Origin of the sequence: Luteibacter sp. (assembly GCF_036500425.1) — a bacterium.
GTDB lineage: Bacteria > Pseudomonadota > Gammaproteobacteria > Xanthomonadales > Rhodanobacteraceae > Luteibacter.
In genome coordinates this window covers 1-57,671 of record NZ_DASYCB010000075.1, presented here as the reverse complement: position 1 = coordinate 57,671, position 57,671 = coordinate 1, and the positions used below count along the sequence as shown (strand labels likewise).

39 protein-coding genes and 2 pseudogenes (1 of these 41 running past the window's edge) are annotated in these 57,671 nt (G+C 64.2%); 19 read left to right on the top strand and 22 right to left on the bottom strand.

Going from position 1 to position 57,671, the window contains the following annotated elements; genetic code table 11:
- Positions 1 to 2,948: the 5' portion of a TonB-dependent receptor gene (locus VGN46_RS18460; protein ID WP_331645934.1), read on the bottom strand. Its footprint begins 46 nt before the window's first position; the window shows 2,948 of its 2,994 coding nt (coding positions 1-2,948); its start codon is at positions 2,946 to 2,948; its stop codon lies beyond the left edge, outside the window.
- A 42-nt stretch (positions 2,949 to 2,990) separates the two neighbouring features.
- Positions 2,991 to 4,403, bottom strand: a complete 1,413-nt coding sequence (locus tag VGN46_RS18455; protein ID WP_331645932.1) for a transglutaminase-like domain-containing protein — start codon at positions 4,401 to 4,403, stop codon at positions 2,991 to 2,993.
- 304 nt (positions 4,404 to 4,707) lie between these two features.
- Between VGN46_RS18455 and VGN46_RS18450 the strand changes: the two genes are divergently transcribed.
- Genes VGN46_RS18450 through VGN46_RS18425 form a run of 6 tightly spaced genes read left to right on the top strand, consistent with a single transcriptional unit; the run spans position 4,708 to position 11,105 of the window.
- On the top strand, positions 4,708 to 5,856 hold the full coding sequence (locus tag VGN46_RS18450; RefSeq protein WP_331645930.1) for a DUF819 domain-containing protein: 1,149 nt from the start codon (positions 4,708 to 4,710) through the stop codon (positions 5,854 to 5,856).
- A 13-nt stretch (positions 5,857 to 5,869) separates the two neighbouring features.
- Complete coding sequence (locus VGN46_RS18445) at positions 5,870 to 7,273, top strand: SH3 domain-containing protein (RefSeq protein WP_331645928.1); 1,404 nt, start codon at positions 5,870 to 5,872, stop codon at positions 7,271 to 7,273.
- Between the two features lie 20 nt (positions 7,274 to 7,293).
- Entirely contained in the window at positions 7,294 to 8,385 is a 1,092-nt protein-coding gene (locus VGN46_RS18440; protein WP_331645926.1) for a dipeptide epimerase, read from the top strand.
- 12 nt (positions 8,386 to 8,397) lie between these two features.
- Entirely contained in the window at positions 8,398 to 9,231 is an 834-nt protein-coding gene (locus VGN46_RS18435) for a MurR/RpiR family transcriptional regulator (protein WP_331645924.1), read from the top strand.
- 18 nt (positions 9,232 to 9,249) lie between these two features.
- Positions 9,250 to 10,002, top strand: coding sequence for a L,D-transpeptidase family protein (locus VGN46_RS18430; protein ID WP_414675271.1), 753 nt, complete (start codon positions 9,250 to 9,252; stop codon positions 10,000 to 10,002).
- On the top strand, positions 9,999 to 11,105 hold the full coding sequence (locus tag VGN46_RS18425; RefSeq protein WP_331645922.1) for an FAD-dependent oxidoreductase: 1,107 nt from the start codon (positions 9,999 to 10,001) through the stop codon (positions 11,103 to 11,105). The genes VGN46_RS18430 and VGN46_RS18425 overlap by 4 nt, the downstream gene beginning before the upstream one ends.
- Positions 11,106 to 11,671: 566 nt before the next feature.
- Here the strand turns inward: VGN46_RS18425 and sucD are convergent.
- Together sucD and sucC are read right to left on the bottom strand one after the other, a co-directional pair.
- A complete protein-coding gene (gene sucD / locus VGN46_RS18420; RefSeq protein ID WP_139984742.1) occupies positions 11,672 to 12,544 on the bottom strand; it encodes a succinate--CoA ligase subunit alpha in 873 nt (290 codons plus the stop codon).
- Between the two features lie 13 nt (positions 12,545 to 12,557).
- Positions 12,558 to 13,721: pseudogene (gene sucC, locus VGN46_RS18415) on the bottom strand (ADP-forming succinate--CoA ligase subunit beta); the annotation flags it as partial.
- A gap of 237 nt (positions 13,722 to 13,958) precedes the next feature.
- Between sucC and VGN46_RS18410 the strand changes: the two are divergent.
- Positions 13,959 to 15,581 carry a sensor histidine kinase gene (locus tag VGN46_RS18410; RefSeq protein ID WP_331645938.1) on the top strand — a complete coding sequence of 541 codons (1,623 nt, stop codon included), beginning with the start codon at positions 13,959 to 13,961 and terminating at the stop codon, positions 15,579 to 15,581.
- Between the two features lie 67 nt (positions 15,582 to 15,648).
- On the top strand, positions 15,649 to 17,058 hold the full coding sequence (locus VGN46_RS18405) for a sigma-54 dependent transcriptional regulator (protein WP_331645918.1): 1,410 nt from the start codon (positions 15,649 to 15,651) through the stop codon (positions 17,056 to 17,058).
- Between the two features lie 94 nt (positions 17,059 to 17,152).
- On the opposite strand, the gene VGN46_RS18400 is transcribed toward VGN46_RS18405, so the two are convergent.
- Complete coding sequence (locus VGN46_RS18400; RefSeq protein WP_331645916.1) at positions 17,153 to 17,530, bottom strand: hypothetical protein; 378 nt, start codon at positions 17,528 to 17,530, stop codon at positions 17,153 to 17,155.
- A gap of 467 nt (positions 17,531 to 17,997) precedes the next feature.
- On the opposite strand from VGN46_RS18400, the gene VGN46_RS18395 reads away from it, so the two are divergent.
- On the top strand, positions 17,998 to 18,327 hold the full coding sequence (locus VGN46_RS18395; protein WP_331645914.1) for a hypothetical protein: 330 nt from the start codon (positions 17,998 to 18,000) through the stop codon (positions 18,325 to 18,327).
- Between the two features lie 129 nt (positions 18,328 to 18,456).
- On the opposite strand, the gene VGN46_RS18390 is transcribed toward VGN46_RS18395, so the two are convergent.
- From VGN46_RS18390 to VGN46_RS18375, 4 genes are all read right to left on the bottom strand, one after another.
- Positions 18,457 to 20,019: a response regulator gene (locus VGN46_RS18390; protein ID WP_331645912.1), complete on the bottom strand. Its 1,563-nt coding sequence runs from the start codon at positions 20,017 to 20,019 to the stop codon at positions 18,457 to 18,459.
- 18 nt (positions 20,020 to 20,037) lie between these two features.
- A complete protein-coding gene (locus VGN46_RS18385; RefSeq protein WP_331645910.1) occupies positions 20,038 to 20,484 on the bottom strand; it encodes a response regulator in 447 nt (148 codons plus the stop codon).
- Positions 20,481 to 22,280 (bottom strand): sensor histidine kinase, encoded by a 1,800-nt coding sequence (locus tag VGN46_RS18380; protein WP_331645907.1) that lies wholly within the window; start codon positions 22,278 to 22,280, stop codon positions 20,481 to 20,483. Before VGN46_RS18380 ends, VGN46_RS18385 begins: the two co-directional genes overlap by 4 nt.
- A gap of 248 nt (positions 22,281 to 22,528) precedes the next feature.
- Complete coding sequence (locus VGN46_RS18375) at positions 22,529 to 24,874, bottom strand: GH92 family glycosyl hydrolase (RefSeq protein WP_331645905.1); 2,346 nt, start codon at positions 24,872 to 24,874, stop codon at positions 22,529 to 22,531.
- Positions 24,875 to 25,049: 175 nt separating this feature from the next.
- Here VGN46_RS18375 and VGN46_RS18370 point away from each other — a divergent pair, with 175 nt between their 5' ends.
- From VGN46_RS18370 to VGN46_RS18355, 4 genes are all read left to right on the top strand, one after another.
- Complete coding sequence (locus VGN46_RS18370) at positions 25,050 to 26,099, top strand: LacI family DNA-binding transcriptional regulator (protein WP_331645903.1); 1,050 nt, start codon at positions 25,050 to 25,052, stop codon at positions 26,097 to 26,099.
- A 116-nt stretch (positions 26,100 to 26,215) separates the two neighbouring features.
- Positions 26,216 to 27,445 carry an L-fucose:H+ symporter permease gene (gene fucP, locus VGN46_RS18365; RefSeq protein ID WP_331645936.1) on the top strand — a complete coding sequence of 410 codons (1,230 nt, stop codon included), beginning with the start codon at positions 26,216 to 26,218 and terminating at the stop codon, positions 27,443 to 27,445.
- 71 nt (positions 27,446 to 27,516) lie between these two features.
- Complete coding sequence (locus tag VGN46_RS18360) at positions 27,517 to 28,506, top strand: carbohydrate kinase (protein ID WP_331645901.1); 990 nt, start codon at positions 27,517 to 27,519, stop codon at positions 28,504 to 28,506.
- Entirely contained in the window at positions 28,503 to 29,720 is a 1,218-nt protein-coding gene (locus VGN46_RS18355; RefSeq protein WP_331645899.1) for an AGE family epimerase/isomerase, read from the top strand. The genes VGN46_RS18360 and VGN46_RS18355 overlap by 4 nt, the downstream gene beginning before the upstream one ends.
- A gap of 81 nt (positions 29,721 to 29,801) precedes the next feature.
- Here the strand turns inward: VGN46_RS18355 and VGN46_RS18350 are convergent, their stop codons facing one another.
- The 5 genes from VGN46_RS18350 to VGN46_RS18330 form a co-directional block, all read right to left on the bottom strand.
- Entirely contained in the window at positions 29,802 to 30,737 is a 936-nt protein-coding gene (locus VGN46_RS18350) for a Ku protein (protein WP_331645897.1), read from the bottom strand.
- Positions 30,738 to 30,894: 157 nt separating this feature from the next.
- Entirely contained in the window at positions 30,895 to 32,802 is a 1,908-nt protein-coding gene (locus VGN46_RS18345; protein WP_331645895.1) for a CocE/NonD family hydrolase, read from the bottom strand.
- A gap of 1,003 nt (positions 32,803 to 33,805) precedes the next feature.
- Positions 33,806 to 34,063, bottom strand: a complete 258-nt coding sequence (locus tag VGN46_RS18340) for a hypothetical protein (RefSeq protein ID WP_331645893.1) — start codon at positions 34,061 to 34,063, stop codon at positions 33,806 to 33,808.
- A 513-nt stretch (positions 34,064 to 34,576) separates the two neighbouring features.
- Complete coding sequence (locus VGN46_RS18335) at positions 34,577 to 35,452, bottom strand: EamA family transporter (RefSeq protein WP_331645891.1); 876 nt, start codon at positions 35,450 to 35,452, stop codon at positions 34,577 to 34,579.
- Between the two features lie 96 nt (positions 35,453 to 35,548).
- Positions 35,549 to 36,427 carry an aldo/keto reductase family oxidoreductase gene (locus VGN46_RS18330; RefSeq protein WP_331645889.1) on the bottom strand — a complete coding sequence of 293 codons (879 nt, stop codon included), beginning with the start codon at positions 36,425 to 36,427 and terminating at the stop codon, positions 35,549 to 35,551.
- Between the two features lie 95 nt (positions 36,428 to 36,522).
- Here VGN46_RS18330 and VGN46_RS18325 point away from each other — a divergent pair, with 95 nt between their 5' ends.
- Positions 36,523 to 37,425, top strand: a complete 903-nt coding sequence (locus VGN46_RS18325) for a LysR family transcriptional regulator (protein WP_331645887.1) — start codon at positions 36,523 to 36,525, stop codon at positions 37,423 to 37,425.
- Here the strand turns inward: VGN46_RS18325 and VGN46_RS18320 are convergent.
- Positions 37,417 to 37,908 (bottom strand): MarR family winged helix-turn-helix transcriptional regulator, encoded by a 492-nt coding sequence (locus tag VGN46_RS18320; RefSeq protein WP_331645885.1) that lies wholly within the window; start codon positions 37,906 to 37,908, stop codon positions 37,417 to 37,419. The two genes, VGN46_RS18325 and VGN46_RS18320, sit on opposite strands and share 9 nt — an antisense overlap.
- A 47-nt stretch (positions 37,909 to 37,955) precedes the next feature.
- Between VGN46_RS18320 and VGN46_RS18315 the strand changes: the two genes are divergently transcribed.
- Entirely contained in the window at positions 37,956 to 39,491 is a 1,536-nt protein-coding gene (locus VGN46_RS18315; RefSeq protein WP_331645883.1) for an FAD-dependent oxidoreductase, read from the top strand.
- Here the strand turns inward: VGN46_RS18315 and VGN46_RS18310 are convergent.
- The gene (locus tag VGN46_RS18310) at positions 39,469 to 40,878 is read right to left on the bottom strand and encodes an epoxide hydrolase family protein (protein WP_331645881.1); all 1,410 of its coding nucleotides are present in this window, start codon (positions 40,876 to 40,878) and stop codon (positions 39,469 to 39,471) included. The two genes, VGN46_RS18315 and VGN46_RS18310, sit on opposite strands and share 23 nt — an antisense overlap.
- A gap of 388 nt (positions 40,879 to 41,266) precedes the next feature.
- On the opposite strand from VGN46_RS18310, the gene VGN46_RS18305 reads away from it, so the two are divergent.
- Entirely contained in the window at positions 41,267 to 41,518 is a 252-nt protein-coding gene (locus VGN46_RS18305; protein ID WP_331645879.1) for a hypothetical protein, read from the top strand.
- Positions 41,519 to 41,521: 3 nt separating this feature from the next.
- Here VGN46_RS18305 and VGN46_RS18300 read toward each other — a convergent pair whose 3' ends face one another.
- The gene (locus VGN46_RS18300) at positions 41,522 to 42,211 is read right to left on the bottom strand and encodes a type 1 glutamine amidotransferase domain-containing protein (RefSeq protein WP_331645877.1); all 690 of its coding nucleotides are present in this window, start codon (positions 42,209 to 42,211) and stop codon (positions 41,522 to 41,524) included.
- Between the two features lie 272 nt (positions 42,212 to 42,483).
- Here VGN46_RS18300 and VGN46_RS18295 point away from each other — a divergent pair, with 272 nt between their 5' ends.
- Entirely contained in the window at positions 42,484 to 45,369 is a 2,886-nt protein-coding gene (locus VGN46_RS18295) for a hypothetical protein (RefSeq protein WP_331645874.1), read from the top strand.
- A 4-nt stretch (positions 45,370 to 45,373) separates the two neighbouring features.
- Complete coding sequence (locus VGN46_RS18290; RefSeq protein WP_331645872.1) at positions 45,374 to 50,425, top strand: hypothetical protein; 5,052 nt, start codon at positions 45,374 to 45,376, stop codon at positions 50,423 to 50,425.
- A 247-nt stretch (positions 50,426 to 50,672) separates the two neighbouring features.
- On the opposite strand, the pseudogene VGN46_RS20390 reads toward VGN46_RS18290, so the two are convergent.
- From VGN46_RS20390 to VGN46_RS18275, 4 genes and pseudogenes are all read right to left on the bottom strand, one after another.
- Positions 50,673 to 51,068: pseudogene (locus VGN46_RS20390) on the bottom strand (glycosyl hydrolase family 28-related protein); the annotation flags it as partial.
- A 510-nt stretch (positions 51,069 to 51,578) separates the two neighbouring features.
- Positions 51,579 to 53,120 carry a hypothetical protein gene (locus VGN46_RS18285; protein WP_331645870.1) on the bottom strand — a complete coding sequence of 514 codons (1,542 nt, stop codon included), beginning with the start codon at positions 53,118 to 53,120 and terminating at the stop codon, positions 51,579 to 51,581.
- A 435-nt stretch (positions 53,121 to 53,555) separates the two neighbouring features.
- Positions 53,556 to 54,167 carry a single-stranded DNA-binding protein gene (ssb, locus tag VGN46_RS18280; protein ID WP_331645868.1) on the bottom strand — a complete coding sequence of 204 codons (612 nt, stop codon included), beginning with the start codon at positions 54,165 to 54,167 and terminating at the stop codon, positions 53,556 to 53,558.
- Between the two features lie 199 nt (positions 54,168 to 54,366).
- The gene (locus tag VGN46_RS18275; RefSeq protein ID WP_331645866.1) at positions 54,367 to 55,566 is read right to left on the bottom strand and encodes an MFS transporter; all 1,200 of its coding nucleotides are present in this window, start codon (positions 55,564 to 55,566) and stop codon (positions 54,367 to 54,369) included.
- Positions 55,567 to 55,700: 134 nt separating this feature from the next.
- Here VGN46_RS18275 and VGN46_RS18270 point away from each other — a divergent pair, with 134 nt between their 5' ends.
- Entirely contained in the window at positions 55,701 to 56,699 is a 999-nt protein-coding gene (locus VGN46_RS18270) for a polyprenyl synthetase family protein (protein ID WP_331645864.1), read from the top strand.
- Between the two features lie 95 nt (positions 56,700 to 56,794).
- Here the strand turns inward: VGN46_RS18270 and VGN46_RS18265 are convergent, their stop codons facing one another.
- On the bottom strand, positions 56,795 to 57,586 hold the full coding sequence (locus tag VGN46_RS18265; protein WP_331645862.1) for a dienelactone hydrolase family protein: 792 nt from the start codon (positions 57,584 to 57,586) through the stop codon (positions 56,795 to 56,797).
- Between the last annotated feature and the right edge of the window lie 85 nt (positions 57,587 to 57,671).

Below are 57,671 nucleotides of genomic sequence, written 5' to 3'. Positions count from 1 at the left end.
AACCGCTGAGGTTGCAGGTAAGTGGGGTTAAGCCCACCGACACTGGTCTGCAGGTCCTGATCCACACCCAGCGTGCGCTGCTGGTTGAGCACGTTGTACACCGCGAACTTCACCCGGAGGTTATTCTTCTCATCCAGCGGCAGCAGGTAAGTGATACTGGCGTTGAGGTTGAAGGTCCACGGCGTGCGATGCTCACCGCGCGGCGAGCGCTCGTATACGCGATTCTCCGAGACCGGGTCCGCACAGTTCGACACGCAAATGAAGTAGCTGTGGTACACGGTCGCGTCGTACGGGTTACCCACGCCGTAGCCGGTGATCGGGCTACCGGAGAGCGCCGTGACGTCCGCGCCGATCTGCCACTGCTTGGTGATCGCATAGGTACCGCGCAGCTTGATCTGGTGGCGATGATCGTTGGGCAGGTAACCACCGTTGAGGTTCACCCACGGGTCATCGAAGTTCTCGGTGCGGCCGGTGTCATCGAAGTTGGTATCCGAGTTCACCGGACCCTCGGCGTTGCCGCGGCTCCACGAGAGTACGTACGAGGCGTTGAACATCCACTTCTCGTCCCACGCGCGATCGAGCTGGAACTCCAGCGAGCCGAAGGTGCGGCGCGGCTTCTTCCAGCCACGCTGGCCGAGGTAGTTGTCATCGGCGTCGTACATCGCCCAACCCTGCTTCGAGGTATCGATGGTGATGTAGCCGTCCGGGGTACCGTCACAGTTGGTGTCGCCGTAGACGGTCGTCTTTCGGCCCGGGTTGCCCATGACATAACCGATGTAGCCATCCCCACCGCACTGCGGCGTGGCGCTGATCTCCATATCATCGATCGCGTTGTGCAGCTTGCGGTAGGTGCCGCTCACGCCCCACGACCACTTCTCATCCAGGGCCTGCTGGAAGCCGAGGATCGCCTCGTCCTGGTAGACCGAATCCATGTGCTTGTCGACTTCGGCACGCAGGTCGCCGACCGTGCCGTTACCCTGAGAATCATCGACGGGTCCGATCTGCGGGCCGAGGATAGGCACTGCGTACTGGCCACCGTTGCGATCGAGGATCTGGTAGCCGTCGAATCCGTAATAAGTGCGCTGGTCGAGCAGGCCACCCGCCTGCTTGATGTTGATCACGTTGGCCACGGGCAGGTAGTAACGGCCCAGGTTGCCGAAGATCTTGGTCGTGCTGTCGCCCTTCAGATCCCATGAAAAGCCGAGGCGCGGCGCGATCATGTTATCCATCTTGATGTAGCTCTTGCCCTCGCCCGTCTTGTTGTCGAAGGCATCGCGGCGCAGGCCGGCGTTGAGCAGGAAGTCCGGGGTGATGTTCCAGTTGTCTTCGATGTAGTAGGCGTTGTTATCGGTCTCGAAGGTGCCATCGATCTCATAACGCCGCGCACGCACGTAGGCGGTGTAGCCATCCGGCACGACGCCACCGTTCTCGATCGTGGCGCCAGGCGTCGTGTCGTAGATGTTGTAGTAGTACGCCCCCGGGCCAGGGTAATGGCGCGAGTATTGCGAGGTATCCACCTCATGGTCGTAGCCGAAGCGGACCACGTGGTCGCCCAGGGTCCATTCGAAATCGGCGCGGCCCTGCTTACGGGTATCGTCACGCTTCTCCACCGCGGTGCTCGTGCTACAGCCCAGCGGCACGCCCGGCGAAGGCACGGCATTCACACGCGCCACCGGATTGCACTCGGCATCCGACAAGCCGCGGGTGAAGTCTTCACGGTTGTTCTTGCCGTACATCAGCTTCATCGACAGGTTGTCGACCAGGTAGCTGGTGAAGGTGCCGTTCCAGTTCTTGCCACCGGTATCGCTGTAAATCTCGTCCTGCTTGATGCCCTTGGTCTGGGTCGGGTAGTCATACTGGTAGACCGAGCCGACGTTCTTGTCCTTGTCCGAGAAGGCCATGAACTCGAGCAGGTTCTTGTCGTTGATGTGCCAGTCGACCTTCGCGCCCCAGAAGCCTGAATCCGTATCGTTCTGGGTGAGGACCGTGCCATCGTTGTTCGTGTTCTGGGGGGTGTAGCCGCGCGCCTCGTACATGGCGAAGAAGAACAGCTTGTCCTTCACGATGGGACCGGACGCGTACACGTTCATCTTGGTGCGCGTGTAGTGATCCTCGGACGACGTGATGTAACGCTCGCCATCCCAGTAGCGGTTCTTCGTCTGCGCCTGCCAGTCGCTCGGCTCGAAGGTCATCTCCGCGCCGGCCTTGAATTCATTCGTACCGGACCGGGTCACGGCATTCACCACGCCGCCCGTGGTGCGGCCGAACTCCACCGAGTAACCACCGGTCTTGACCTGGAACTCCTGGTAGAACGCGAACGGCGCTTCGGAGAAGCCATTACGGTTGTAGAAGTCGGTGACGTTGAGCCCGTTCACGTAGAACGAGTTCTCGGCGACGGACGATCCGCCGAACGAGATGCCGCCGAAGCCCGCGTTGCCCTTGTTCACGCCCGGCGCAAGCAAGGCGACCGACTGCACGTTCTGATCAACCGGCAAGCGGCGTATTTCTTCGCGGCTCACGTTCGTCGCCGTTTCGGTGGAGCTCACGTCGACCGCCGAGATCACGACGGGTGCGCTCACCTGCACACCTTCCAGATCGGTCGTCGACTTTTGCCGCTCGACGAGGTTCACCGTGGTGGCGTTACCAAGGCTGACATTCACTTCCGCGGTCTGCCCCACGGGCGCGCCATCGAGGGCGCTATCCAGGCGGTAGTGGCCGACCGGCAGGAACGGAAAGCGGTAGCTGCCTTCGCGATCCGCAGTGACCGTGCGGGTAAGGCCGGTGGAAGGATCACGCACCGTCACGGTCGCGCCGGGTTTCGTGCGGCCGACGATCGAGCCATCCGTGTTGGCAGCCTGTGCGCCGGATGCAGCAAGCAGGCCAAGGCCTATCGCAAGGCACAAGGCCCCATGGCGCAGCGCGCGCCGGTTCGTCTTGGTATCCCCCATCTCCCCACTCCCATAAGATGATGTATCGGGTTGTCGCTCAGGTTATCGGTGTGCCGCGGCGCCCCCTCGCGTCGCGTCGACCCGATGCCACATGAAGTCGTAATCCCACTGGTCGAAGTACAGGTTGCCGCCTTTCCACTCCACTTCGCCGCGCTGCGAATCCACCGTCTCGGAACGGGGGAACGTCTTCGCCGGCGCGAAGGGTTGCGAGAAATCATCATTGAAGGCGACGCGGTATGCATCGAGCCCACCAAGATAGAAGTACGCGAGTTTGTCGTCGCCGTTCAATCGGCCAAAGGTCACGTCGATCGGTACCCAGCCATAGGGCGCGAGATAGACCTGGCCCCAATCGTGGATGTTGTTGTACTTGCCATCGGAGAACATCCAGCCTGATTGCCAGCGCGCGGGGATGCCGTTGAGGCGGAGCAAGGTGATCAACAGCAAGGTCTGTTCGCCGCAGTCGCCGTGGCCGGCGTGCAGCGTGTAGTCGCTGATGTTCGAGATCGTGGAATACTCGCGCGCGCCAGCCCATGGGATCGTATCGACGGCGTCGAAGATCTTCTGCACGATGCGATAGGGATCGGTCTCGTCACCGACGACCTTCCTTGAGTACGCACGCATGGCCTCGGTAAACACGACGTGCGGTGCGCGCTCTTCAACGAAAGGCTTGAGCTCGGCCGTGATCGGCGCTTTGACGACCTTGGCCGGGTCGATATGGAAATCGCGGCCATACAGCGTGACCTGCCAGGTCACCGAGAACACCGTCGGCTTGCCGGCGGCGGCTTTCTGCTCGAGGTAGACGGTACGCTGGATCGCGTTACTCGGTTTCGCCGTAAACGCGGCCGGCGCATGAGCGACGAGCGTGACGTGTTCCTGCTGCCCTTTGATCTCGCGCGGGAAAGGTAGCCATGCGCGCAGTGTTTCGCCGGCCGGCACGGCATCCGCATTCACGGTCAGCGTCTGCGTCACTTCTTCGCGCATCGGCAAGACGCTGCTGCTGCCGGTACGGATCGCCGCGGCGCGTATCGCGCGGTGATGGTCGTTGAGGACCTCGTTCGGGCCATCATTGAACGGCGCGGGATCGGTGCGCCGCGCGCGGGCCTCTGCGCTCAGGCGGAACAGGTTGCCGGGGGCACGGTTGAAATACAGCGTGCGGCCATCGATCACCTGCTTTTCCAGCAACCCCGCGGCGTCCCACTTCGCGAATTCCGCGTCGGTCAGGTCAGGGATCTGTTGACGCAGGCGGGTTTTCACCGCGTCGGCGTCGAGTTTGAAATCGAGCAGGATGCGGCGCATGCGTTCGCGCTGGAAGAGCAGCGTTTGCTGTTGCGCGGGGGCGAGGTTGGGTTGCGCGAGGGCGGCGGTGATCGATGCTTCGGCTTCCTTGAAGTGGCCGGCGTCGATTTGTTGGGTGGCGGTGGCGGCTGGGGTGCCTGGGGTGGGGGGGTGGGGCAAGCCCCCATCGCGCGCAAGCGCGCTCCTACAGGGGGTGCTCGTATTCGTGCAGGGCTCTTGTAGGAGCGCGCTTGCGCGCGATGCTCCCGATAGCAGCAAACACGCGGCCAGCGCGTGGCGGACGAGCACATGTCGAGTAGCCGCTTGCACCGTTCGGTATCCCCGTTGCACCGTGGTGGATGGGTCCTGCGTCTTGGCTGTGTAACATGCTTGCAAACGCCGGTCAATAATTTATGCTTCAAACCAGATCGTCAGGAATAGATATTCCGCGACGCCGTGTGACACCACCCGTGGGAGGGGACGCGTGATCCAGTCGGTTTGGCCTTACCTGGCCGTGATGCTGCTAGCCGCCGGCTTCTGGCCGGCCATCGAACGGCGCTTCGGCTGGAAGGTGTTCGAGATCCTCCCGCCCATCGTGCTCACGTACCTGACGGTCACCGCGCTTTCCGTCGGTGGCTTGTGGACACACTCCGCGGAGATCCAGGGCGCCCAGGAGCTACTGGTGAAACGACTGGTGCCCGCCCTGCTCTTCCTGCTGATGATCAGCTGCGACCTGCGCGCCATCTTCAGGCTGGGGCCGCGCGTCCTCGGCGTATTCGCCTGCACCTCGATCAGCCTGTTCACTGCGTTCGTCCTTGCCTTCCTCATCTTCCGCCACTGGATGCCCGGTGATGGCTGGAAGCCGCTTGCCTCGCTATCGGGCAGTTGGGTGGGTGGCACGGCCAACATGATCGCGGTGAAGCAGGCCATCGGCATGTCCGATACCTCGCTGGCCACCACCTTGCTGACCGACGCACTGTGCTACTCCATGTGGGTGGTGGTGCTGTTCTCGGTCGCCCGCCTCGCGCCCGCCTTCAACCGCTGGACCCGTGCGCGCTCCAGCGCCGACATGGCAGTGGCGGACACGGCAGCGCGTGCTCCGGCCACGGTCGATAGCGTGCTGCTCTGGCTGGGCCTGGCGATTGGCGTGGCCGCGATCGCCACGGTACTCGGCGATCGCCTGCCGGTCGGCAGCATGGTGTCGTCGACCACCTGGACCATCCTCATCGCCACCTTCGCCGGCCTGGTCGCAGCCCACACGCCACTGGCCCGCCTGCCCGGCGCGCAGGCCGTGTCCAGCGCCATGCTTATCTCGGTGGTTGCGGTGCTGGCCTCGCAGAGCAGCTTCGCCGGCATCGCCGCCGCGCCGCTGTACCTGCTGTGCGGCGTGACCGTCATTGCGCTGCACGCCGTGTTCCTTTGCGGCTTCGCCCGGCTGTTCCATTTCGACCTGTACCTGTGCGGCATTTCCTCGCTCGCCCATATCGGCGGCGTCGCGGCCACACCGGTGCTTGCGGCTACCTATTCGCGCTCGCTGGTGCCGGTGGGCATCCTGCTGGCGCTGCTCGGTTATATCCTCGGGACGGGCTACGGCCTGGTCGTCGCCTCCGTCCTTTCCGCGCTGGCTTCCTGACATGGACCTCGGCATGAACACCCTCCGCCATACCCTCCTAGCCGCGATGCTCGCCGTGGCCGTCGGCGCCACCGCGGCCCGCGCCGCGGAACCGCAGGCACTGGTCGCGCCGCCCTCGGGCGTCCTCGGCATCACGGATGCGCAGCTCGATCCTGCGTTCTGGGTAGCCCGCGCCGGGGCAGCGGATAGCGTGGTGCTCGATACCCGGGCCATTGCCGCGATCAACGACAAGGTGATGCGGCTCGATCCGTCCATGCACGATATCCGCCACCTGGGCGCGACGCTGCCGCGCGACCAGGTGAAAGGCTGGGTCACCCAATTGACCAGCAAGCCCTCGAAGACGCTGTACGACGTGGATGGCAAGGTGGTGCCTGCCGCGATGATCGATGCGGTGATGGCCAACGCGCGGGTCGACGGCATTCCGCCGAACGTCACCCCGCGCTACGGCATGGCCGTGCGGCGCAGCGCCCTGCGTGGCTTCCCCACCGACCTGCGCGCCTTCAGCCACGCCGGGGATACCGATATCGATCGCTTCCAGGAGAGCACGCTCTTCCCTGGCGATCCGCTGGTCATCGTGCACACCAGCCAGGACGGGAAGTGGGCTTTCGTCGTGAGCCCGCGCTATGCCGCATGGATGCATGCGGACGACATCGCGCTGGGGGATGCGCCGGCGATCTTCGCTCACGTTGATGCCACGCCCTATCGCGTGATCACGGGCGCGAAGCCGGATACGGTGTTCACCCCGGAAGTACCCGCGCTCTCCGAGCTGCAGCTGGACATGGGCACGCGCTTGCCGCTGGACACCAGCGTGGCCGCCGACCAGCCGGTGAACGGGCAGACCGCATATACGTCGTGGACGTTGAGTCTTCCGCTGCGTGGCGCCGACGGCACGCTGTCGTTCCACCCCGCGCTGCTCCAGCGCAACCAGGATTCCGCGGCCGATTACCTTCCGCTGACCCGCGCCAACATCATCCACCAGGCATTCAAGTTCCTGGGGGAGCGCTATGGTTGGGGCCACGCCTATAACGGCCGCGACTGCAGTGGGTTCGTCTCCGACGTGTACCGCAGCATGGGCGTCCAGATGCCGCGCAACACCGGCGACCAGGCGAAGAGCCCCGGCTTCGACCACACCCTGTACACCGACAAGGACAGCCACGATGCCCGCGTGAAAGCCGCGATGGCACTGGAGGTTGGCGACCTCGTTTACATACCCGGCCACGTGATGATGGTGATCGGCAACATCGACGGCCAGCCGTACGTTATCCACGACGTGGGCGGCATGAGCTACAGGCAAGCCGATGGCAGCATGCGCCGTATCAAGCTCAATGCTGTCTCCGTCACGCCGCTGCTGCCGATGATGTTCAACGACACGCAGACCTTCGTCGACCGCATGACCAGCATCGTCCGCATCCGCTAACCGCCGAACGAAAGGACCTTATGAAGATTACGGAAATCCGCTTCGGCATGCTCCGCGTGCCGCTGAAAACGGCGTTCAAGACCGCGCTCCGCACCGTCGAAAGCGTGGAAGACATCGTCGTGATGGTGCACACCGACGACGGCCGCGTCGGCTACGGCGAAGCGCCAGCCACGGCCGTGATCACCGGCGATACGCATGGCTCCATCGTCGACGCCATCCGCCACTACATCGCACCGCGCCTTATCGGCGAGGACGTCGCCGATCTCAATCGCATCACCCGGCTCATCCAGGGCGCGATGGAGCGCAACACCAGCGCCAAGGCGGCGGTCGAGATCGCGGTGCATGACCTCTGGGGCCAGCTGTATAACGCCCCGCTCTACAAGCTGCTGGGCGGCGGCGATCCGGTGATCACCACCGACATCACCATCAGCGTCGATTACATCGACAAGATGGTCGCTGATTCCGTCTCGGCCGTGGAACGTGGCTTCGAGTCGCTGAAGATCAAGGTCGGCAAGGATATCGGCGTGGATATCGAGCGTGTCCGCGCGATTCATGCAGCCGTGGAAAATCGTGCCTTGCTTCGCCTCGACGCAAACCAGGGCTGGACAGCGAAGGAAGCGGTCTACGCCCTGAACGCGCTGGAAGACGCCGGCGTGCGCCTGGAACTGGTGGAACAGCCGGTGAAGGCACGCGACCTGGAAGGCATGCGCTACGTGACCGAGCGCGTGCACACCCCGGTCATGGCCGACGAAAGCGTGTTCGGCCCGATGGAAGTAATGGAGCTGATCCGCATGCGTGCGGCCGACATCATCAACATCAAGCTGATGAAGACCGGCGGCATCTCCAACGCCATCAAGATCGCCGACATCGCCGGCCTCTACGGCATCGAATGCATGATCGGCTGCATGCTCGAATCCAGCATCAGCGTGGCTGCCGCCGTGCACGTCGCCGTGGCCAAGGCCGATGTGATCACCAAGGTGGATCTCGACGGACCTTCTCTGTGCGCCTACGATCCGGTCGATGGCGGGGTGACGTTCAACGAATCGGAAATCTCGATCACGGATGCGCCCGGCCTTGGCATCCGCGAAATCCGCGGCCTGGAAGCGCTCTAAGGAGATCCTGGCATGTCGCCCCTGGTGAAAATCCGCTCCGAACGCGACCGCATGAGCGCGGTGGAGCGGCGCATCGCCGATTTCATCCTGGAGAACGCGCAACTGCTGCGCGATTACTCCTCGCAACAGCTGGCAAGTGCGCTGGGCATCAGCCAGTCCAGTGTCGTCAAGTTCACCCAGAAACTGGGCTTCCGTGGCTATCCCGACCTGAAATATTCGGTCGGCGAGGCCGTGGGGCGCACGGATGACGAAGACGCTCCCCATGCGCAGCGCGCGGGCGATGCGGTGGGCGCCGAGCTGTGGGCACGCAAAACCCAGGCCGAGGAAGCCACCCACGCCATCAACCCGCCGGACACCATGGCGGCTGCGGTGGCGATGATCGCCGGCGCGGGCAAGGTATTCCTGATCGGCCTGGGCGAAGATGACCTGCAGGTCCGCGCATTCGCCATGCGCCTTTCCCTGTTGGGCATCACCGCCATCCGCCATGCCGATGTGAGCCGCATGGCGACGCAGGTGGGCATGGTCGCGGCCGGCGATGTCCTGCTCGTGTTCTCCGAGCACGGGCGCCACCCGGCGCTTGCCAAGATCGCCCGCTTCGTCCGCGAGCGCCGCGGCCGGGTGATCACCGTGACCCGGCACACCGCTAACCCTTTACGCGCGATGGCCGACCTCTCGCTGGTCGTCGCCGCGCACGACGATGCCTCGCACGTCCAGGCCCTGATCTACCAGACCACCGTGCAGCACCTGGTGGATACCCTCTTCATCCACCTCTGCGAAGGCGACGAACAACGCCACCTGCGCCTGGTGGAGAACCTCGACCGCACCCAGCAACTGCTGGAACCCTAGCCCTTCGCGGAGCCCACCATGGCCCTCCTGCCCCGGCTTGCCGGATTGCTTGCCCTCTCACTCACGCTGACTGCCGGCGCTTTCGAAGCGCCTGTCGCGTGGTCCGTCTCCCGACAGATGGTGCTGGTCACCACCGATGGCTGGGATGCGAAGCAAGGGACGCTGCGGACGTACGTACGAGAAGGCGGCGCATGGAAGGTCGTCGGTGACGCCTCGCCCGTGGTCATCGGCAAGACGGGCAGTGCCTGGGGCGTCGGCCTCTCGCCGCCGCAGACCAGCGGCCCGCAGAAGCGCGAAGGCGACGGGCGCAGCCCCGCGGGCGTGTTCCGCATCGGCACGGCGTTTGGCTATGCCGAGACCAACAACACGGCCCTGCCTTATAAGGGCCTTACCGCGTCCGACTACTGCGTGGATGTCGACGGCTCGCCGCTTTACAACCAGCTGGTCGACGAGAAGAAGGTTGGCGAGAAAGCCGTGGCCGGTGCGACCGAAGCCATGCGCCGCGACATCCATTTCCAGGGCGATCACGCCTACCGCATCGGTTTCGTGATCGAGCACAACCCCGACGGCAAGAAGAGCGCGGGCAGTTGCATCTTCGCCCACCTGTGGAAGACACCCACCTCGGGTACCGCCGGCTGCACCGCCATGGCCGATAGCACGATGGAGCGCTTGCTTGCGTGGCTGGACCCCTCGAAGAAGCCGGTGTTCGTGCTGCTGCCGAAGGCCGAATACGCGCGCCTGCGCGATGCCTGGAACCTGCCGGCCCTATGAGCTCCTATGACGTCATCGTGATCGGCGCGGGTATCGCCGGGGCCTCGGTCGCATGGTTCCTCGCGCCGCACGCGCGGGTACTCGTGCTCGAGCGTGAGGTATTCGCAGGCATGCACACGACCGGTCGCTCGGCGGCGCATTTCAGCGAAACCTACGGCTCGGCCCAGGTGCGTGCGCTATCGCGTGCCACGCGGCCCTTCCTTGAACACCCGCCCGAAGGATTCGCTTACCACCCGATCCTGCATACGCGGGGCTCGCTGGTCGTGGCGCGTGCCGAGCAGGAGGCACAGCTCCGCGCGGACTTCGAGCTCATGCGTGCTAGCACACCCAGCCTCGCGTGGTTTGATAGCCAGGCCGTGCATGACATCGTGCCTGTGTTGCGCCGGAAGGCCGCGCACGCCGCGATCTGGGAGCCGGAGGCGGCAGATATCGATGTGAACGAGCTGCACCAGGCGTTCCTGCGCGGTGCCAAGTCGCGCGGCGCCACATTGCAACTCGATACCGACGTGCGGACGCTCACGCGCGAAGCTGGCGGCTGGTGCATCAACGGCTGCCTGCTGGCACCCATCGTTGTCAATGCCGCGGGTGCATGGGCCGATGTGGTCGCCAGCCTCGCCGGCGTCGCGCCGATCGGCCTCGAGCCCCGCCGCCGCTCCGCCTTCCTCTTCGAAGCACCCGAGGGCGCAGTGACACAGGACTGGCCCTTCGTCGTGGACCTCGACGAATCCTTCTATTTCAAGCCCGACGCCGGCCTGCTGCTCGGTTCCGCCGCCAATGCCGACCCGACGCATCCACATGATGTACAGCCCGAGGAATACGACATCGCCCTCGGCATCCATCGGATCGAAGAAGCCACGACGATGAGCATCCGCCGCCCCACCCGAACGTGGGCTGGCCTGCGCAGCTTTGTCGCCGATGGCGACCTCGTCGGCGGCTTCGCAGCCGATGCGCCGGGCTTCTTCTGGCTGGCGGCACAAGGCGGCTACGGCATCCAGACCAGCGCGGCGATGGGCGAAGCCTGTGCATCGCTCATTCTTGGCCACACCATGCCGGCTCACCTCGTCGATGCAGGCATCACCCCAGCGATGCTTGCGCCACGCTGATCATGTTTTAAGCAGCACAACGCAAGTCGTTGTCGCAGCTTATGAGACGGGAGTTATCCACACTGTTATTCATCGGATACCCACATAGCCTGTGGATATCCGATGACGTGTGCACATGGTCCTGGGCAGGGATTAACCAGTGCAACGCAAGTAGTTGTTGGTGAAGGTGGAGCGCGAGTTATGCACATGCTTATGCAGGTGCTGTCCACATCGGCTGTGGATAACGGAGCGCCTCACGAACGGCGTCGCCCACAGGGTGGGCTCCCACGCCGCGAGCACCTATCGCGCGCAAGCGCGCTCCTACAGGTTCGTCGCCTGGCAGTGGTTTCTGTAGGAGCGTGCTTGCACGCGATGACCGGTGCGCCGTGGTCACGCAATGACCACGATGACGCAAGTCGTTGTCAGCGAAAGTGACATCGGACTTATGCACATGCTTATGCAGGGGGTATCCACATTCGCTGTGGATATCGAGCGTTGTCGCGAACGGCGTCGCCCACAAGGGTGGCTTCCACAAAAAAGGCCCCGCCGAAGCGGGGCCTTTTCCGTTTCGCCGAGGCGAAGCGGTATTACTTCATCAGACCCGCGAGGGTCTTGCCGAGATCGGCCGGGGACTTCACCGTAGTGACGCCCGCCTTCTCGAGAGCCGCGAACTTGGCTTCCGCCGTGCCCTTGCCGCCCGAGATGATCGCACCGGCGTGGCCCATGCGCTTGCCCGGAGGAGCCGAGGCGCCAGCGATGAACGACACGACCGGCTTCTTGACGTACTGGCTGATGAACTCAGCCGCGTCTTCTTCCGCGCTGCCACCGATTTCGCCGACCATGATGATGCCCTCGGTCTGCGGATCGTCCTGGAACAGCTTCAGGCAGTCGATGAAGTTCAGGCCGTTGATCGGATCGCCACCGATACCGATGCAGGTCGACTGGCCGAGGCCTTCGTTCGTGGTCTGGAAGACCGCTTCGTACGTCAGGGTGCCCGAACGCGAAACGATACCGACCTTGCCCGGCTTGTGGATGTGGCCCGGCATGATGCCGATCTTGCACTCACCCGGGGTGATGACACCCGGGCAGTTCGGACCGACAAGCACGACGTCCGGGTGCGACTTCAGCACGTTCTTCACGCGCATCATGTCGAGCACGGGGATGCCTTCGGTGATCGCCACGATGACCTTGATGCCACCAGCGATGGCTTCGAGGATCGAATCGGCAGCGAACGGAGGCGGCACGAAGATGACCGAGGCATCAGCCTTGGTCTGGTCGACGGCATCGCGCACGGTGTTGAACACCGGCAGGCCGATGTGCTCGGAACCGCCCTTGCCCGGGGTGACGCCACCCACGACCTGGGTACCGTAATCGAGAGCCTGCTGGGCGTGGAACGTGCCCTGCTGACCGGTAAAGCCCTGGACCAGGACCTTGGTGTTTTTGTTGATCAGGACGCTCATGCTAATTCGCTCCTCAGGCCGCTGCGGCCACGGCCTTCTGGGCCGCATCGTTGAGATCGTCGGCCGGCGTGATCGCCAGGCCCGAGTTGGCCAGGAGCTCGCGACCCTGGTCGACGTTGGTGCCCTGCAGGCGGACGATCACGGGGATCTTCAGGCCCACTTCCTTCACCGCGGCAATGATGCCTTCGGCGATGAGGTCGCAACGCACGATACCGCCGAAGATGTTGACCAGGATGGCCTTGACCTTGTCGGACGAGAGGATGAGCTTGAACGCCTCGGTGACGCGCTCCTTGGTAGCACCGCCGCCCACGTCGAGGAAGTTGGCCGGCTCGCCGCCCGCCAGCTTGATCACGTCCATCGTGGCCATGGCCAGGCCTGCACCGTTGACCATGCAGCCAATCGTGCCGTCCATCGTGACGTAGTTGAGGTTGTGCTGCACGGCAGCCGCTTCGGCCGCGTCTTCCTGGGTGAGGTCGCGCATGGCGGCCAGGTCGGCGTGGCGGAACTCAGCGTTGTCGTCGGAGTTGACCTTGCCATCGAGGGCGGCGAGGTTGCCGTCTTCGAGGATGGCGAGCGGGTTCAGCTCAACCAGGGCCAGGTCCTTTTCGTTGAACAGCTTGTACAGGCCAAGCATGATCTTGACGAGCTGCGTGGTCTGCTTCGGGTTCAGGTCCATCTTGAAGCCGAGTTCGCGGCACTGGTACGGCTGCAGGCCTTCGACGAAATCCACCTGGAACGTGTGGATGTCTTCCGGCGTTTCAGCGGCCACCTGCTCGATATCGACGCCGCCGTGCTTGGAGGCGATGAACGAGATCGACTTGGTGTCACGATCGGTGAGGATCGAGAGGTAGAGTTCCTTGGCGATGTCGGTCGCGTCGGTCACCAGCACCAGGTTGACCGGCAGCGCGCGGCCGGCCGACTGGTACGTTTCCATGTTGGTGCCGAGCATGCCCTTGGCGGCAGCGCGGACATCATCCAGGCTGCGGCAGAACTTGACGCCACCGGCCTTGCCGCGACCGCCGGCATGGATCTGGGCCTTAACCATCCACTGCGTACCACCAAGGTGCTTGGCGGCATCGACAGCGGCGTCGGGAGAGTTGGCAACCTTGCCCGGGGGTACGGCGATGCCGTACTTCGCGAACAGTTCTTTGGCCTGGTACTCGTGGAAATTCATTCGATACCTCGAGCGAACGGAAAAAAGCGAGGATGGGGGATAACACGCGAACTACGCGAAACGGCGCAATACGGCCCAGTATTTTCGCGGATGGCGCCCGCAAAGGAAAGGGGCGGCCTCGGCGGCCTATGCCGTTCACGCGTGTTGCCGTGTATCAACGGCGCCCTATACTGGCGGTCATCCCGGGCCTCCGGGGCCGCCTGGCGGAGTGCCAACGACGTGTCCACGCCCGTGCCGACGATGAATGCCATTGCCCGGGCCAACCAGGCCACGGCACGCCACGAACTCTTCTTTTTCAACTACTTCCGGCTGGGCCAGGCGGCCGTATACACGGCGCTGGCGTTCCGCCCGGAACACATGGCGTGGCCGGTCCTGCCCGAGCCCCTGCTGGCCCGGGTCATGTCCCTGGCCTACCTGCTGGCCGCCCTGGTCATGGTCGCCCGGACCCGGAGCATGCTGCACCGCCCGGTACTGGTGGTATCGATCGGGTTGACCCTGGATATTGCCGCCGCCGTGCTGGCCCTCATCCTGATGCACGACGTGCGGATGGGCGTGGCCATGATGCTGGCGGTGAATATCGCCACGGGCGCCCTGCTGCTACCCCTGCGCCTATCCATGTTTTTCGCCGCGCTAGCCACCCTGTGCATGCTTGGCCACTCTCTTTTCGACGTGGACCAGCCCGGCGCCTCCGATCGGGAGATCGTGGAATACGGCCTGTTTGGCGCGGCCTACTTCGCCTGCGCCTCGCTCTGTTATGTGCTGGGCCGCAACATCCGAGCCTCGGAGGCCCTGGCCGAACAGCGCGGCATCGACCTGGCCAACCTCTCCCAGGTCAACGAGTTGATCATCCGGCGCATGAAAACCGGTGTGCTGCTGGTCGATGAGGGCAACCGGATCCACCAGCTGAACGAATCGGCCTGGATGCTGATGGGCAATCCCTCGGCCGAACAGCGCGACCTGGGCTCGCTGGCGCCCGAGCTCTCGCGGCGCCTGTACCACTGGCGCGCCTCGGGCAAGCTCGACGAAAGCGCGACCATGCTGGCCGATGGCACCCCGGAAGTCGTCCCGCGTTTCTCGCGCCTGGCGCCGCATGACGATTCGCACGTATTGATCTTCCTGGACGATACCTCGCTGGTCTCCCGGCGCGCCGAAGAACTCACCCTGAGCTCGCTGGGACGCCTTTCCGCGTCCATCGCCCATGAGATCCGCAACCCACTGGCCGCGATCCACTACTCCGCCCAGTTGCTCGCCGAATCCACCGAGCTGGCCGACACCGACCTGCGCATGGTCGAAATCATCAACAACCACTGCTCGCGCCTCAACGAGATCATCGAGAACATCCTCCAGCTCTCCCGCCGCGAGCGCTCGCGGCCGGAAACGCTGGACCTGAGCCGCTGGGTCCACGATTTCGTCGGCGAATACCGCCAGGGCAACGACCTGGGCGCCGACATCCTCCGCGCCGTCTCCGGCTCGGAGCCGGTCGCCGCCGTCGCCGATCCGCAGCACCTCCAACAGGTGGCATGGAACCTCGTGCAGAACGCCCTGCGCTATGGCCGGATGCCCAGCGAACCGGCCCGGGTCATGGTCGTCGCCCGGCATTCCGAGGCGGGCATCCCCATCCTCGAGGTGATCGATCGCGGTCCCGGCATCCCGCCGAAGGTCGCCGCGCAGATCTTCGAGCCGTTCTTCACCACCCACGAATACGGCACGGGGCTGGGCCTTTACCTGGCTCGCCAGATGACCGAAGCCAACCAGGCTGCGCTGGAGTATGTCCGCGTGGCCGGCGGCGGCAGTTGCTTCCGGATAAGCCTTACCCCGCCCGCCCGGACGCCCGCCGTGGCGCCGATTGCCGCCCGCGCGTGACGCCCGCCCTTTGCGTAAGCGTCGCGGGCGGTTACATTTAGACCATTAACCGAAACTGTCGGACCCGATGAGCAAGCAGACTGTCCTGGTCATCGACGACGAGCGGGACATCCGTGAGTTGTTGACCATCACTCTCGGTCGAATGGAACTCGACGTCGACGCCGTAGGGAGCGTCACCGAGGCGCGGAACGCGCTGGCATCCCGCCGCTATGACCTGTGTTTCACCGACATGCGGCTGCCCGATGGCAGCGGCCAGGAGATCATCGAGCTGATCTCGGCCACCTACCCCGACATGCCGGTGGCCATGATCACTGCTTACGGCAACGTCGACGCGGCCGTGAACGCCCTGAAAGCGGGCGCGTTCGATTTCGTCTCCAAGCCGGTCGACATCCACCTGCTGCGCCGCCTGGTGAAGACCGCATTGCGCCTTTCCGAAGAGCGCAAGGCCGATGCCGGCAACAAGGCCGCCCCGGGCGCCGACCGCCTGATCGGCGAATCGCCGGTGATGGTCGAGGTGCGCGGCAAGATCGCCAAGCTCGCCCGCAACCAGGCCCCGGTCTACATCGGCGGCGAATCCGGCGTGGGTAAAGAGCTGGTCGCCCGGCTTATCCACGAACTGGGACCGCGCGCCACGGGCACCTTTGTGCCGGTGAACTGCGGCGCGATTCCCTCCGAGCTGATGGAAAGCGAGTTCTTCGGCCACCGCAAGGGCAGCTTCACCGGTGCCCACGCCGACAAGGAGGGCCTGTTCCAGGCCGCCCACGGCGGCACGCTGTTCCTCGATGAAGTCGCCGAGCTGCCCCTGCACATGCAGGTGAAACTGCTGCGTGCGATCCAGGAAAAGGCCGTGCGCCCGATCGGCGGCCGCGACGAAGTGCCGGTCGATGTACGCATCCTCTCGGCCACGCACAAGAACCTCGCCGCACTCGTCGAGCAGGGCCAGTTCCGCCAGGATCTGTTCTACCGCATCAACGTGATCGAACTGCGCGTGCCGCCGCTGCGTGAACGCCGCGGTGACGTGCCCCGTCTTGCCGACTTCATCCTCCGCCAGCTCGCCGTCGAGTCCGGTGGCCCGGTCGGCACGCTGAAGCCGGATGCGCTCGCCGCGCTTGAGGCCTACCAGTTCCCCGGCAACGTGCGTGAACTGGAGAACATCCTCGAACGCGCCATGGCCATGTGCGAAGGCGACACGATCGAAGCGGATGACCTGATGCTGCCCCAGCGTACGGCCATGCCGGGCGAAGCCCCCATGGCTGCGGCGGGCATACCGGTTCTGCCCCCCGGCGCCGCCGCCTCGCCGGCACCGCGCAACCCCGCCGCGGATGGCTCGCTCGAGGACTACATCACCAACATCGAGCGCGACACCATCGTCAAAGCCCTGGAAGAGTCCCGCTACAACAAGACCGCCACGGCCAAGAAGCTCGGCATCACCTTCAGGGCGCTGCGCTACAAGCTGAAGAAACTCGGCATCGATTGATGCCGGGAGCATCGCGCGCAAGCGCGCTCCTACACGAGACCTGCGCAGATCTTCTGTAGGAGCGCGCAAGCGCGCGATCGGTCTTCGCGACCACCTACGCGACCTGCTTCAACGGCCGCCGAGCCACCCACCACGCCCACGCGTGCCTCCCGGCGAGCCAGGCCACGATAGAAAACACACACGCCGCTGCCGCATTCAAAACGAACCACCCCGCCAGGCGTATATCCCGCACATACGGAACATCCTGCGGTGGGAAATCCACCCACGGCGTAACGAACAGCGGGAACATCAACACCCCGCGCAACGCATCGAACAGCCACGAGTCGAAACACGGCACATCCAGGCACGACGTCTGCGCCGCGAGCACCAGCACCGCGCCCATCGTATGCACCATGCACGCCCCCACGAACATCGACGCACGCATCTTCCATACCCCCGCCACGCGCATCGATTCCGGATCCCACTTCCTCATGCCATTCCCACCCTTCCGCTGATCCTGCGTATGCAGGGGCAGGAAGCGTAGGCAGGCGGGGGCGGGGAAAGATATGGAAGGATTCTGAAAAATGCGGCGGATTGAGCGCGGATTCGGAAGCACAAATGCTGAAGCTGGTCGCGCTTGACGCAAAGACGGCGGCAGCAGTAACGTCTGTGCGCCCTAGGTCGGCCGCGGCAAATGTCGCCCAGCGGCTGCTCCTATATCGGCGTGTCATTGGCACTGAGGGGGAAATGGAATTCTTGACCAGACTGCCAGTTGCGGCAGCCACTGTTGCGTCGCGGATAAGCATCGTCATAGCGATTGCCTGCTCCGAGCTTGCACCGACGCTTTCAGCGTTCGTCAAATGCAGGTGATCCGCAGCAGTCGTCGTGGTGGGCTGCCGGCTGGGATGCCGCGAACCGCGGGCAGCTCCCCAAAGCCCCTACACCTCCCTAGGAAACATCATGAGCCGGGCGGCGAAATATTTCATTGCAATCAATATAACGTGCCTGGGAGTAGTCACGTGGCTCACTTCAAGCACATGGGCTCCCAGTGGCGCCGAGGATATGTCGGCCGCCGGCTTCGATGTCATCCTGTGGGTACTTGTCGCACTGCCGCTCACCGTCCTGGCGTTTGTGATCAACGCCATCTGGACAGTCCGTCTAGTTGCTCGCTGGAGGCGCGGCGGAACGGCACATGCGAAATCGGAGCTGATCTTCCTTACGATTCTGGGCCTGGTCTGGAGCGCGCTCTGGGTCTACGACTATTTCCATAGGTATCGCGGCGGGCTTTAGTCCTCTGCGTTGTCCTCAGGCCGTCGGCAGGCTTGGCATGCGAATTCGCCGAGAGTGGATCGCGCGCAAGCACGCTCCTACAAGAGCCTGCGTAGGTCTTGTGTAGGAGCGCGCTTGCGCGCGATCGCCTCAGTGGCCGGCTAAGGCAGGCTGACTCGCCTCAAGCGCCTCGCGCACCTTCTTCAACAAAGCGCGCGACTGGATCGGCTTGTCGATGATGTAGAGGTGTTTGATGTCCGGGAGTTCGTCGAGGTTCGGCGGCGAGTTCGGGCGGGCGAGGAGCAGCACGGCGCCGGTGTAGCCGTGTTCGAGCAAGGCGGCCAGGGTGCGCACGCCGGTGAACAGGTTCATGTCGGCGTCCATCACCACGAGATCGGGCACGCCGTGGGCTTCGATCCACTGCAGCGCTGCGGTGCCGCTCTGGCTGGCACCGGCCTGGTAGCCGTAGGTATCCAGCGTGTCGGAGAGCAGCGAGAGCTGCACCGCTTCTTCGACAACGACCAGCACGCGCTCGGCCTCCCCCTGCAGGTACGGCTCCAGTACCGTCAGATCACCCAGATCACTCTCCTCCACGCCCAGCGGCAGGTAGAGATGGAACTCGGTGCCCTCACCGACCCGGCTGCGTACACGCATCAAGCCGCCATGGCTCGCGACGATGCGCTTGCATGAAAGCAGCCCCAAACCCGTGCCCGATTCCTTCGTGGTGAAGAAGGGCTCGAACAGACGCTGCTGCACTTCAGGCGGCATGCCACCACCCGTATCGATGACTGACAAACGCAGGTAACGACCCGGCACCACGCCTTCGTCTTCGCTGAAGAAGTCATCGGCGAGCGTCACCTGTGCGGTCTCGACACGCAGACTGCCGCCCTCCGGCATGGCCTGGATCGCATTGAGGCACAGGTTCAACAAGCACTGCTGCAATTCGGTGTGATTGCCTTCGAACGAAACCTCGGGATCGAAGACATCCACCTCCATCTTCACGATGCGTGGCACGCTGCCCTGCATCAGCAGCTTCAATGCATCGGTAAGCGCCCCCAACTTCACCTGCTCGGCGCGACGCGCGCCACGAGCAAAGGAGAGCATCGACGAGACCATCTCGAGCCCACGACGGCCGCAGTCACGCACCAGCGTGCCCAGGCGAGCCAGACGCGGGTCGTCCGCATAGTCTTCCAGCGTATCGCCGGCAAGCAACAGCGGCTGCAGCAGGTTACGCAGATCGTGCGAGAGGCCGCCAGCGAGCAGCGCGAGGCTTTCGAAACGCTGCGCACGAATCAGCTCCTGCTCGGCACGCATGCGCGCCTTCAGCTCGTCGGCTTCACGCAACGCGCGGCGCACCGCCGAAGCAAGCCGCGCGGTGTTCTGCTTCAGGATGTAATCGGTGGCGCCACTGCGCAGCGCATCGATCGCGGCCTCTTCGCCCAGCGTGGCGGAGATGAAAATAAACGGGAGCTCCTTCGAACGTGCACGCAGGATCTGCAACGCACGCTCGCCACTGAAGTGCGGCATGCTCAGGTCGGAAAGCACGATATCCGGGCGAAAATCATCCAGCGCGGCCACGTAGCCCGCCTCGTCATCGACAAGACGCACTTCATAGTCGAGACCGTCGCCGTCGAGGTCCGACAACACCAGTTCCGCATCGAGCTCGCTGTCCTCGACCTGCAGGATCCTGACCTTAGGGTTCTGCCCGCTCATGTCGTACCTACCCGTTCCTTATTCGCTGTCGGGGCGCTGGTTAAGCACCGCCCAAAAATGGCCGAGCGTCTGCACGGCGGTGAAAAATTGCTGGGCATCCACCGGCTTGAGCACGTAGGCGTTCACACCAAGATCCCAGCTGCGCGCAAGATCACTCTCTTCGCGCGATGACGAAAGAATGACGACGGGCACTCGCTTCCAGCGCTCATCGGTACGCAGCTCCTTCAACACTTCAAGGCCATCTTTCCGTGGCATCTTGATATCGAGGAGGATCACGGCCGGGTCGCTTTCCGCGCGATCCGTGTAGTGACCGCGGCGGTTCAGCCAGTCCATGCAATCGACGCCATCCTCGACATGGACCACCGGGTTGGCCAGGTTCGCTTCACGCAAGGCGTCCATCGCCATCTCGGCGTCGGCCGGCGAATCTTCAACCAGAAGAATGGTACGAATATCGTTGTTGCTCATGCGTTACCTCCACGGGCACCCGGAACATCGGATGCCGGTAGCGAAAAATGAAATACCGCGCCACGGTCGGTTTCACCCTCGGCCCACGTGCGCCCACCATGGCGCGCGATAATGCGGCGTACATTGGCAAGGCCGATGCCGTTGCCAGGGAACTCGGAAGCGCGGTGCAAGCGCTGGAACACGCCGAACAGCTTGCCGGCGTACTGCATGTCGAAACCGGCGCCGTTGTCGCGAACGAAGAACTCGTAATCGCCCGCAGGTGTCCGCTCCAAGCCGACCTCAATGCGGCCCACCTCGCGGTTGCCGGTGTATTTCACCGCATTGCCGAGAAGGTTCTGCCACACCGTGCGCAACATGTTTTCATCGCCTACCACGATAGGCAGCGGGGCGACCTTCCATTCGATATGGCGGTCGCGCACGTCGGTCTCAACCAGTGCACGCGCCTCTTCCGCCAGTGATTGCATATCCACCGCCTGCAGGCGCAGCGCGCCACGGCCGAGGCGCGAGAACACCAGCAGGTCGTCGATCAGCTGCGCCATGCGCCGCGATGAACTGCTGATCACGTCGATGTAATGGTGCACGCGATCATCGGCCTGGTCGCCGAGATGCGCCTCCAGCTTCCCGGCAAAGCCCGAGATGTGCCGCAGCGGTGCGCGCAGGTCGTGCGATACCGAGTAGCTGAAGGCTTCCAACTCGCGGTTCACATCCGACACCTGCTCTACCTTGCCTTCCAACTGGCGGTTGAGCTCGCTGACCTTCTGCTCGACCAGCGCGCGCGCGGTGATGTCGCTCACCGTGATCAACAACGCCGGGGCGGCGGTATCAGGCTGTTCGATGCGGCGGGCGTTGATCACCACGAAACGATCGATGCCATCGACCGTGCGCTGGGTGAGCTCGTAGTCCCACAGCTCGCGGTCGCGGGCGATCACGTCGCCCAGGCGCTGCAGCAGGGCGGGATCATCCCATGCGCCATTGCCGATGGACTTCAACGGCATACGCGCTTCCTCGTCCTCGGTATCGAAACCATAGAGCTCGGCGAACGCGGTGTTGACCAGCAGCGTGCGCAGCCCGCCATCGAGCATGGCGATCGGCTCGCGTACGGCCTGCACGATGAGCTGGGATCGCTGTACGGCATCGGAGGCGCGGGATTCCGCCGCAAGGCGAATGGCGATCTGCCGTTCCGACACGACCACCACGATCGCCAGCAACACGATCTGCGCGATCGCAGCCACGCCAAGCACGAGCCGGTTATCGGTCGCGGTGCCGCGTGCATCTGCGCGGCGGGCGTCCAGCAGCCTGGCTTCTGCGTCGAGGATATCCACCACGCGATCACGGAACGGGAACATGTGCCGGGCTGTTTCCATATCGGTAAACGCGCCAGCGCGATCACCCGCCCTGGCCTTGGCCAGGGCATCGTCGGTGAGCTGGACGCGCCCGTGGATCACGGTTTCCAACCCGCCGATGCGGGCGATCTGCTCCGGGTTATCCCGGACCATGCCGCGCAACTCGGTGAGGACCCCGGGGAGCCGGGTCTCAGGAAGACGCGCACGTTGCTCAAGGTCGGTATCGAGCGCACCCCCGGCGGCCACCGTGTACACCGCCGCCTCGCTGCTGCGCAGGATCGCATCCAACCGATAGACCGCCGCCTTGATATCCGCCGTGTGGGTCACCCAGTCGCGCGAGTTGAGCGCGTCATCCGCGCTGGAGCGCGTGATGAAGTACGGTAGCGCCACGCTTACCACCACCGCGGCCAACAAACCCACGAGGCGCCAGCGCCATCCGGTGCGAGTGGTCATGCCTTCGCCATCCCCACGACGACTCCTGCCCAAAGTGAACGGGCATTGTAAACGCTGTGGTGAATCGAACGCTGGATCGCCATGCCCCGCCCTGTGCATAAACGCGACGGGCGCGCGCCACCTGATGCTGTAAGCCCCCGAAAACACCGGGAAAGCCTACAACCAGGGAGCCGCGCGCCCGTCAGCTTTGGGCGGTAATGGAAGCCACGCGAGCGTGAAGATCGTGTGACGGTTTGCTTAGTTCGCCTTTACTTTTCCGACGTGCTCATCGAGTACGGCGCGGCATCCGCGGAGGCGCCCCACTTCGACGGCTCGGCCTGCATCGAGAAGTGCAGTTCGCCGCCGGCGGTGAGCTCTTCGTGCGTGACCCACGTACGGGCCAGGTCCTTGCCATTCAGGGTGACCTTGCCCACGTACGGGTGCTTCGCATCGAGGTGATCGGTCGATACGGTGAAGTGCTTGCCATTCTGCAGATTCAGCGTGGCCTTTTCGACGAACGGGCGGCCGATCACGTACTGGCTGCTGCCCGGCGCGACCGGGTAGAAGCCCAGCGAACTGAAGACGTACCAGGCTGACATCTGGCCAAGATCATCGTTACCCACCAGGCCCGTCGGGGTCGGCGTGTACTGGGTCTTCATGATCTGGGTCAGGCGCTCCTGGGTCTTCCAGGGCTGGCCAGCGTAGTCGTACAGGTAGGCCACGTGATGGCTCGGCTCGTTACCGTGCGCGTACCAGCCGATCAGGCCGGTGATGTCTTCGACGTGCGCGAACGACTTCGGATCGACCTTGGCATCGAACACGGAGTCGAGCTTCTTCACGAAGGCATCCGGGCCGCCAAGCGTCTGGATCAGCGCCGCGACATCCTGCGGCACGTACCACGAGTACTGCCACGCGTTGCCTTCGGTGTAGTCGCTGCCGTAGGCGGCCGACGACGGATCGAACGGCTCGCGGTAATTGCCATCCGACTTGCGCGCACGCAGGAAGCCGGTCTTCGCATCGAAGCTGTTCTTCCAGTTGCCCGCGCGCTTCATGAAGGTCGCGGCCACGTCATCCTTGCCCATCGCCTTGGCGGCCTGGGCCAGCGACCAGTCGTCGAACGCGTATTCCACGGTCTTCGAGGCGGCTTCCGGCTGGTGGTCGATCGGCACGTAGCCGAGCTTCATGTAATCGTCGAGACCGCCATACGGGCCGTACGTGGCGCTGGCGACCATGGCATCGAGCGCCTTCTGCGGGTCGTAGCCACGGATGCCCTTGACGTAGGCATCGGCGATCACCGGCACCGCGTGGTAACCGATCATGCACCAGGTTTCCATGCCACCGAACGACCACACCGGCAGGATCCCGAACGGGCTGGATTCGCGGGCCGCGATGAGCGAGCTCACGAAATCGTTGCTCTTGTTCGGCTCGAGCAGGGTCATCAGCGGCTGCTGGGCGCGGTACACGTCCCACAGCGACCAGGTGGAATAGAAATCGAAGCCCTTGGCGGTATGCACCTGGTTATCCGGGCCACGGTACTGACCGTTCACGTCCATCGAGAGCGTGGGCGAAAGCATTGAGTGGTACAGCGCCGTGTAGAAGGTCTTGCGGGTCTCGGCCGGGGCTTGCAGGTCGACCACCGACAGGGTCTTCTCCCACAGCTGGCGGGCGTCGGCACGGCGGGCATCGAAGTCGAAGCCTTCGCCATCCTTGTCCAGGTTGGCGATCGCGTTGTCTTCGCTCACCGTGGAAATCGCCACCTTGGCGATCAGTGGCTTGTCGAGGTTGCCGAAGTCGAACACGCCCTCGAGCTCACGGCCGCTGATGCCGTCGGTGTCATCGTTACGGTTGCCGGGGCCACCAAAGCCGCGGTAGACGATCTTCTCTTCGCGGTTCTTCAGCTCGCGCGACGTCATCGGCTGGTTGAAGCGCATGGCGAAGTAGAGCTGGCGACCCGGAGCCCAGCCGCGGGTTTCGCGACCGCCGGTCACGGTGCCATCGGGGCGCACACGCAGCGTGGCCCAGAGCACCTTGCCCTCGTAGTCGTAGATGCTCGGGCGCAGGTCCAGCAGCACGTGGGCCGGCTTGCCCTTGGGGAAGGTATAGCGGTGGAAGCCGACGCGCGCATTTGCCGTCAGTTCGGCGCGAACGTCGTAGTCGCTCAGGGTGACCGCGTAGTAACCTGCCTCGGTCTTCTCGCTCGCATGGGAAAAACGCGAGCGGTAACCGCTGCCAGGCTGGTCGGGGGAGCCGGGGTCCAGCTTCACGTCGCCGGCGATGGGCATGACGAGCACGTCGCCCAGGTCGGAGTGCCCGCTGCCGGAGAAGTGCGTATGCGAGAAACCCATGATGCTCGAGTCGGCGTACTGGTAACCGGCCGCCCACTTGTAGGCATGCTTGAAGTCGGGCATAGCCGTATCAGGGGAAAGCTGGACCATACCGAAGGGCACCGTGGCACCCGGGAAGGTGTGGCCATCGCCCCCCGTACCGATCGACGGATCGACCGCCGACCAGGCGCTGGAGCCCTTGCCGCTGGAAGCCGCCATGGCCAGGGCAGGCAGGGCAAGGGACAGGGCGGCGGCCAGCAGGCCGCGGCGCAGGCAGGTGGAACGGGACATCGGATTCTCCCCAGGAATGAACGAAACGGTCTGAAAAGCGGTCATGATCATTTGGATCGTGACAAACGCGTCGAACGTAGCAAAGATAGCGTGCCCACGCATGTTGCAGTGCGTGATGCATCCCATGGCCTACCGCGCGATGATCGCGCGGTTTAGATCGTTTGAAGGAGTCACGATGGCGAGGACAACCCCGCAGCGCCGCAAGGTCACGCTGGCCGACATCGCCCAGGGATGCGATGTCTCGCGGGCCACGGTTTCACTGGTCCTGCGTGGCAGCCCCCTGGTGAACTCGGCTACCCGGGCCCGGGTGGAGGCCGAGCTGAAGCGGCAAGGCTACGTCTATAACCGGGCAGCCGCCAACCTGCGCCGGCGTACGTCATCGAGCATTGGCCTGGTCATCAACGACCTGGGTAACCCCTTCTTCGCCGAATTCGCCGCCGGGGCCGATGAAACCCTGGCCAGCGCCGGGTACGTCACCCTGCTCGGCAACACCGGCGAATCGCCCGAGCGCCAGCAGGCGGTGCTCAACTCCATGATCGAGCACGGCCCGGCCGGGATCATCCTCTCCCCCGCCGAGGGCAGCGATGGCGAGCGGGTGCTGACCGCCGTCGGCATGCATACCCCGCTCCTCGTCTTCAACCGCGAACTCCCCGATGACGATGGCTCGCATCGCTGGGACACGCTGGAGATGGATAACGAGCACGGCGCGCGGCTCGCCACGCAGCACCTGATCGAGCTGGGCCACCAGCGCATCGCCTTCTTTGGCGGCCACCGCGATTCGAGCTCGGTGGAACAGCGCCGCCGCGGCTACGCCGATGCCATGAAGGCGGCCGGTCTCAAGGTCGACCCCAACTGGCTGATCGAAAGCGCGCCGACGCGCCTGGAAGCCGCCCGCCAGACCGGCGCGCTTTTTGCGCGGGATCCGGCACCCACGGCGGCGGTTTGCTACAACGATGCTGTCGCGCTTGGCCTTATGCTGGGTTTGACGAAGCGCGGCCGCCGCCCGGGCGAAGATTTCGCCCTGACCGGCTTCGATGACGTCGCTGAAGCCTCGGTGTGCGTCCCACCCCTCACCACCGTCGCGGTCGATCCGCGCGGCCTGGGCCGGCGCAGCGCCGAACTCATCCTGGAACGACTTCGCAATCCCGAGACGGACACAGCCTATACGATCGCGCCAGTGCGCCTGGTCGTTCGCGAAAGCAGCTGCACACCGTCGTCCCCCTGACCCACTCAATGGAGCGCCCTATGGCCACCGGATCCACGCCATTGCCCAACTCGTCGTCGTCCGCGTCGACCTCGGGCGACACCCGATATACCTTCTTCCCGCTCGCCCTGGGCGTGATGAGCACCATTTTCTTCATGTGGGGCTTCATCACGTGTCTTAACGACATCCTGATCCCGCACCTGAAGGCGGTGTTCGAGCTGAACTACGCGCAGGCGTTGCTCATCCAGTTCACCTTCTTCGGCGCGTATTTCATCATGTCGCTGCCCGCCGGCAAGCTGGTCGCCGCCCTTGGCTACAAGAAGGGCATCGTCGCGGGCCTGATCATCACCGGCATCGGCGCCGTGCTGTTCTGGCCAGCCGCCGGCCTGCGCGTGTATGAGTTCTTCCTCGGCGCGCTGTTCATCCTGGCCACGGGTATCACCGTGCTGCAGGTGGCCGCCAACCCGTACGTGGCCCTGCTCGGTCCGGAAAAGACGGCTTCGAGCCGCCTCACGCTCGCCCAGGCCCTGAACTCGTTCGGCACCTTCCTCGCCCCGTTCTTCGGCGGCGTGCTGATCCTGTCGAACGAAGTGAAGTCCAGCGCGGATGTCGCCAAGCTCTCGGCCGCCGAACAGGTCACCTACCGCGCGCACGAAGCCGCGTCGGTGCAGGGCCCGTACATCGGCCTGGCCGTGGTGCTGGTGCTGCTGGCGATCGGCGTGTACCTGTTCAACCTGCCGAAGCTGGAAGAAACCACCGAGAAGGCCGATGCCGACCACCATTCGCTGATGGATGCGCTGAAGACCCCGCACGTGTTCTTCGGCGTGCTCGGCATCTTCTTCTACGTCGGCGGCGAAGTGTCGATCGGTAGCTTCATGATCAACTACCTGCAATTGCCCGAGATCGGCAACATGAGCGGCCCGGTCGCCGCCAACCACGTGGCGTTCTACTGGGGCGGCGCGATGGTCGGCCGCTTCATCGGCTCGGCCCTGCTCGCCAAGTTCTCGCCGCGCAAGCTGCTTGCCGTGTTCGCCGTGATCAACGTGCTGCTGGTCATCACCACCATGCTGACCACCGGCTTCATCGCGACCTACAGCATCGTGGCCATCGGCCTGTTCAACTCGATCATGTTCCCGACGATCTTCTCGCTGGGTATCGAGCGCATGGGTCCGCTGACCGGCAAGGCCTCGGCCCTGCTGATCATGGCCATCGTCGGTGGCGCGCTGATTCCCTGGATCCAGGGTGTCATCGCTGACCAGATCGGCCTGCAGCACGCGTTCTTCATCCCGCTGATCTGCTACCTGTACATCGTGTTCTTCGGTATCTCCGGCTCCAAGGTCCGCGGCACGCCTGTCGCCGCCCGCTAAGACCTCCATGGCGACGGCCGGCGTTACGCCGGCCGTCGCGTTTTCTACCGCACCAACGACAGGCCGTACGCATGTCTTCCATCCTCTGCTTCGGCGAGGCGCTGATCGATTTCCACGCACAGCCCCAGGGCGGCGCCGGTCAGCCTCCCGCCTTCGTTCCGTTCGCCGGCGGCGCGCCCGCCAACGTCGCGGTTGCCGCTGCCCTGCTCGGCGCCCGTGCCCGGTTTGCCGGCATGCTCGCACGCGACATGTTTGGCGATTTCCTGCTCAAGAGCCTCACCGACCTTGGCGTCGGCGTGGAGGACGTGGCGCGCACCGACGAGGCGCGCACCGCGCTCGCCTTCGTGGCCCACGATGACAAGGGCGACCGCAGCTTCAGCTTCTACCGCCCACCGGCGGCGGACCTGCTGTTCCGCCCCGAACACTTCCGCAAGGAAGCGTTCGATGACGTGGGCATCTTCCACGTCTGCTCCAATTCGCTGACCGAAGGCGCGATCGCCGAGACCACCGTCGAGGGCATGCGCCGTGCCCGTGCCGCGGGCGCGCTGGTCAGCTTTGACATGAACCTGCGCCCTGCGCTGTGGCCAAAGGGCCACGAGCAGGACCAGCAGCTGTCGCGCCTGTGGCAGACGCTCTCCGAAGCCGACGTGATCAAGCTCAGCGCGGAAGAGTTCGCGGTGGTGCATGAAGGTGCAGGCTCGGACGACGCGGTGCTGAAGCGCCTTTGGGAAGGCAAAGCCCGTCTGCTGCTGATCACCGACGGCCCGGCACCGATGCGCTGGTTCACGCGCAGCGCCAACGGCACGATCCCGGGCTACACCGTCGATGCGGTGGATACCACCGCGGCAGGCGATGCCTTCGTGGGCGGCATGCTCGCGCGCCTGGCGGCCGAGGGCACCACGCACGCCGATCTCGATGCCCTGGTGGCCGATGGCCCCCGCCTGACCGCCCTGATTCGTTTCGCAGCCGCGTGCGGCGCCATCACGGCCACACGCAAGGGCTCGTTCACCGCCATTCCCAACCAGGCTGAAGTCAAGGCCTTTATGGAGAAGCACGCATGACGACCGTCCCCCTCCCCAATTTCCATGACGTCAACGTGCTCCGCAAGCACGTTGCCACGACCATGAAGTTCTACGCGCCCAACGAAGTCGACACGAACGGCGGCTTCTTCCAGTACTACAAGGACGATGGCTCGGTGTACGACCGTAGTCACCGCCACCTGGTATCAAGCACGCGTTTTGTCTTCAACCACGCCATGGCGTTCCTGGAATTCGGCAAGCCCGAAGACAAGCAACTCACCATGCACGGCCTGAAGTACCTGCGCGAAGTGCACCTGAACCCGGAGACGGGCGGCTACGCGTGGACCATCGCCGATGGCAAGCGCGATGACCAGATGAACCACTGCTACGGCCTGGCCTTCATGCTGCTGGCCTACTCGTGTGGCGTGAAGGTTGGCTTCGACGAAGCCCGCGCCTGGCAGGGCGAGATCTGGGATCTGCTTGAGAAGCGCTATTGGGAACCCGGCCCGGGCCTGTACCGCGACGAGGCCGACAAGGACTGGACCTTCACCGGTTACCGCGGCCAGAACGCGAACATGCACATGACCGAGGCCATGATCGCCGCGTGGGAAGCCACGAAGGAAGATCGTTACCTCGACCGCGCGCTGCTGCTCGCCGAGAACATGACCCAGCGCCAGGCGGGCCTGACCCCGCAGAAGCTGATCTGGGAGCACTACCACGAGAACTGGACGATTGACTGGGAATACAACCTGGACAATCCGAAGCACCTGTTCCGTCCGTGGGGTTTCCAGCCCGGCCACCAGACCGAGTGGGCCAAGCTGCTCATGATGCTCGAGCGCTACACCAAGGGCACGCCGCGGCATAAGGCCTGGCTGGTGCCGACCGGTGCGCACCTGTTCGACGTGGCGCTGGACAAGGCGTGGGACGAGGAACACGGCGGCATCGCCTACGGCTTCGCGCCGGAAGGCGAGGTTTGCGACGACGACAAGTACTTCTGGGTGCAGGCCGAATCGCTGGCCGCCGCGCAGCTGCTTTTCGAGACCACCGGCGACGCGAAGTACGACGAGTGGTACGAGAGGATCTGGGCATACAGCTGGGAATACTTCGTCGATCATAAATACGGCGCGTGGTACCGCATCCTGCACCGCGATAACTCGAAGTACGATGACGAGAAGAGCCCCGCAGGCAAGACCGATTACCACACGATGGGCGCGTGCTACGAAGTGATGGCCTCGCTGCGGCGCATGCAGAAGTAACCCGATTGTAGGAGCGCGCTTGCGAGCGATGGGTCGTGCGGTAATCCCCATCGCGCGCAAGCGCGCTCCTACAGATAAGCGTCAGGCTCGGCGTTTTTTGGCGGGGGCTTTGCGTGTGGCGGTTTTCTTGACGGCGGCCTTTTTGGTCGCCGTTTTCTTTGGGGACGCTTTTTTCGCCGCGGGCTTCGTCGCAGCCGCTTTCTTCGCGGGCGTGCGCTTCTTGGCGCCGATGCTCTTCTTCAGCAGCTCCATGAAGTCGACCACGTTGGTGGTGGCATGCTCCGGTACGCGGTCGTCATCCTCCTCGACCGTGGTGGTGACACCCTTGCTCTTCAGCCGCTTCTCGATGACCTTGCGCAGCTTGTCGCGGAAGTCGTCGCGGTAATCATCCGGTTTCCACTTCCCGGCCATGGACTTGACCAGATCGACGGCCATCTGGATCTCCCTGGGGGTGATCCGGTAGGCCGCGGTTTCCTTCGCTGGCAGGCCGTACTCCTCCGGATCCACCAGCTCGGCCTGGTAGCGCAGGATGTTGAGCAGCAGCGCGTCGCCCTCCGGCATCACCGCCGCGAGGTACTCACGGGTGCGGATCACCACGCGGGCGATGCCGATCTTTCCGGTCTTCTTCAGCGTTTCGCGCAGCAGCACATAGCCCTTCTCGGCCTTCTTCGCCGGGGCGAGGATGTAAGGCTTCTCGAAATAGGCGGGAGGGATATCGCCGGCATCGACGAAGCTGTCGATTTCCACCGTCTCGTGGGCGTCGCTGGCCGCGCTCTTGATGTCGTCCTCTTCCAGGACGACATAGTTGCCCTTCTGGTATTCGAAGGCCTTGACGATGTCCTTCCACGGCACTTCCTCGCCGGTATCGGCGTTCACCCGCTCATAGCGCACCGGCGTGTTGCTGCGCTGGTCGAGCATGCGGAAGTGGATATCGGTGCGCCGCTCGCCCGTCATCAGGCGGATCGGCACGTTGAGCAGGCCAAACGAAAGCGTACCGGTCCAGATCGGGCGTGCCATGCGGGCGATCCTCGGGCGTTGGGACGCCAAGCATCGCGCGGCTTCTGTCTAGGAAATGTAGGAGCGCGCTGAGATTGCGCGTTTATCCCCTTTTCGGGGGCGATGGGGGTTGTGGCTAGCACCCATCGCGCGCAAGCGCGCTCCTACAAGGGCATCGTTACTTTCCTTCGACTACGGGGAGCTCGATCGCGCTGGCCTGGCCGGGGGTGTGCCAGACCTGCTGTGTGGCCTTCACGTAATCGGCCGGCTTGGCGAAGAAGATGTTCGGCACGTAGGTCTGCGGGTTGCGGTCGTACAGCGGGAACCAGGAGGACTGCACCTGGACCATCACCCGGTGGCCGGGGAGGAAGGTGTGGTTCACCGTGGGCAGGCCGAACTTGTACTGCAGCGGCGTGTTCGGGGTGAGTGCCTTCGGCTCGCTGAAGCTCTCGCGGTAGCGGCCGCGGAAGATATCCATGGAGACCGAGAGCTCGTACCCGCCCATCGTCGGCGCGGACGCGTTCGTGTCCGGATACACGTCGATCAGCTTCACCACCCAATCGCTATCCGTGCCACTGGTGGAGGCGTACAGGTTCACCTGGGGCGCGCCAGCGACCCGTAGCGGCGCCGTAAGCGGCTCGGTCACGTAGGTGAGCACGTCGGGGCGGCCATCGACAAAACGCTGGTCCTGGACCAGCCAGGTCGTCCACGACTGGCGGTCGGCGAAGTGCACCGGGCGCGGCACGTACGGCACCGGCTTGGCGGGATCGGAGACATACTCGTCGTACTTCGCGGCATCGGCGCCCGGGGCGGTGAACGAAAGCCCACCATTCGCCTCGAGGAACAGCGGCTTCGTGCCCTTGGCCTGTGGCCATGACTTGAAGCGGTCCCAATGGTTTTCGCCCGTGTTGTAGATAAACACGGGTGGCGTGTTCGCCTTTGGCGCACCATCCACGAGATATTGGTTGAAGAACGGCAGTAGCACGTCGCGGCGGAACTGCAGGGCGGTATCGCCATCCCAGTTCAGCGCACCGAGCGAATCGGCGCCGTAGTTCACCTGGCTATGCCGCCACGGGCCCATCACCAGGTAGTTCTTGTCGTTGCCCTTGTCTTTCGGCTCCACGGCTTCGTAGCTGTGGATCGCGCCCCACATGTCTTCCTGGTCCCACAGGCCCTGCAGCCACATGGTGGGCACCTTCAGCGGCTGCTTCGCCATCACCTTGTCCAGCGCCTGGTTCGACCAGAAGCTGTCGTAGGCCGGGTGCTCGCTGACCTTGCGCCAGTAAGGCAGCGATTCGACGCCGTTGGCCTTCGCGTAGTCACCCGCTGAGCCCGCGCGCAGGAAGTTCGCGTAATCGTCGTAACCTTCACGGGTGATCGAGCTGCCCTTTCCGGTCTTCGTGGTCTGGCCGGTGAAGTAATCGAAATTGGTCTGGCGGAAGGCGCCGTAGTGGAACCAGTCGTCACCCATCCAGCCATCCACCATGGGGCTTTCCGGCGCGGCCACCTTGAGCGCCGGGTGCGGATTCACCAGCGCCATCACCACGGTGAAGCCTTCATACGAAGAGCCCAGCATGCCGACCTTGCCATTCGACTCCGGCAGGTTCTTCACCAGCCAGTCGATCGTGTCGTACGCGTCGGTGGAGTGGTCTACCTTCGTATCGTTGAGCGGGCCGATCAACGGGCGGGTCATCACGTAATCGCCCTTGGAGCCGTACTTGCCGCGCACGTCCTGGAACACGCGGATATAACCGGCATCGACGAAGACCTCATCGCCCTGGGGCAGCAGGTCGCGCATGGTGTGCGCATCGGCACGGGCGGCACGGCCATCGGCGTTGTATGGCGTGCGGGTCAGCAGGATCGGGGCGTGCTTCGCGCCCTTGGGAATCACGATCACCGTGTGCAGCGTGACGCCATCGCGCATAGGGATCTCTACCTCGCGCTTGATGAAGTCGTTCGCCGCCGTGGGCGCGTCGTACTTCGTGGGGATATCGGGCGTCATGGGCGCCGTCTGCGCAGCGGCGATGCCGGCAGCGACGGCGAGGGAAAGGGCGAGCAGGGTATACGGCAGCGAGCGACGGGTCATCGAGCGGCTCCTTAGGCAGTGGGACGGCATAACCGCCCTAGCCTGCCCGATCCGCGTCGCCCACACCATGGCCACCGGTCACGGCGCCAGGCGGGCGAAAAAAAAGTCCTTCACGTATTAGCTGGGTTGTCCGCTGCTACGCGCCTCGTGATCGGTTCATTCGCTGGCGCGAATGCATGGGTTGAGCGGCTTGCGCCGCCTTCGGCTGGGGGTCTATCGGCGTCGGGGACGGGCAGGCCCTGGGGGCCGCCAGTCGCGGACCTTCGGACCGGGCCGTAGCTCCCTTGTCGCGAAAATCGGTACGCCCGGCGGCCCTCCGCTCATGTCGGCCCCCAGGGCCTGCCCGTCCCCGAGTCCACACGCGCCGTTACATGCCGCACAAGCCGGCATGCCGAAGCCCTGCCCCTTGTAGGAGCGCGCTTGCGCGCGATCAGCCGACGAAGCACTGATGCCGTGCGCCTTGCAGTAACCATGTGCCCGGACACACGCCACGAAGACCGAAACGTTCGCGTTGAAGTCGTTTCTGGTGATTGTGGGTAAAGGTCATTGCCACGGCACACTGACCTGGGGGCTCGCGCGAGCCAGGTGGCTTACGGCATCACCGCTCCGTGAGCCTATCGCGCGCAAGCGCGCTCCTACAGGCGGGGCGCTGACGTGGCGGGCTCTCCGATACGAACCTCATCGCTGGGTGCTGGGTGGGCAGGCCCGTGGGGTCGACATGAGCGGAGGGCCGCCCGGTGCTTCGATTATCGCGAAGAGGAGCTACGGCCCGGTCCGAAGGTCCGCGACTGGCGGCCCCACGGGCCTGCCCACACGGCGCGTCCTCGACCCACCAAGAACGCGGCGGCGAACGCCGCTAGATACACGCATTCGCGCCAGCGAATGAACCGATTACAAAGCGTGAGGCAGCGAACCCTGGTAATACGCGAAGAACCCAAAAAAAACGCCGCCCCGGGGGGCGGCGTTTTTCGAATCGACCTACCCGCGAGCGCGGGTAGACAGATTACTTGGCAGCGGTCGAAGCAGCAGCCGGGGCAGCAGCGTCGGCAGCCGGAGCCGTCGAAGCAGCGGCCGGGGCAGCAGCGTCGGCAGCCGGAGCGGTCGAGGCAGCGGCCGGGGCAGCGTCGGCAGCCGGAGCAGCCGGGGCGGTCGAAGCAGCGGCCGGGGTCTCAGCCGGGGCAGCGGTGTCTTCGCTCTTGTTGCAGCCCGAGAGGGCGGCGACGGCGATGAGGGCGAGAGCGGCGATCGGGGCAAACTTCATGGTGTGTGGCTCCTCTAAATGTTTTTATGAAGCAAATGCGGCGGTGGATATACCCCACGAACGGCGGAACCCTCCACGGCTACCACCACATTTGCAGGCTTATCGGTGTAACACCCGGGACGTACCTATCGGAAGATAACCGCGTACAGGGCTTAACGACAATGGCGAAGCGAGTCTGTCGGTCTAGGCCGCGCAGACGCGTTCCCTGCCATTTTCAGAATAAACGCGTCTTCACGCACGGGGCTAGCCCCCGGACTTGTCATTGTTAAGTTGGCATTATGACATGAAGTATACGCCGCGCGTACCTGCGAACGGGCCGGGGGCGGGTGGCAAGCTGAACCTATATGCCTAAAAGCGAGTCATTTAGTGCTCTCGCCATCCCTCGGGACTACGCAGGAAAAACCGCGATCTTCGCGCCACGCGTCGGCAACGGCGGCTGAATTCCTATGAAATGGGTCGCAGCACACGACACGTAACGGTTGACAAACTTCGTGCCGATAAAGGGGGTTCTTGCTAGCCAACGAGTTCGACGGCTTCGGGGCGTGCCCGCCGCGCCGTGACCGTACTGCCGATCGAGGCGAGCACGATGAAGCCGATCGCCACCCATTGCTGGCCGGTAAGGTGCTCACCGAGCAGCACCATGGCCAATAGGGAGGCGACCGCCGGCTCCAGGCTGACCATGATGCCGAAGGTCTGGCTGGGCAGGCGCTTCAGCGCCATCATTTCCAGCGACATGGGGATGGCGCTCGAGATGATCGCGATGCCCACCCCCGCAGCCAGGACCATCGGATCAAGCAGTAACGCGCCCGCGTGGGCCACGCCCACCGGCACGACCACCAGGCTGGCGGCCACCAGGCCAAGCGACACCGAATGCCCCGCGTGGAGATGCCCGGCTTGCTTGCCGAACAGGATGTACAACGCCCAACACACGGCCGCACCCAACGCGAACATCACCCCGGTCGGGTCCAGGCTGCTTTGCTGGCCGAAGGGCAGCAGCATGGCGAGACCCGCGATGGCGCTGGCCAGCCACAGAAAGTCCGCCGGCCGGCGGGAGGAAAGCATCGCGACCGCAAGCGGGCCGCTGAACTCGATAGCGACAGCCAGGCCAAACGGGATCGTGCGCAGGGCCATGTAGAACAACAGGTTCATCACGCCCAGGGTGAGCCCGTAGCGGATGACGAAACCCGCATCACGGCGGCTCAACGGCCAGCGCCACGGCCGCCAGAACAACAGCAGCACCAGGGCCGAGAAGCCCACGCGCAATGCCGAAGTCCCCTCCGCGCCGACCAGCGGGAAGAGTTTCTTGGCGAACGACGTGCCGATGCAGAGCGAGGTGACCGACCCGAGCACGGCGAGCGCGGGTAACCAGGGGGAGTGTCGGGAGTCCATCCGCGAACTGTATCCCAGCAGTGCACCTGTAGGAGCGCGCTTGTGCGCGATGGGGTCACCTCGAGCACCCATCGCGCGCAAGCGCGCTCCTACAAATCAGGCGGTTTGTTTGCCGATCGCTTCGAGGTCATCGAGCACTTCGTGCGGCAGTTCGATGGTCGCGGCCGAGAGGTTCTGGCGCAGGTGCGCCAGCGACGACGTGCCGGGGATCAGCAGGAGGTTTGGCGAGCGGTGCAGCAGCCAGGCCAGTGCGACCTGCATCGGCGTTTCATCGAGGTGCTTGGCCACCGCCGCCAGGCGATCGGACTGCAACGGGCTGAACCCACCCAGCGGGAAAAACGGCACATAGGCGATCTTCAGCGCGTTCAACGCATCGACCAGCGCATCGTCGGCACGTTGCACCAGGTTGTACTGGTTCTGCACACAGACCACCGGTGCGATGCGCTGCGCTTCGTGCACCTGCGCCAGCGTGGCATTGCTCAGGCCCAGGTGGCGGATCAGCCCCTGCTGCTGGAGCTCGGCAAGCGCCGTGAACTCCTTCTCGATCGAGCCTTCCTTCGGCGCGTGGATGTCACCCATGATGCGCAGGTTCACTACATCGATGACGTCGACGCCAAGGTTGCGCAGGTTGTCATGCACGCCCTTCACCAGCTCGGCCGGCTTCATCGCGGGAAGCCATTCCCCTTCAGTGCCGCGGATCGCACCTACCTTGGTCACGATGGTGAGGTTATCCGGGTATGGACCGCCAAGCGCCTCGCGGATGATCTGGTTGGTGACGTGCGGCCCGTAGAAATCGCTGGTGTCGATGTGGTTCACGCCCGACGCGATCGCCTCGCGCAACAGGGTGATGGCGGCCGCACGATCCTTCGGCGGCCCGAATACACCGGGACCCGCGAGCTGCATGGCCCCGTAACCGAGGCGGTGTACCGAACGGTCGCCGAGCATCCAGCTTCCGGATTGGGAAATGTCGATCATGTAGGTCACTCCTCCTTGGGTGGGGGAACTATAGGCGCTCCCGCTTTGCGCGATAATCCGTTCAAACCGGCACGGGCCGTACGGGATCCCGAACAATGACCGACTTCCAGGATCTTTCCGCCTTCCTCGCCGTGGTCCGCGCTGGCGGCTTCCGCGAAGCCGCACGTACCGCCGGGCAGTCCGCCTCCAGCCTGAGCGAGGCCGTTCGCCGGCTCGAAGCGTCGATGGGCGTGCGCCTGCTTAACCGCACCACCCGTTCCGTCGCGCCGACCGAGGTAGGCGCCCGTCTGGCGGAACGGCTGGCGCCGGCCTTCGGCGAGATGGAAGCCGCGCTCGATGTGGTCAACCACTTCCGCGACCGCCCGGCCGGCACGCTGCGGATCAACGTGCCTGCCAACGTGGCCAGGACCGTGCTCCAGCCGATCATCTTTCCCTTCCTCGAACGCTATCCCGACATCCGCCTCGAGATCGTCGTGGAAGACAGCTTCGTCGATCTGCTCGCCGCGGGTTGCGACGCGGGCATCCGGTATGACGAACGACTCGAACTCGACATGGTCGCCCTGCCGATCGGCCCGCGCGTGCAACGCCTCGTGACCGCCGCATCACCCACGTACCTCGCGAAACACGGCAGGCCGACGCATCCGCGCGAGCTCCTCCAGCATCGCTGCATGCGCGGGCAGTTCGCCGGTGGCCGGATTCCGGCCTGGGAATTTGAAAAGAACGGCGAGGTCGTCCTCGTCGAGCCGCAGGGTCCGTTACTCGTCCGCCAGGGTTCCGCGTTCGATCTGGCAGTAGAAGGCGCCATCGCCAGCCTGGGTATCATCCACCTGTTCGATGACTGGCTGCGTCCTGCGCTTGAAAGTGGTGCGCTGGTGACCGTCCTCGATGACTGGGTGCAGGAGTTCAGCGGACCGTTCCTGTACTACCCCGGGCGCAAGCACCTGCCCTCGCCCCTGCGCGCGTTCGTGGACTTCATTCGCGAGGCCAGCTCAGGTTGAGGAGACGTCGACGCGGGCTTCCAGCGCGTCGGCGAACTTGCGCATCAGCCTGACCAGATCATCGAAGTCCGCCGCCTCCCAGTCCGCAAAGACCTGCTCGGCCATGCGCAAGCGGGCAGCGTCGATCATGGCGGTCATCGCCCTGCCCTCGTCTGTGATCACGGATTCGCGGACCCGGCGGTCTCCCGCCTGCGCCTGGCGAAGCACGAGACCGAGGCTTTCCAGCTTCGCGACCTGGCGGCTTACGGTCGTGTAGTCGCGGCCAACCCGATCGGCCAGCTCGACCACCCCGATCGGGCCGAGCCGTTCGACCAGCACCAGGGGCGGAAATAAGGCGCGATCCAGCTTGATCCCGGCCTCCTTGATCAGGGCATCGTCGCCCTGCGGCCGGTTCATGACGCTCACCAGGCTGATCAGCGACCCGTGCAGGGTCCGCAGCTGCTCACGAATATGTGCATCTTGCACATGTTTTTCTTTTGGCATAGGATGCTCCCTCGATATGTGCATCTTACACCTAATTGGAGCCTGCCATGACCCCGTCCACCTCTGTTGATGTCCTGATCTGCGGTGCCGGTGCGTCCGGCCTGACCCTTGGTATCGAGCTGGCCCGGCGAGGGGTCAGCTTCCGCCTCATCGAAAAGGCGCCCACCCCCTTCCAGGGGTCGAGTGGCAAAGGCATCCAGCCACGCACGCTGGAGATCTTCGACGACCTCGGTGTGCTCGATCGCATGGCGGCCACGGGGGCTGCCTACCCAAATGTCCGCATGCACCACAGCGACGGCAGCGTCAGCGAGGCCCCCGCGATCGAGGCGGCGGAGCCCACACCCGCCGAACCCTACGGCACCCCGCTGATGCTTCCGCAGTTCCTCACCGAAGGCATCCTGCGCGACCGCCTTGCCGAACTCGGTGGCGCTGTCGAGTACGGCCACGCACTGGTCGGCTTCACTCAGGCCAACGCGGGCGTGAACGCGCAAGTTGCCGGCCCCGACGGCGAAGAAACCGTGCATGCCTGCTTCCTCATCGCCGCCGACGGTGGACGCAGTTTCATCCGGCGGACCCTGGATATTGGTTTCCCGGGCAAAGAGCTCGGGGTACGCGCCATCGTCGCCGACGTGAACCTGAGCGGCCTCGATCGAGAGGCATGGCATCGCTTCGGCGACGGCGACATGCAGCGTCAGCTAGCGGTATGCCCGCTCGCTGGCACCGACCTGTTCCAGATCCAGGCGCCCATTCCACTCGAGGGCGACGTGGATCTCTCCGTCGAAGGCCTGGACGCGTTCGTACGCGCACGCAGCGGCCACGACGAGGTCCGGGTACACGCGGTGCATTGGGCTTCGGCTTACACGATGAGTGCGCGGCTCGCGGACCGCTACCGCGTCGGCGACATCTTCCTCGTCGGCGACGCCGCGCATGTGCACCCACCCACCGGCGGGCAGGGCCTCAACACCAGCACGCAGGATGCGTACAACCTGGGCTGGAAGCTGGCCGCCGTGCTCAAGGGTGCGCCACCTTCGTTGCTCGATACGTACGAAGAGGAACGCCGGCCGATCGCCGCAGGCATGCTCGGCCTGGCGACGCGCATGCTCGATACCTTGGTCACCCAGGGCAGCATGCGTCGCACCCGCGAGACGCGGCAACTCGACCTGGGTTATGCGGGACACTCGCTCGCACTCGAAGCCCCGCTGCGTGAAGCCGCCACATTACTGGCAGGCGACCGCGCGCCGGATGCTCCGCTGCTTGGCGCGGCCGGACAACGCGTACGGCTGTTCGATCTGTTCCGTGGACCACACTGGACCTTGCTCGGCATCGATGCGGATCGCGCACGCATTACGCCCCGGGTGGGGGTCGAGCTCCACCTCATCGGTACACATCAGTCCCTGCGAGACGAGGCCGGTCATTTCGCCGACGCGTATGGTCTTGGCACCGGCGACTGGATCCTGATCCGCCCCGATGGCTACGTCGGTGCCGTGGTCGATGCCGCGCACGTCGACGCCCTGCTGGCTTACATGGATGGCGCGGGGCTGACCCCGCGCCGCGACAGGCTCACTTGTTCCGCAGCGGCCTGAACGACTCGCGCAGCTCGGTGACGAAGCTATCTGGTTGCTCCCACGCCGCGAAGTGGCCACCCTTCGGCAGGCGCTTGTAGTGGATGAGCTTGGGATACGCGAGCTTCGCCCAGCTCTCCGGCGCCTGGTAGATCTCATCGGGGAACGCGCTCACGGCCACCGGGATCTGGATCTTCTTCGGCTCGAAGAACGGCAGCTTGCTTTCCCAGTAAAGGCGTGCCGACGATACCGCCGTGTTGGTGAACCAGTAGAAGCAGACGTTATCGATGATGTCGTCCTTGGACAGGCCTTCGCTCTCACCATCGAACACACGGCGGATCAGCCGGTAGCTGCGGATGTCGTGGTCGATCATCCACGCCGCGAGGCCCACCGGTGAATCCGCCAGTGCGTAGAGCGTCTGTGGCCTTCCGGTCATTTCCTGGGCGTAGCCGAGGCCGTGTTTGTAGAAGTCATCGAGTTGTTCGTAGGCCTTCTTCTCGTCAGGCGAAAGTGTGGCCGGCGGCGGCGCGCCCGCGGCGAGCAGCTTGGCGATATCGTCCGGCACCGTCGCCGCCATGTTGGTGCTGATGCCTAGCAATTCCGGCGGAGCCTGCACGGCCATCTGTTCGGAGACCGCATTACCCCAGTCACCGCCCTGCGCTACGAAGTGCTTGTAGCCAAGCCGCTTCATCAGGATGGTCCAGGCGCGTGCGATGTGTTGCGGATCCCAACCCAGCGCGGTCGGCTTGCCTGACAAGCCGTAACCCGGAAGTGAGGGAATCACCACATCGAACGCATCGGACGCCTTGCCACCATGCTTCGTCGGGTTCACCAGCGGGTCGATCACCTTCATTTGCTCCACGATGGAACCCGGCCAACCGTGCGTGATGATGAGCGGCAGCGCGTTCTTGTTCTTCGACTTCACGTGGATGAACTGGATATCCACGCCATCGATGGTCGTCACGAACATCGGGATCGCGTCGAGGCGCTTTTCGAACTTGCGCCAGTCGTAGTCGGAAGCCCAATAGTCGGCGAGTTTCTTCATGGTGGCGAGCTGCACGCCCTGCGTGTCGTCGGCGACCACTTCCTTGTCGGGCCACTTCGTGGCTTTGACCCGCCGGATCAGGTCGGCGAGGTCATCGTCGGAAACGTGAAGGCCGGGGAACGGGCGGATCGATGCATCGTCGGTCATGTCGAGCAGCATGCCGCTGCCTTCGGGCGACGCTTCGGAGGTCACGGGCGCGGATGCTAATGCGCTGGGCGACATGAAGATCAACGCGCCAATCAGCGCGGAAGCAGCGAGTAACGGCCAGCGGACCGAATGAGTGACGCCTTGCGACATGGGAAGACCCTCTGGCACCGGCATGGCCACGCCGACCGGGCCGCGTGGGATGCGCCATCCGTCCATGACTAAAAGACCTCGTGCGTCCGCACAAGGTGGGCGGTATTCAGGCAGTTTAGGCGGGCGAGGAAGCCGGGGCACTACCCCTTAAGGCCGATGCGATATCGCACGAACCATCAATCAATGGAACGTTTATAAAGGCCTTTACGGACCCGCCACCCTCCCTGGTTTGCCCTGCACGCGAATTTTATGGGCGAAGGCAAGTCGCAGGTCGTAAGCTGGCGCAAGTTAGAACAGGGGGAAACGTGACGTGACCTCAACGACCGTACGAGTTCCATCGCGCGCGCGATGGGTCGACACCAGCATCCGTGTCGTGGAGGGCGATGCCGTGTCCTTCCGGGCGACCGGTCGCTGGATCGATTGGTTTATCCCGTGCGACGCGGATGGATATCCCATGCCGCTCTTCATCGCGCGTTCGCGGGGGCCCAGGATCCCCGATGGCAACCGCTACTTTCGATTGATGGGGCGAATCTCGGATGGCGGCCAACCACCGGGAAAAGACGACCCAGACGCTACGTTTCACATCGGTTGCTGCGCCGAACAGGTGGCGCAGCGATCCGGTGTCATTTTCGTCTTCGTCAACGATCGTGACGGTTACTACTGGAACAACTGGGGATATGTCAGCTTGACGATCACGGTGCCATAGCACCTAAGCAGCACGCTTCTTCAGCACCGCGAGGAGTTCCAGTGCGCCAGGCCCCGACGACGCAGGGTTCTGCCCCGTGGTCAGCAGTCCGTCGGTGATGACATACGGCTCCCAATCGGGCTTTTGCGAAAAGATTCCACCTTTGGCCTTCAACTCGTCTTCGACGAGGAACGGTACGACGTGGGTGAGGCCGACAGCCTCTTCCTCGCTGTTGGCGAATCCCGTGACGCGCTTGCCCTTCACCAGCCAATCGCCGTTCGGTGCCTTTACATGGCGAAGTGCGCCCGGCGCGTGACACACCAGGGCAAGCGGTTTGCCTGCGGCGTAGAAGCTCTCCAGCAAGCGGATCGAATGCGGGTCTTCGGCAAGATCCCACATGGGCCCATGCCCGCCTGGGTAGAACACCGCATCGAAGCCTTCATGGGAAACGGAGTCCAGCTTCACCGTGTTTGCGAGCACCTTCTCCGCCGCGGCATCGGCCTCGAAACGCCGAGTCAGGTCGGTCCGGAACTGCTCTTCGTTGCTCTTCGGATCCAGCGGCGGCTGCCCGCCCTTCGGCGAGGCGAGGACCAGCTCGACGCCGTTGTCGATGAAGTGAAAATACGGTGCGGCCAGTTCCTCAAGCCAGAAACCCGTCTTTTTGCCGGTATTGCCCAGTTTATCGTGGGACGTCAGCACCATCAGGATCTTCATTGCTCACCTCGACAGCCAGGGGATGAAGGGGCGCCGTGCCATGGGCATGGCGGCCTCGCCAGTGTCGCCCTGAGGTGACGGCCTGTCTTGCAGCCACGGATTTCGAATGGTTTGGCGATGGGCTGTCCGGTGGCTGGCCTCTGGCCGTTCGATCGACCAGGACTTTACGCTGGTTTCGCGACGGCGACTGCGGTACCGTGGGCCGCCGCGATAGCGGTGTGACTCGTCCTCTCCGATTTTGCCGCGAGACACCTTCCTTCCTGGAGGCGTGCATGGTCGATCTCTTCCGCTACATCGAACACGAGTTCGCGGTGCAGGTCTCGGCCGACCCGATCGAAATCGCCAATCAATCCGGTTTCCAATCCGACCTGGCGCAGATCATGGGTCGCCAGGGGCCGGGGGAAGGCGTACGCGCGACGGCGTTGGCCTATGTGAGCGAGCACTTCCCGGCGCCCACCGACGATCCGGCAACGCTCGGCAAGCCCCTGGCGGCGCTGCCGGCAGTGTTGCGCGGGTTGAAGACGGTCAGCCGAGCCACCGTTCGCGATGCCATCCGTTCGGCATTTGGGGACAAGCCCGCCGGCGTGGTGGCGAGCGCCGCGTTCAAGACGGATCTGGAATTGCTCCAGAATGCAACGCTAGCGGTCAAGCTGGTCACCGGCTTCGATCGTGTCGACGCCACGCGGCTGGTCGAGCAATTGCGGGCCGCAGCACTGCTCGTTGCGGTCGCTGATCCCGAGGCGGCCGCGCCGACCCGGGCGTCAGTTGCCCAGATGCTTCGTCGGCCGGTGCGGATTCCGCCTATCTTCCTGGCGATCGCGAGCCCGACTTCAAATGCTTCGTCGCCATCGCCCGAGCCAGATCCTGCGCAGCAAAAGCTGCTTACGCTGCGCGATCAGCGCGATCGGCTGCAGGCCGCCTACGTTGCGCTGCTCTCGGCGCAGCCACACGATTTCGAGCTTGCCAGCGCACACGACGGCGAGGAACGCCGCGCCGATCCGAAGGAGCTGGCGTCTCGCTCCGAGAGGCTTGAGTTCGTGGCCAACGATATTGCCGGTCCCGCGCCGGTGCTGCGCCTCGCGCCAGCGGCGCGCGAGCGGCTGCTCGCCGGGCATGTCGAGCCCCTTGAGCGGGCGGGGGTCGATCTGGTAGCAACGCCGATGGACGTCGCGGTCGCGACCGTCGAACGCCATCTGGCGACCCTGAATGCCGCTGTGTTGCCGCATCTGATCGCTACCTCGGCGAAGGTGTTTCGCGTCGGCGGGCATCTTTTCGCCGAGCCTGCGCCTACGCTAGGCCAGCCGCAGCAGGTACTGGAGGCGCCGATCGCGATGCCGGACTTCAGCAAGGTGGTCACGCGCCCGGTGGGCATCGGCAATCTCCAGGTCGTGCGCCAGGAACTGATCGGCTACCGGGCCGCTGATATATCGCACATCGAGAACGTGCTCGAAGGCGAACTACTGCGCCATGACACCGAGCGGACCGAGGAGTCCGAGCTGATCCTCACTGACGAAACGGTGTCGACCCAGAGCGAGGAACGCGACCGACAATCGACCGATCGCAACGAGCTGTCGACCGAGACCCAAAAGGAGACCGGACACCAGACGAGCGCCGCTGGTGACGGGATGTCCTCGTCCGACTACGGCCGGCTTGTCGAGAACAGCAAGTCGAACTTCGCGCGCGAGGTGGTGGCGCGATCGGTCGAGAGCCTTACCCAGCAAGTCCGTCGCCAGCAGGTGCAGCGTGAGCGTCGGACGTTCGTCGAGCGGGCGCGCCACCGGCTCGACAACAGCAAGGGCGACAAGAAGATCCGCGGCATCTACCAGTGGGTCGACAAGATCTACAGCATGCGTGTGCTCAACTACGGCCGGCGATTGATGTACGACGTCGTGGTGCCTGAGCCAGCGGCGTTCCTTGTGCAGGCACTGAAGAACGCGGTGCAGCCTGAGGCGTTCAGCCTGGTCAAGCCGCTCGAACCTGCGATCGGACCGAGCCAGCTTAGCTCTGGCAACTACATGTGGTACGCGGCCCAATATGGCGTGACGAGCGCGGTGTCACCACCGCCACAGGTCTACGCCAGGACGGTCGCGCAGGCCGAAGCGGTGCGCAGCGGCATCGAGCACATCAAACCTTACGGGAACGAGTGGGACGCGTACTTCCAGACGGCGTTCAAGCTCTCCGTTCCCGAGGGCTATCGGGCGGTGCGCGGCTACGTTCAGCACGTCAATATTGAGTACTTCGGCGAGCGGCCCGGCGCGTCGATCGAGGCCCTGGTAGGCGAGAGCGCGCGCCTACGGACGGACAGTGCGGAGAACCCGTTTCTGCGCGCGTCCTTCACCATGGCGGGCGAGACGGGCGAGATCCCGGTGACACTCAGGACCTTCTCCCAGATCGTGTCGCTGTCGTACGCCGTCGCGATCGTCTGCCAGCGCACGGACTCCGCCATAGAGCAGTGGCAGCTCAAGACGCACGCCACCATCGTCAGCGGTTACCAGCGCCAGCTTGCCGATTACGAGGACCGGCTCGCCCGCTACGTGTCGGCGGTGCGGGCGCAGATGGCCATGGCGGGCAATTACCTGCACGACCCCGCGGTGACACGGGACGAACTCAAGCGCGCCTTCATCTTCTTGCTTATCGGCGAACAGCCAGCGGCCTGGCTGTCGACGCCTACGCCCGCACCGCTGCCACCCGGCGTCGTCCTGCCGGATCCGGTGAAGGTCAAGAAGTGGGGTGCGATGGTCGCCTTCTTCGAGCGCGCGTTCGAGTGGGAGAACCTGATGTTCACCTGCTACCCCTACTATTGGGGGCGTCCGCAGCGCTGGGAGGAGATGCTGCTAGCGCAGGACGCCGATCCGCAATTTGAAGCGTTCCTAAAAGCGGGCGCGGCGCGGGTGGTGGTCCCGGCACGGCCGGGGTTCGAGGCAGCTCTTGCGCACTTCCAGGAAACCGGTGACGTGTGGATGGGGGAGGAGATCCCTGACATGTTCGGAGACCTCTATGTGTCGATCATCGAGGAGATCAAGGCGGCCAACGCCGTACCCGGCGAAGAAGTCTGCGTCGAGCAATGGGAGGCGTCCCTGCCTACAACGCTGGTGCTGCTGAAGGACGACGACGCCTTGCCGAGTTGGGCTCCGACGCCCTGCAATCCGCAGACCTAGTCGCGTGGCGGACCTGCGTGAGGCGATGCGGCGCCGGGTGACCTGGTTCTATGAAACCCAGCTGCGCGCACTTAACTGCGGGTCGTTCCAGGGGCTGCGCCCTGACAAGCCCGGTGCGATGCTGGACCTGGTCTCCGAAGTCCCGCTGACCGCCGTCTTTCCCGGCCAGTTCGGCCGTCTGCAGGAGCTGCCGCGTGTCTATCTCGACAGCCAGCAACCGGTGTGGACCAACCTCGATGCTCAGCGGCACGGCGAATTCGACGCGTCGTTGCTTGGGCGCATGGGCGACTGGCTCTATGCCCGCGAACCCCAACGGCTCGGCTCAAAGCTAAAGGCCCTGCAGGACGAGTTCGAGGCGACCCGCTTCGGTTCGAACACGGATTCGATGCCATCGTTGAGCCGGTTTCCGCGCCGCCGGCCCGACGACATGCTGGGCGATCATCACGGCGATGCGGTCGCGGCTGCCATCAGTCGCGCCGAGCTTGCCGCAGCACGTCCCTGGCTGATTCCGGAACTCTACAACTTCGTCGCGCCCGAGGCAGCCGACGAGGGGCGTGCGGACATCCGCGCCTGGGTGGCGAACCTCGAACGCTACGTCCACGAATTCGAGACCGAGCTGGCGCTGAGCGTCGGGGGTGTCGCAGGGGTCGAGGTACCGTTCGCCACGGAAGCGCCCGAGCTCTATCGCGCGTTCCTGGCCGGCATCCTGTCCGCGACGTCCGCCCGCCCGGCGAGCGACGCGGTCAAGGTGCGTCTGCTCGACCTCTTCAAGGACAAGCCCCAGGACAAAAGCGCCAAGTACCACTACGTCCCCTCCATTGCGACGAACGGCGCAGCGATGGGGCCAGTGGAGACGTTCGCGCTATCGGCACGGGTTGGCTATTGGACGCGCGCATTCCTCGACTCCCAACGGGAATGCATCGTGCTCAAGCCCAACTCGGACATGGGCCTGTGCCAGCTCGTGCGCCTCATCTACCGCTACGGCACCATCCCGGATGGCGTCGGCGCCGAGCCGGGCTGGCGACACCGCCTGCCGCCCGATGATACCTATCGCGCCTTCATGCAGGAGCGCGTCAAGGTGATCGGCGATGACACCGATCTGCTGGCCCGGTTCGAGAAGGCCGAGGTGAAGCTGCGGATCATCCTCGAGGAGAGCGCAGCCCATCCGCGCAGCCCCGACCCGAGCTTCTCGCCCCTTGCCGGCGAGGTCCTGAAGCAGGCGCTGCTCTCGTATAAGTTCTGGCTGGACGAGCACCCGAGAGCGCTCGACAACGACCGGCTCAACAAGGTTAAGAGAGACCTCGGCTACGCCGATGATGAGATCGACCATGAAATGGAGTTCTGGTCGGAGAACCACTACATCATGTTCGCCTCGTCCGAGTATCTGCTAGGGCAGCTCTGGCAGGAGGACGCCTTCCAGCCCTGCCGCCTGTTCGTTGATCCCGGCGATCGGACCGGCGAGCGCACGGGACTGCAACGTCGTGATCGTGGCCGCGTCCGTGTCCTCAAGTGGCTCAACAATCGGTTGATGTTCGGATGGATGGAGTTCCACTCCTCCGGCTACTACCGCGAGCACCTCTGGGCATTGCTCAACCTCGTCGACTTCGCCCTCGACGACGAGGTGCGCACAAAGGCAGTGATGGCCGTCGACCTGATGCTGTTCGATGCCACCCGTTTCCAGCACCGCGGCGCGATGGGCGCGGCGGGCGGCCGCTCCCAGTTCAAGTCGAAGTCCTCGGGGTTCGACAATGGCCTGAGCGACGTGCTCGAGATCATGTTCGGGGTCAAAGGCGTGTACGTCGATGGCGACGCGCAGATCGGCGCGAGCTTCGCATCATCTGCCTACCCGGCGCCGCAGGCCCTGCTCGAGATGGGCGTGAACCCGCCCACGGCACCGTTCACCGACCGCTCGCGCGTGTCGATCACGTTCGACGAGTCCGGCAAGTACGGCATCACCTGGTCGCAGGATTCCGACACCAAGGATTCGCAACTGGTCGGTTATGCCGCGAAGCGCGCGCGTTATTCGCCCTTCCTGGCCGAGGTCAACCGCGAGATCGCGCGGACCCATGATGATTACGGCGCGGTCGAGGACGACACGATCTTCTTCTGGGGTATGTCGGCCTTCGTCAACAAGCAGGTCGTGCGGGGTAGCTTCGCGTTGATGCACCGGTATGGGTTGGACAAGGCCGACGCGTTCAAGCAGCCGCGGCTCCTGATGGGGCTGGTCTCTCTTTTCAAGGATCTGCCGAGCCAGCTGTTCTACACGGCGACCGGCGAGCCGCTTGGCGACATCGACGAACGCACCGCTGACGACCTGTCGCTGGTGTTCGAAGGCTCGACGCGCACGCGTGCCAATATCGTCACCTACCGCTCACCAGGCGCGATGCTGTCCAGCCTTCAGAACTTCCGCGCCGGCCAACTCAATTTCCAGACCAGTGTCCAGCAGGCCACGCTCAACGGTGCGCTCAACGTGTTCGTCACCGCCGGCTTCGGCGACATCGATCTTTCCGAGCTGGCGACGTTTACCGCCGGCTTCCTGGTTGGCGGTGCGCTCGGGTCGCTTTTTGGACCCGTGGGCGCGGTGATCGGAAGTGTCGCTGGAGGCATCGGCGCCGTTGCCGGCGAGCACGCCGCGCTCGAAGACACTAATCCTCTTTGCCCCGGTCACGATGATGGTCCCGACTGGTGGACCGGAAATTGGGCGCTGCCGCGCGTGGTGCAGCACGCTGGCGCGACGATCATGCTGTCCGATTTTCACGACATGCAAAAGTTTCTGGCGGACGTCGGCTCGCACGCCTGGTTTCCCAGGTCCGGCTTCGACCAGGTCGTCGAACGGCGCACGGGCGCCTATGACGACGCCAATTTCCCGCTGCTCGACATCGGTCATATCGGCCCAAAGGGTTTCTGGCTGTTCGGCAAAGTGGTGCATCCGACACCCGAAGGGTCCACGGACCTGCCCGAGGAAGGTTACGTCGGGGTCTTCTCGAACAACCGGCCCGAGTGGATGACCCGGGAATCTGGCCCCTACGATCACCGCATTGAGCAGCAGATCGATAAGGACAAAGACAAGGGCAACGCGGACATCTGGAAGGATGCGCCCGATCTGTTCGCCGGTCGCGACTGGCATGTGGACGGCAAGAACATCTGGATCGTCCAGATCGGCAGCCGCAACGAGTTCGGCAGTTTCAACGCGTTCATGGACCGCGTCGCCGGTGCGCGCGTGCACATCGATGACGACGGTGATCTGGAATGCACCTATGACGCGCCGCTGCCCGGTGGGGGCTCGGCGCGGCTGCGGTTGGCCGACGGCGACGACCCGGAGTTCGAGCTCAACGGCCAGCCGCTCGCGACCGATCTGTTTCCACGCTTCGAGACGCCGTTCGTCCGGGGCGGCCTCGTCGAGTGGCAGCAGCGCGCCTATTGCCTCGAGTGGAACGGACACAGCCTCCTACACGACTTCCTCGACATGCGCACGCCGGTGCGCGGCGAGGACCCAGACATCCTCGATGGTGATTCACGGACGATCCGCGCGCTCGTGATCTATCTGCGGACAGGCGACGAAGCGATGGAGGCCTTCACCGTCGCCACTGCCAGGGTCGATATCGGTTGCACCTCCGCAGCACGCGCCCAGGTCGTCGCCGCCGGCCCCGTGAGCGAGAACACGCAGCACGACGCGGAATGGATCTACTTCGACCGCCCGATGCGCCGCAGCCCCGATATGACGTTGGAGATCGTGAACCCGCCTGGCGGCGGCGATCCATTCGACCTCGGCCTGCCCGGACCGGGCACCCTGCCGGACGTGGACCCCGCGACCCTGGGCCGCTCGCTGTTACGTCTGGTGGATGGGTCACCTGAGTGGAAGGCGACGTTCACGCTCAAGGCGCTGATGGGCGACCATCAGTTGCGTGACTGCGCGCTGGTCTTCGACCAGATCGACTTTGAGGATGACCGCCGGTCGAGCGGCGCCCGACCGTTTGCCATCCGGCTTGGCGAATGGGACGAATGGCAGCCCGTCGGCGGCGCGATCGATATCGCGTCCTGGCTGTTGGCGGCGCACCCGCCGTTCACCGTGGTGTGGCACGACCACAACGACCTCTTTGCGCTCGACCACTCGCGCCGCTTGTGGTGGCGTCGAATGCGTTGCGGCGGGGCGCTTGGCTTCTGGTCTGAGATTAAAGGGGCCGGGGACGCGCCCGACTGGTCACTGCCGTTTTCCTGGAGCGCGGTAAGTGATTCATCGGGCCGCGTGGCGCTGTTCGTGATCAGCGGCGGACGGCTGCTTGCGTGGGTGGAGGACGTCGGAAGCGAGCAGCAGCCCTGGGTCGACCTTCAGCCGACGACGCTCGACGTGATCTTCCCCGTCGCTGTGCCCCTCGCCCCCTCATCGACGGTGACTCCTGTCCCCACCGGCAGCGGTTTCGCGGATCTCTATGTTCTGGGCGCGGACGGTGCGGTCTACGTACGCCATGGCTGGGGTCCAGGCGATGCGGAGACCTGGCGGCGGATCGGAATAGAAGATCTCGGCGGCGACACCCCGTCGCAACTGGGCGTTGGCGGCGGCCAGGTCATCGCCCGCACGGCGCAAGGGAATTTCTGGATCTGCCGCGCCGACCTGCCGACGGTGTTCGGGGCCGGCTGGACGCCACTCGATAGTCCCGGCTTTCCCGTGAGCGCATTTTCCGCGATCGGCAACGACATGTCGTTCCGGCTGGCCGCGCAGGGGCCCGACGGCGAGATTGCGATTGGCTCAGGGACGTTGAGCGGCACGATCACTTGGCAGGTTGCATCGGCGGATGACGCTTGGCGTCCCACACTGGGGAGTGATCTCGTCTGGGCTGCGCCTGCCGCGGATACGACGCAGCTGTTCGCAATCGGCAGCGATGGCTCGGTGCGTTCGCTCGTCGCGGGCGAAGCGATATGGCGTTCGGTGGGGCCTGGCGTCGCACCTGACACACAAGCCACATCGAGGCTTGCGGCGACATGCCGTACAGCCGGTCAGATCGAGCTGTTTGCCGATGTTGGCGGGGAGACGCTTGTTTGGACCTGGTGGTCCTGAGAGCGCCAGCAGAGCGCCCCTCGCGGGGCGCTCTGCTCCGCTTTCGATCAACACACCCTGTGCGTGGGTGTTCGCGTTTGAGCACGTGAAGTTGAGGATCGTGTTCGACGTGAATATGATGGATGTACTCGGTCGCATTCGCGCTGAATAGCTTAAGCGTGCCCGCCTTGTTCCAGGGACTACCCCGCGACACGCAGTCACCGATTTCCACGAACCTGCAACGATCCATCTGGGCACTGTAGCTGCACCCTGTAAAGACCATGTCCTGTAGAGACAGTCGCTGTGCCGACTGAAAGTAGACGCCGGTAATGCCGCCCACTGAGGTACAGTCGATTTCGATGCCCGAGATCGATATGTTGACGAACTGATCGGAGGGGGCGAGGTACTGAAACACGTTGATGCCGGCGGACTTGGGTAACAGCTTCACCGACTCTCCGCCGAAGCCAACGACGGTCAGGTTGGGGATAAGCGTAAGCGCAGAACTAAGAACATAGGCGCCAGGCGGCAGATAAACACCGCCACCCGCTCCTGCCAGAGAATTAATTGCCGCTTGAATGGCAGATGTATCGTCGTGCACCCCGTCGCCAATCGCGCCGAAGTTGAGCACATTGGCATATCGGCCCGTTGCGTTTGCCGCCTGCATCGTCGCCCCTGCGCTTGAGGCCATAGTCGACAGACCGATAGCAACGACAGGCATGGTATTGATGAAATCGCGTCGCTTCACTGCGTTCCCTCCAGTTTGGATTCAGATCGAACTTTGCTATCACGGCCTATCCAGCCGCGGACCCGAGTATCCATGGCTTACATCGCAAAGAATGAGACGTGCTGCGCCGCGTGAAACATAAAAAAAGCCCCCGCGGTTGCGGGGGCTTTGGCGAAGCTCAAGGCATTTTCTTATGCCGCATCAGAACGGTTGTGCACACCTGATAGCTGCACCATCTACAAGTAAGTCTAATTAAACAATGCCTTAGCCCGCCCTATCTAAACACCAGGCGAGGGAACTGTCGACCGCACCGCGTCAGACCGATGGACGCGAAGCCCTTGCAATGGCAAGGGCTTCTTAACCTTGAATCAATACATCCCTACACGTGTTCGCGAGAACGGCCGTCCGCACCAGCCGGCCACTCGATGGCTCCATCAGCGGACAAGCTGTTCAACGGGGAGGCCGAATCCAAAGCTGCAACATGACATCTTTGACGATCTTTTCGTCGTCATTCCAGCGCACATACCTCAGCCGCGGGCACTTCGGCTTACCTTTTTCTGGAACTTCAGCATAGGTGAATAGCGCCTCGCGCTCTCCTATCGCTACCTTGAAGCAGCCATAGAGTACATCGGTAATGGTGGCGAACTCGCTCAAGTCGCGAATCGGTTTCGTCAAGGGAGAACGCGGTTGATCCCTAACGTGTAGCTTGGGTGGCGGGCTACCCTTAGGCCAAAGCACCATGTCATCGTTGGCCAACTGCTTGAACAAAACGCCCCGCCCGAAAGGTCGCACTTCATTCGGCGCGTCGGACATGATTCGGCGCAGCCTGGCGGCTTCGGCGCAGCTTGGCAGTTTGCGCTCGGCTATCCGTTGCACCATCGGATCGATCCATCGCTCCGCACCTAAGTGACGAGGCGCCAGTGCAAGCGCCAGGAGCATTTTGTTGCTGATGATCAGCGACGACGGTATGTTGGAAAACCGTTTACATTCCGCACATACGGGCGAGACCGATCTTGGAGGGCAGCCGTCATCGTACCGGTTCCTGGTGAACTCATTCGGTGGGTGATCTGAGGTAATCGGACACCGATCGAATTCACGGGACTGAGAGCCCGGCTTCGAAGGCTCGTCGAACACCCACACATCGGCGTGCCGATCATCAGTGACGTTTACGGAGACCCCCACGCAAGAGGTTTCCCAGGTATCTCGATCAAGCCACGTGCCACTGAGCCATTCCTCGACAGGACGATGGCGCCACGGCCTCAACTGGCAATCGCTCTGTTCGACAGGCCGGGAAGGACCGAATGACCACGCCACGTGCTGATTGGCGGAGAGCCAGTAGAAGCTGTCGATGGCTCCACACACCGCAGAAAGATCGTTGTCCGCCGGCCCGAACTGGCGCATGCCTTCGGATTGCAAGGCTTTAAGATCGTCGAAAGTAAATAAATGACGAGCTGAGATCAGTGTTTGAGTGCATGGAACGTCGACGTCCTGATCGCCTTCGCCCCAAAGAAAGCCGATGATCGCCCCTCCAATAGCGCCCCAAACGCCGAAGCCGGATGCACCAAGTAGAGTTAGAAACCCGCGCTTGAGCCATTTGTCCGCTTCGCTTTGCGGCACCCTGATGGTCTTCAGCCACACCTTCGGTACGAGGAACACCTCGACTGCCAGGATTTGACCTTCCGCTACGGCCATGGGGCTCAATTCAAATCGCGGAAACAGCTGACTTGTGCTGAAGTCCGCCACATCGTTCCGAACGATATCGCCCACGGCGAGACCAGGTGCATAGATGCCTGCGTCACCCAGGGGAACGCTCGGATCAATGCTCCGATTCGCATCAGGTGGAAGCGCGCCTATCTGCTGCGTATCCAATGCCGTATCGAGGTCGTCTGCGTTGTGAAGTGTCGCTCGCATGTAGAGCCAGACCGGCTGATCTGGCGCTAGGCCACTAAGGAGCTGGACCTGCTCGAACGCGATTTTGAACGACTCTGTCATGCCCAGGCCCTCCGCTAGTCTTCGCGCGCCGAAGGTCTAAGAACCGGCGAGCGAACTGAATACCGATGCTTCTTGAGCGCGCCAACGCCACTGCATTGCGTTGAGCCATGCGTGATCGGACAGCAGCGGTTCCGCACATGCACAGGCTGAAGTTGTGCAGAAGAGCGCCGCCACAGTGAGACGTGCGCTCCTCATGCCCTGGCACCCGTTGTTGCCAGCACTGGATGCTACGCTTGCTCATCGCCGCTGCGCCGGTTCTACGGCCATATGGACTAAGGCAAATTCGGCAAGGGAGGGCCACGTTGTTTGGCGTTTTGCGTGTTAGTGGCCCTGCGTCGTACGGGCAGAATGTTCTCGCCGCTTCAGAAAAGAAAAAAGCCCCCGCAAGAGCGGAGGCTTTTTAAAGCTAGAGCAACTCTTCAAAACACGTGTTCGTTAGAACGGAATATCGTCGTCATCAAAGCCTTCGTTGACCGGCGGGGCCGAACGCTGCGGGGCATTACCGCCACCGCGCTGCTGGCCGTAGTCGTCGTCGCCACCGCGGTTGCCACCGCCGTAGTTACCGCCGCCACCCTGGCCGCCGCGCTGCTGGCCACCACCGCCACCGCCACCGCCACCGCCGTAGCTACCGCCACCGCCCTGGCCGCCGCGCGACTGCTGCGGACGGTTGCCGCCACTGAAACCGCCACCGCCGCCACCTTCACCGCCACCCGGACCGCCGAGCATCTGCATCTCGTTGGCGATGATGTCGGTGCTGTAGCGCTCGACACCATCCTTATCGGTGTACTTGTCGGTGCGCAGCGAGCCTTCGATATACACCTGGCGACCCTTCTTCAGGTATTCGCCCGAGATTTCGGCGAGCTTGCCGAACAGCTTCACGCGGTGCCACTCAGTGCGCTCCTGCTTCTCGCCGCTCTGCTTATCGGTCCAGTTTTCCGACGTCGCGATGCGCAGGCTGGTGATCGCCGTGCCGCTGCCGGTGTACCGGGTTTCCGGATCTGCGCCGAGGTTGCCGACGATGATGACTTTGTTGATGCCGCGTGCCATGGATTTTCCTCGTTTACGTGATGCGCTCTTCGCACCAGGCAGCCAGGGGGCCACCGGAAGAGCGGACCGGATAGTGTGGGCGATGGTGGGGCCTTGGGCAATGTCCCGGCAAGCGATATTCGCCGCGCCGCGGTGTCAGGGATCGTCTCACCCGCGACGATCCTGTAGGAGCGCGCTTGCGCGCGATTGGGGTCCCGGATTAGTCCAGCCCTGCCGCGTCGCCGATCGCGCGCGAGCGCGCTCCTACACGGAGGACCAGGGGGAGCCAGACCAGCGTGAGGGCGGCGGCGGCGGCGAAAACGCCCTGCAGGCCAAGCGCGCCCAGCGCCAGCCCGCCCAGGGCGCCTCCGACGAACGCCCCGAAGAACTGGCTGGTCGAATAGGCACCCATCGCCGCGCCGCGCAGGTGCGCCGGAGCCAGTCGTGAGACCAGGCTCGGCAAGGTCGCCTCGAGCAGGTTGAAGGCCGAGAAGAACACGGCCGCTGCGAGGCCCAGCAGCCACTCATGGCGCGTGGCCATGGCCATGCCGGCTAGCGCCAGCCCCAGCGCGACCACGCAGCCGACCACCATTCGCGCACTGCGGGCGGTATCGCGGATGCGGGGCATGAGGGCGCCCATCACCAGTGCCGCGATCACCATCACCGGCAGGTACAGGGTCCAGTGCCGGGCCACGGGGACCTCGAACGTATCGGTCAGCAGGATCGGCAGGCCGACGAAACACGCCGTAAGCAGGGCATGCAGGAAAAACACCGAGCCGTTGAGGGCCAGCATGCCACGGTCACCCAGCATGGCCAGGATGTCGCGCAGCGTCCCGGTCGCCGGCCGCTCGGCGCGTGCCGGGGTCGGGACCAGCCACCACAACAGGGCCATCGCGCATAGGGCGAGGATCGAGGTCAGGCCGAACAGGCCGCCCAGCCCGGCGACGGCTTCCAGTGGGGGTCCCAGGATCAGCGCCAGCAGGAACGACAAACCGATCGACACGCCAATGATGCCCATCACCTTGCCGCGGTTCGCCTCGGCGGTGAGGTCCGCAGCAAGGGCGGTGCCCGCGCCGGCCACCGCACCCATGCCTTGCAGGGCACGGCCCAGGACGATGCCGGTCAGGGTGTGTGACATCGCGGCCACGGCGCCGCCGATGGCGAAAACCACCAGACCCAGGCTGATCGCCGGCTTGCGGCCGATCCGGTCGGAAAGCATGCCCAGCGGCACCTGAAGCAGCATCTGGCCGATCCCGTACACACCCAGGGCGACGCCAATCAACAGCGGGGTGGCATCGGGCATCGCCCGGGCATACACGGAAAAAACGGGGAGGATCAGGAACAGGCCGAACAGCCGCAGGCTGATCACCAGGGCCAGCGTCAGGGCGCTGCGTCGTTCCAGGGGGCTGAGCTGGCTCACCGAGGGTTCGATCCGTTCCTGGCACCAGGACCGGTGCCGGCGGAGATTATAGAGACCTGCGGCGCCATGACGGTTCAAACATGAATGGCGCCCCTATAATGTGGGCTGATATGCCGCATCCACACGACGGGCCCATGCCATCCATTGCCGAAAGCCAGACCCCCATTGATTTCGCCAGCGTCCGCGCCCTGGCCGCTGACGACATGCGGGAGGTGGATGCACTCATCCGGCGCCGCCTGTCCTCCGATGTCGTCCTGATCAACCAGATCGCCGAACACATCATCGCCGGCGGTGGCAAGCGCCTGCGCCCGATGCTGCACGTACTGGCCGCCGGTGCTGCGAACTACCAGGGCGCCGAGCACGCCAAGCTGGCGGCGATCATCGAGTTCATCCACACGTCGACCCTGCTGCACGACGATGTGGTGGATGAATCGGATATGCGCCGCGGCCGCAAGACCGCGAACGCCCTGTGGGGTAACGCCGCCAGCGTGCTGGTCGGCGATTTCCTCTACTCGCGTTCGTTCCAGTTGATGGTCGAGCTGGATGACATGCGGATCATGCGCATCCTTGCGAACACCACCAACACCATCGCGGAAGGCGAAGTGCTGCAGCTGCTGAACATCGGCAACGCCGATGTGGATGAAGCGGCGTACCTCGCGGTGATCGAACGCAAGACAGCGGTGCTGTTCGCCGCGGCCACCGAACTCGGCGGCGTACTCGGTGGCTTGCCGGATGACCAGGTCGCGGCGCTGCGCCGCTATGGCATGGAGCTCGGCTACGCGTTCCAGATCGCGGACGACCTGCTCGATTACGTTTCCGATGCCGATACGCTGGGCAAGAACATCGGCGATGACCTCGCCGAGGGCAAGCCCACCCTGCCCCTGATCTATGCGATGCAGGTGGCGGATCCGGATCAGCTGAAGTCGCTACGCCATGCTATCGAACACGGCGGGCTGGATTCGCTCGATCGGATCATCGCGGCCATCCGCGATTCGGGCGCGCTGGAGCGCGTGCATGAGAAGGCGGTATCGCACGCCGCGGCGGCACGTGAGGCCCTGGCTTCACTAGCACCATCGGCGCATCGCGACGCGCTGGCCATGCTGGCCGACTACTCCGTCGAACGCCGGTTCTGACCAAGCCGAGGGAAAATCATCTGTAGGAGCGCGCTTGCGCGCGATAGGGGCTTGCGGCAACCCCCATCGCGCGCACGCGCGCTCCTACAACAGCTTTATTTCTTGAAGGCTTCGGTTAGCCAGGCTTTCATCGCCGCGTAGGCGCGGGTGGCGACCTTGGCGTCGTAGCGGCAATTGCCGGTGGCGTCGGTGGCCTCCTTCTCGGTGAAGCAATGCACGGCATTGCCGTAGTCCACCGAGGCCCAGTCCACCTTCGCCGCACGCATTTCTGCTTCGAAACCAGCACGCTGTTCCGGCGGGACGTTGGCATCGTCAGCGCCATTGAGCGCCAGCACGTGGGCAGTGTGCAGTTTCGACCCCAGCTTCGAATCATCCGAAAGCAGGCCGTGGAAGGTCACGACCGCGGCCACGTCGGCGCCAGTACGCGCGAGATCGAGCACGGCCGAACCGCCGAAGCAGAAACCGATCGCCGCGAGTCGCGCAGGGTCGATGGGTGCGTTCTTTTCCTGCGCCTTGAGTTCATCGAAAGCGCGCGACACGCGGGTGCGCATCAGCTGGCGATCGCCGTAGAGCGGCTTCACCGCCACTCCCGCTTCGTCAGCGCTCTTCGGGTGGGCATCGCCGCCGTACATATCGGTGAGCAGGATCACGTAATCCTTCCCGGCGATCTCCTTGGCCTTGGCGATGGCCATGTCGTTGATGCCGTACCAGTTCGGGACCATGAGCAGGCCCGGGCGCTTCGCGGTCACCGCGTCGTCGTAGACCAGGTAGCTCTTGAAGGTCACGCCGTGATCGGTCCACTGGACCGGCTTGGCGACCATGGCGGCATGGGCGCTGCCCATGGCGGCTAACGCGAGGAGTGACAAGGCAAGCAAGCGGCGGCGCATCGGCGTTCTCCCTGGGGTAAGTGGCCGAAGCATACGGGAACCCGATCCTTGTAGGAGCGCGCTTGCGCGCGATGGGGCTTGCGGC

Bases quoted from the DNA above. Each gene is read 5' to 3' on its own strand.
- VGN46_RS18445 (WP_331645928.1), top strand. From the start codon at position 5,870: ATGAACACCCTCCGCCATACCCTCCTAGCCGCGATGCTCGCCGTGGCC.
- VGN46_RS18440 (WP_331645926.1), top strand. From the start codon at position 7,294: ATGAAGATTACGGAAATCCGCTTCGGCATGCTCCGCGTGCCGCTGAAA.
- VGN46_RS18435 (WP_331645924.1), top strand. From the start codon at position 8,398: ATGTCGCCCCTGGTGAAAATCCGCTCCGAACGCGACCGCATGAGCGCG.
- VGN46_RS18430 (WP_414675271.1), top strand. From the start codon at position 9,250: ATGGCCCTCCTGCCCCGGCTTGCCGGATTGCTTGCCCTCTCACTCACG.
- VGN46_RS18425 (WP_331645922.1), top strand. From the start codon at position 9,999: ATGAGCTCCTATGACGTCATCGTGATCGGCGCGGGTATCGCCGGGGCC.
- sucD (WP_139984742.1), bottom strand. From the start codon at position 12,544: ATGAGCGTCCTGATCAACAAAAACACCAAGGTCCTGGTCCAGGGCTTT.
- VGN46_RS18410 (WP_331645938.1), top strand. From the start codon at position 13,959: ATGAATGCCATTGCCCGGGCCAACCAGGCCACGGCACGCCACGAACTC.
- VGN46_RS18405 (WP_331645918.1), top strand. From the start codon at position 15,649: ATGAGCAAGCAGACTGTCCTGGTCATCGACGACGAGCGGGACATCCGT.
- VGN46_RS18400 (WP_331645916.1), bottom strand. From the start codon at position 17,530: ATGAGGAAGTGGGATCCGGAATCGATGCGCGTGGCGGGGGTATGGAAG.
- VGN46_RS18395 (WP_331645914.1), top strand. From the start codon at position 17,998: ATGAGCCGGGCGGCGAAATATTTCATTGCAATCAATATAACGTGCCTG.
- VGN46_RS18390 (WP_331645912.1), bottom strand. From the start codon at position 20,019: ATGAGCGGGCAGAACCCTAAGGTCAGGATCCTGCAGGTCGAGGACAGC.
- VGN46_RS18385 (WP_331645910.1), bottom strand. From the start codon at position 20,484: ATGAGCAACAACGATATTCGTACCATTCTTCTGGTTGAAGATTCGCCG.
- VGN46_RS18380 (WP_331645907.1), bottom strand. From the start codon at position 22,280: ATGACCACTCGCACCGGATGGCGCTGGCGCCTCGTGGGTTTGTTGGCC.
- VGN46_RS18375 (WP_331645905.1), bottom strand. From the start codon at position 24,874: ATGTCCCGTTCCACCTGCCTGCGCCGCGGCCTGCTGGCCGCCGCCCTG.
- VGN46_RS18370 (WP_331645903.1), top strand. From the start codon at position 25,050: ATGGCGAGGACAACCCCGCAGCGCCGCAAGGTCACGCTGGCCGACATC.
- fucP (WP_331645936.1), top strand. From the start codon at position 26,216: ATGAGCACCATTTTCTTCATGTGGGGCTTCATCACGTGTCTTAACGAC.
- VGN46_RS18360 (WP_331645901.1), top strand. From the start codon at position 27,517: ATGTCTTCCATCCTCTGCTTCGGCGAGGCGCTGATCGATTTCCACGCA.
- VGN46_RS18355 (WP_331645899.1), top strand. From the start codon at position 28,503: ATGACGACCGTCCCCCTCCCCAATTTCCATGACGTCAACGTGCTCCGC.
- VGN46_RS18350 (WP_331645897.1), bottom strand. From the start codon at position 30,737: ATGGCACGCCCGATCTGGACCGGTACGCTTTCGTTTGGCCTGCTCAAC.
- VGN46_RS18345 (WP_331645895.1), bottom strand. From the start codon at position 32,802: ATGACCCGTCGCTCGCTGCCGTATACCCTGCTCGCCCTTTCCCTCGCC.
- VGN46_RS18340 (WP_331645893.1), bottom strand. From the start codon at position 34,063: ATGAAGTTTGCCCCGATCGCCGCTCTCGCCCTCATCGCCGTCGCCGCC.
- VGN46_RS18335 (WP_331645891.1), bottom strand. From the start codon at position 35,452: ATGGACTCCCGACACTCCCCCTGGTTACCCGCGCTCGCCGTGCTCGGG.
- VGN46_RS18330 (WP_331645889.1), bottom strand. From the start codon at position 36,427: ATGATCGACATTTCCCAATCCGGAAGCTGGATGCTCGGCGACCGTTCG.
- VGN46_RS18325 (WP_331645887.1), top strand. From the start codon at position 36,523: ATGACCGACTTCCAGGATCTTTCCGCCTTCCTCGCCGTGGTCCGCGCT.
- VGN46_RS18320 (WP_331645885.1), bottom strand. From the start codon at position 37,908: ATGCCAAAAGAAAAACATGTGCAAGATGCACATATTCGTGAGCAGCTG.
- VGN46_RS18315 (WP_331645883.1), top strand. From the start codon at position 37,956: ATGACCCCGTCCACCTCTGTTGATGTCCTGATCTGCGGTGCCGGTGCG.
- VGN46_RS18310 (WP_331645881.1), bottom strand. From the start codon at position 40,878: ATGGACGGATGGCGCATCCCACGCGGCCCGGTCGGCGTGGCCATGCCG.
- VGN46_RS18305 (WP_331645879.1), top strand. From the start codon at position 41,267: ATGCCGCTCTTCATCGCGCGTTCGCGGGGGCCCAGGATCCCCGATGGC.
- VGN46_RS18300 (WP_331645877.1), bottom strand. From the start codon at position 42,211: ATGAAGATCCTGATGGTGCTGACGTCCCACGATAAACTGGGCAATACC.
- VGN46_RS18295 (WP_331645874.1), top strand. From the start codon at position 42,484: ATGGTCGATCTCTTCCGCTACATCGAACACGAGTTCGCGGTGCAGGTC.
- VGN46_RS18285 (WP_331645870.1), bottom strand. From the start codon at position 53,120: ATGACAGAGTCGTTCAAAATCGCGTTCGAGCAGGTCCAGCTCCTTAGT.
- ssb (WP_331645868.1), bottom strand. From the start codon at position 54,167: ATGGCACGCGGCATCAACAAAGTCATCATCGTCGGCAACCTCGGCGCA.
- VGN46_RS18270 (WP_331645864.1), top strand. From the start codon at position 55,701: ATGCCATCCATTGCCGAAAGCCAGACCCCCATTGATTTCGCCAGCGTC.
- VGN46_RS18265 (WP_331645862.1), bottom strand. From the start codon at position 57,586: ATGCGCCGCCGCTTGCTTGCCTTGTCACTCCTCGCGTTAGCCGCCATG.